Annotated in this window: 45 protein-coding genes and 1 riboswitch (1 of these 46 only partly in view); of the genes, 19 read left to right on the top strand and 26 right to left on the bottom strand. The window is 65.3% G+C overall.

Translation table 11 applies throughout. The annotated features are described in order from the left end of the window. A protein-coding gene (locus ISG32_RS13325; protein WP_194771478.1) for an alpha/beta fold hydrolase crosses the window boundary here: on the bottom strand, nt 1–354 show its 5' end (the start). It extends 429 nt beyond the left edge of the window; 354 of the gene's 783 nt are visible here — the first part of the coding sequence; the start codon lies at nt 352–354; its stop codon lies beyond the left edge, outside the window. A gap of 139 nt (nt 355–493) precedes the next feature. On the opposite strand from ISG32_RS13325, the gene ISG32_RS13320 reads away from it, so the two are divergent. Continuing rightward, a complete protein-coding gene (locus tag ISG32_RS13320; RefSeq protein ID WP_194771524.1) occupies nt 494–1,039 on the top strand; it encodes a flavin reductase family protein in 546 nt (181 codons plus the stop codon). Nucleotides 1,040–1,158: 119 nt separating this feature from the next. Here ISG32_RS13320 and minE read toward each other — a convergent pair whose 3' ends face one another. From minE to minC, 3 genes are all read right to left on the bottom strand, one after another. Further along, complete coding sequence (gene minE / locus ISG32_RS13315) at nt 1,159–1,425, bottom strand: cell division topological specificity factor MinE (RefSeq protein ID WP_194771477.1); 267 nt, start codon at nt 1,423–1,425, stop codon at nt 1,159–1,161. Between the two features lie 5 nt (nt 1,426–1,430). Continuing rightward, nucleotides 1,431–2,246 (bottom strand): septum site-determining protein MinD, encoded by an 816-nt coding sequence (gene minD / locus ISG32_RS13310; RefSeq protein WP_194771476.1) that lies wholly within the window; start codon nt 2,244–2,246, stop codon nt 1,431–1,433. 81 nt (nt 2,247–2,327) lie between these two features. Next, on the bottom strand, nt 2,328–3,089 hold the full coding sequence (minC, locus tag ISG32_RS13305; RefSeq protein ID WP_194771475.1) for a septum site-determining protein MinC: 762 nt from the start codon (nt 3,087–3,089) through the stop codon (nt 2,328–2,330). A gap of 340 nt (nt 3,090–3,429) precedes the next feature. Here minC and ISG32_RS13300 point away from each other — a divergent pair, with 340 nt between their 5' ends. Further along, the gene (locus ISG32_RS13300; RefSeq protein ID WP_194771474.1) at nt 3,430–7,374 is read left to right on the top strand and encodes a choice-of-anchor U domain-containing protein; all 3,945 of its coding nucleotides are present in this window, start codon (nt 3,430–3,432) and stop codon (nt 7,372–7,374) included. Nucleotides 7,375–7,441: 67 nt separating this feature from the next. Here ISG32_RS13300 and pssA read toward each other — a convergent pair whose 3' ends face one another. From pssA to ISG32_RS13270, 6 genes are all read right to left on the bottom strand, one after another. Then, nucleotides 7,442–8,062, bottom strand: a complete 621-nt coding sequence (pssA, locus tag ISG32_RS13295; protein WP_228529783.1) for a CDP-diacylglycerol--serine O-phosphatidyltransferase — start codon at nt 8,060–8,062, stop codon at nt 7,442–7,444. 96 nt (nt 8,063–8,158) lie between these two features. After that, complete coding sequence (locus ISG32_RS13290) at nt 8,159–8,947, bottom strand: crotonase/enoyl-CoA hydratase family protein (protein ID WP_194771473.1); 789 nt, start codon at nt 8,945–8,947, stop codon at nt 8,159–8,161. 276 nt (nt 8,948–9,223) lie between these two features. After that, nucleotides 9,224–10,252 carry an acyl-CoA dehydrogenase family protein gene (locus ISG32_RS13285; protein WP_194771472.1) on the bottom strand — a complete coding sequence of 343 codons (1,029 nt, stop codon included), beginning with the start codon at nt 10,250–10,252 and terminating at the stop codon, nt 9,224–9,226. A 23-nt stretch (nt 10,253–10,275) separates the two neighbouring features. After that, entirely contained in the window at nt 10,276–11,448 is a 1,173-nt protein-coding gene (locus ISG32_RS13280) for an acyl-CoA dehydrogenase family protein (RefSeq protein ID WP_194771471.1), read from the bottom strand. Next, nucleotides 11,445–12,680, bottom strand: coding sequence for a CaiB/BaiF CoA transferase family protein (locus tag ISG32_RS13275; RefSeq protein ID WP_194771470.1), 1,236 nt, complete (start codon nt 12,678–12,680; stop codon nt 11,445–11,447). Before ISG32_RS13275 ends, ISG32_RS13280 begins: the two co-directional genes overlap by 4 nt. Beyond that, a complete protein-coding gene (locus tag ISG32_RS13270; RefSeq protein ID WP_194771469.1) occupies nt 12,677–13,675 on the bottom strand; it encodes a Bug family tripartite tricarboxylate transporter substrate binding protein in 999 nt (332 codons plus the stop codon). The genes ISG32_RS13275 and ISG32_RS13270 overlap by 4 nt, the downstream gene beginning before the upstream one ends. A gap of 138 nt (nt 13,676–13,813) precedes the next feature. On the opposite strand from ISG32_RS13270, the gene ISG32_RS13265 reads away from it, so the two are divergent. Next, nucleotides 13,814–14,743, top strand: a complete 930-nt coding sequence (locus tag ISG32_RS13265) for a LysR family transcriptional regulator (RefSeq protein WP_194771468.1) — start codon at nt 13,814–13,816, stop codon at nt 14,741–14,743. Nucleotides 14,744–14,771: 28 nt separating this feature from the next. Here ISG32_RS13265 and ISG32_RS13260 read toward each other — a convergent pair whose 3' ends face one another. After that, complete coding sequence (locus ISG32_RS13260) at nt 14,772–15,011, bottom strand: DUF6139 family protein (protein WP_194771467.1); 240 nt, start codon at nt 15,009–15,011, stop codon at nt 14,772–14,774. Between the two features lie 182 nt (nt 15,012–15,193). Between ISG32_RS13260 and ubiM the strand changes: the two genes are divergently transcribed. The 7 genes from ubiM (at nt 15,194) to ISG32_RS13225 (ending at nt 24,912) form a co-directional block, all read left to right on the top strand. Further along, on the top strand, nt 15,194–16,537 hold the full coding sequence (gene ubiM / locus ISG32_RS13255) for a 5-demethoxyubiquinol-8 5-hydroxylase UbiM (protein WP_194771466.1): 1,344 nt from the start codon (nt 15,194–15,196) through the stop codon (nt 16,535–16,537). Between the two features lie 244 nt (nt 16,538–16,781). Further along, nucleotides 16,782–17,114: a DUF4148 domain-containing protein gene (locus ISG32_RS13250; RefSeq protein ID WP_194771465.1), complete on the top strand. Its 333-nt coding sequence runs from the start codon at nt 16,782–16,784 to the stop codon at nt 17,112–17,114. A 221-nt stretch (nt 17,115–17,335) separates the two neighbouring features. Beyond that, nucleotides 17,336–18,025 (top strand): histidine phosphatase family protein, encoded by a 690-nt coding sequence (locus ISG32_RS13245; RefSeq protein WP_194771464.1) that lies wholly within the window; start codon nt 17,336–17,338, stop codon nt 18,023–18,025. 44 nt (nt 18,026–18,069) lie between these two features. Further along, a riboswitch (cobalamin riboswitch) is annotated at nt 18,070–18,348 on the top strand. A 132-nt stretch (nt 18,349–18,480) separates the two neighbouring features. Next, complete coding sequence (locus ISG32_RS13240; RefSeq protein ID WP_194771463.1) at nt 18,481–20,076, top strand: PepSY-associated TM helix domain-containing protein; 1,596 nt, start codon at nt 18,481–18,483, stop codon at nt 20,074–20,076. Further along, nucleotides 20,073–22,175 (top strand): TonB-dependent siderophore receptor, encoded by a 2,103-nt coding sequence (locus ISG32_RS13235; RefSeq protein WP_194771462.1) that lies wholly within the window; start codon nt 20,073–20,075, stop codon nt 22,173–22,175. Before ISG32_RS13240 ends, ISG32_RS13235 begins: the two co-directional genes overlap by 4 nt. Before the next feature lie 61 nt (nt 22,176–22,236). Then, nucleotides 22,237–22,866, top strand: coding sequence for a HupE/UreJ family protein (locus ISG32_RS13230; RefSeq protein WP_194771461.1), 630 nt, complete (start codon nt 22,237–22,239; stop codon nt 22,864–22,866). Nucleotides 22,867–23,040: 174 nt separating this feature from the next. Continuing rightward, nucleotides 23,041–24,912 (top strand): B12-binding domain-containing radical SAM protein, encoded by a 1,872-nt coding sequence (locus ISG32_RS13225; RefSeq protein ID WP_407645054.1) that lies wholly within the window; start codon nt 23,041–23,043, stop codon nt 24,910–24,912. A 14-nt stretch (nt 24,913–24,926) separates the two neighbouring features. Here the strand turns inward: ISG32_RS13225 and ISG32_RS13220 are convergent, their stop codons facing one another. The 4 genes from ISG32_RS13220 to ISG32_RS13205 are packed head-to-tail and all read right to left on the bottom strand — an operon-like array spanning nt 24,927 to nt 29,212. Further along, nucleotides 24,927–25,925 (bottom strand): Bug family tripartite tricarboxylate transporter substrate binding protein, encoded by a 999-nt coding sequence (locus ISG32_RS13220; protein ID WP_194771459.1) that lies wholly within the window; start codon nt 25,923–25,925, stop codon nt 24,927–24,929. Between the two features lie 39 nt (nt 25,926–25,964). Continuing rightward, nucleotides 25,965–27,137, bottom strand: coding sequence for an acyl-CoA dehydrogenase family protein (locus tag ISG32_RS13215; protein ID WP_194771458.1), 1,173 nt, complete (start codon nt 27,135–27,137; stop codon nt 25,965–25,967). A 20-nt stretch (nt 27,138–27,157) separates the two neighbouring features. Then, nucleotides 27,158–27,943, bottom strand: a complete 786-nt coding sequence (locus tag ISG32_RS13210; RefSeq protein WP_194771457.1) for an enoyl-CoA hydratase/isomerase family protein — start codon at nt 27,941–27,943, stop codon at nt 27,158–27,160. 15 nt (nt 27,944–27,958) lie between these two features. Beyond that, entirely contained in the window at nt 27,959–29,212 is a 1,254-nt protein-coding gene (locus tag ISG32_RS13205) for a CaiB/BaiF CoA transferase family protein (protein WP_194771456.1), read from the bottom strand. Nucleotides 29,213–29,356: 144 nt separating this feature from the next. Between ISG32_RS13205 and ISG32_RS13200 the strand changes: the two genes are divergently transcribed. From ISG32_RS13200 to ISG32_RS13185, 4 genes are all read left to right on the top strand, one after another. Next, nucleotides 29,357–30,109, top strand: coding sequence for an IclR family transcriptional regulator (locus ISG32_RS13200; RefSeq protein ID WP_194771455.1), 753 nt, complete (start codon nt 29,357–29,359; stop codon nt 30,107–30,109). A 102-nt stretch (nt 30,110–30,211) separates the two neighbouring features. After that, nucleotides 30,212–31,501: a solute carrier family 23 protein gene (locus tag ISG32_RS13195; RefSeq protein WP_194771454.1), complete on the top strand. Its 1,290-nt coding sequence runs from the start codon at nt 30,212–30,214 to the stop codon at nt 31,499–31,501. Nucleotides 31,502–31,660: 159 nt separating this feature from the next. Then, nucleotides 31,661–33,178 carry an acetyl-CoA hydrolase/transferase family protein gene (locus tag ISG32_RS13190; RefSeq protein ID WP_228529782.1) on the top strand — a complete coding sequence of 506 codons (1,518 nt, stop codon included), beginning with the start codon at nt 31,661–31,663 and terminating at the stop codon, nt 33,176–33,178. Nucleotides 33,179–33,379: 201 nt separating this feature from the next. Beyond that, nucleotides 33,380–35,080, top strand: a complete 1,701-nt coding sequence (locus ISG32_RS13185; protein WP_194771452.1) for an IPTL-CTERM sorting domain-containing protein — start codon at nt 33,380–33,382, stop codon at nt 35,078–35,080. Between the two features lie 94 nt (nt 35,081–35,174). On the opposite strand, the gene ISG32_RS13180 is transcribed toward ISG32_RS13185, so the two are convergent. Then, the gene (locus ISG32_RS13180) at nt 35,175–36,332 is read right to left on the bottom strand and encodes an ABC transporter substrate-binding protein (protein ID WP_194771451.1); all 1,158 of its coding nucleotides are present in this window, start codon (nt 36,330–36,332) and stop codon (nt 35,175–35,177) included. Between the two features lie 258 nt (nt 36,333–36,590). Here ISG32_RS13180 and ISG32_RS13175 point away from each other — a divergent pair, with 258 nt between their 5' ends. The 3 genes from ISG32_RS13175 (at nt 36,591) to ISG32_RS13165 (ending at nt 40,022) form a co-directional block, all read left to right on the top strand. After that, nucleotides 36,591–37,019, top strand: coding sequence for a hotdog fold thioesterase (locus ISG32_RS13175; RefSeq protein WP_194771450.1), 429 nt, complete (start codon nt 36,591–36,593; stop codon nt 37,017–37,019). A gap of 403 nt (nt 37,020–37,422) precedes the next feature. After that, complete coding sequence (gene leuA / locus ISG32_RS13170) at nt 37,423–39,123, top strand: 2-isopropylmalate synthase (RefSeq protein WP_194771449.1); 1,701 nt, start codon at nt 37,423–37,425, stop codon at nt 39,121–39,123. Between the two features lie 407 nt (nt 39,124–39,530). After that, complete coding sequence (locus tag ISG32_RS13165; protein ID WP_194771448.1) at nt 39,531–40,022, top strand: C40 family peptidase; 492 nt, start codon at nt 39,531–39,533, stop codon at nt 40,020–40,022. Here the strand turns inward: ISG32_RS13165 and ISG32_RS13160 are convergent. Further along, nucleotides 39,978–43,877: a DUF6531 domain-containing protein gene (locus ISG32_RS13160; RefSeq protein WP_194771447.1), complete on the bottom strand. Its 3,900-nt coding sequence runs from the start codon at nt 43,875–43,877 to the stop codon at nt 39,978–39,980. The two genes, ISG32_RS13165 and ISG32_RS13160, sit on opposite strands and share 45 nt — an antisense overlap. Nucleotides 43,878–44,150: 273 nt before the next feature. Here ISG32_RS13160 and ISG32_RS13155 point away from each other — a divergent pair, with 273 nt between their 5' ends. Next, the gene (locus tag ISG32_RS13155) at nt 44,151–45,281 is read left to right on the top strand and encodes a 3-deoxy-7-phosphoheptulonate synthase (RefSeq protein WP_194771446.1); all 1,131 of its coding nucleotides are present in this window, start codon (nt 44,151–44,153) and stop codon (nt 45,279–45,281) included. A 76-nt stretch (nt 45,282–45,357) separates the two neighbouring features. On the opposite strand, the gene ISG32_RS13150 is transcribed toward ISG32_RS13155, so the two are convergent. From ISG32_RS13150 to ISG32_RS13110, 9 genes are all read right to left on the bottom strand, one after another. Continuing rightward, on the bottom strand, nt 45,358–46,413 hold the full coding sequence (locus tag ISG32_RS13150; RefSeq protein ID WP_194771445.1) for a porin: 1,056 nt from the start codon (nt 46,411–46,413) through the stop codon (nt 45,358–45,360). 120 nt (nt 46,414–46,533) lie between these two features. Next, nucleotides 46,534–47,205, bottom strand: coding sequence for an aspartate/glutamate racemase family protein (locus ISG32_RS13145; protein ID WP_194771444.1), 672 nt, complete (start codon nt 47,203–47,205; stop codon nt 46,534–46,536). 60 nt (nt 47,206–47,265) lie between these two features. Next, complete coding sequence (locus ISG32_RS13140; RefSeq protein WP_407645053.1) at nt 47,266–48,678, bottom strand: MFS transporter; 1,413 nt, start codon at nt 48,676–48,678, stop codon at nt 47,266–47,268. Between the two features lie 457 nt (nt 48,679–49,135). Beyond that, nucleotides 49,136–50,035, bottom strand: coding sequence for a MurR/RpiR family transcriptional regulator (locus tag ISG32_RS13135; protein ID WP_194771442.1), 900 nt, complete (start codon nt 50,033–50,035; stop codon nt 49,136–49,138). Between the two features lie 41 nt (nt 50,036–50,076). Further along, nucleotides 50,077–51,117 (bottom strand): acyl-CoA dehydrogenase family protein, encoded by a 1,041-nt coding sequence (locus tag ISG32_RS13130; protein WP_194771441.1) that lies wholly within the window; start codon nt 51,115–51,117, stop codon nt 50,077–50,079. 36 nt (nt 51,118–51,153) lie between these two features. After that, nucleotides 51,154–52,347 carry an acyl-CoA dehydrogenase family protein gene (locus tag ISG32_RS13125; protein ID WP_194771440.1) on the bottom strand — a complete coding sequence of 398 codons (1,194 nt, stop codon included), beginning with the start codon at nt 52,345–52,347 and terminating at the stop codon, nt 51,154–51,156. Nucleotides 52,348–52,708: 361 nt separating this feature from the next. Beyond that, nucleotides 52,709–53,683, bottom strand: a complete 975-nt coding sequence (locus tag ISG32_RS13120; protein ID WP_194771439.1) for a tripartite tricarboxylate transporter substrate binding protein — start codon at nt 53,681–53,683, stop codon at nt 52,709–52,711. A 23-nt stretch (nt 53,684–53,706) separates the two neighbouring features. Next, on the bottom strand, nt 53,707–55,833 hold the full coding sequence (locus ISG32_RS13115) for an acetate--CoA ligase family protein (protein WP_194771438.1): 2,127 nt from the start codon (nt 55,831–55,833) through the stop codon (nt 53,707–53,709). 4 nt (nt 55,834–55,837) lie between these two features. Beyond that, a complete protein-coding gene (locus ISG32_RS13110; protein WP_194771437.1) occupies nt 55,838–56,638 on the bottom strand; it encodes an enoyl-CoA hydratase in 801 nt (266 codons plus the stop codon). 87 nt (nt 56,639–56,725) lie between these two features. Between ISG32_RS13110 and ISG32_RS13105 the strand changes: the two genes are divergently transcribed. Then, nucleotides 56,726–57,538, top strand: a complete 813-nt coding sequence (locus ISG32_RS13105; RefSeq protein ID WP_194771436.1) for an IclR family transcriptional regulator — start codon at nt 56,726–56,728, stop codon at nt 57,536–57,538. Nucleotides 57,539–57,545 lie beyond the last annotated feature (7 nt).

The raw sequence follows: 57,545 nt of genomic DNA, 5'->3' as shown, positions 1-57,545 counted from the left end.
GTCGAGCGGCGGGCCGCCTGCGCAGAGCACCAGACGTTTGACCTGGCTGGGATCGCGCATTGCCGCCTCGAGCGCCACCATCGCCCCCAGTCCGTGCCCGACGAGCGTGACCTTGTTCTTCACCTGCAGTGCGTCGATCAATGCCAGACAGCTCTGCGCCAGCGACTTGATGCTGTAGGGCTCGCTCGGCGGGGTATAGCCATACCCCGGCAGGTCGACGGCGACGGCGCGGTAGCCCTGACTTGCCAGCGACTCCACCGAGGGCGAGAAGGTCAGGTGTCCGCCATCGGCGTCGTGCAGCATGATGACGGTATGGCCATGACCGAGCATCGAGAAACGGGGAAGAATTGCCATGCTGTGCTCTTTATTCGAACCCTTTCGGCAGCAGGCCGATCGGTTGCGGACAATAATAGCCCAGTCATTTCATCCAATATCCCGACCCTGTTTTGGCGCCTGTCGCCACGATTTCGTGAATCGCAACTCTTCTTCGCACATGGCTCCGGCCGAGGCTCAGGCGCCCCACTTTTCATCACGTCATTTTCGTGATGCGCTGGGCATGTTCGCCACGGGCGTGACCGTCGTCACCGCCCACACCGGCAACGGCCAGTTGATCGGGCTGACGGCCAATTCGTTCAACTCGGTGTCGCTGGAGCCCCCACTGGTGCTCTGGAGTCTGGCGCGCAAGGCCGCTTCGATGCCGATGCTGTGCGAGGCGACGCACTACGCGATCAATGTGCTCACCGCCGATCAGCAGGGCCTTGCCGAGCAGTTCGCGCGGCGCGACATCGACCGCTGGGCGGGTGTGGACTTCAGCTTCGGCAAGAGCGGCGCTCCGCTGCTCTCCAACGTGGCCGCGACGTTTGAATGCTTCAACCGCAGCCGTTACGACGAGGGCGACCACATCATCTTCGTCGGGCAGGTGGAGCACTGCAGCCATCACCCTGATTCGTCGCCCCTGCTCTATCACGGTGGCCGCTTCTTCACCGAACACCTGCTCGGCGACGCCGCGGTGGCGGACGAGAAGGAAGCCGCCCGCTGATCCACTGATCGACGGGCACATCGGACCGCACAAAGACAAGCGGGCCTTGGCATGCACAGCCAAGGCCCGCTTTTTTTCACGAACGCATCATTCAAAGAACGATGACACGCCGACGCCGCCTACTTGGCCGGCGCTTCGGGCAGTTCGATCTTCACTTCCAGGATTTCCAGATTGTCGGAACGCTCCAGGTTCACCTTGATGTCGTCCGCGTTGATCGACACGTATTTGCTGATGACGGCCACCAGCTCGCGCTGAAGCGCTGGCAGGTAGTCGGGCTGGCCGACATTGCGGCCGCTGCGTTCGTGCGCGAGGATGATTTGCAGACGCTCCTTGGCGACCGAGGCGGTTTTCTTCTTCTCCCCGAGCAGGAAGGACAAAAGCGACATCACCCTTACCTCCCGCCGAAGATGCGTTTGAAGAAACCGGGCTTTTCAGCGTCGGTGAAGCGCATGGGTTTTTCCTCGCCGAGGAAGCGGGCGACCACATCCTTGTAGGCTTCGGACACATCCGTGCCCTTGAGGTGGATCGCGGGCAGGCCCTGGTTGGAAGCCTGCAACACGTTTTCCGATTCGGGGATCACGCCGATGAGCTTGATGCGCAGGATGTCCTGGATGTCCACCAGGCTCAGCATCTGACCGTCTTCCACGCGATTCGGGTTGTAGCGCGTGATCAGCAGGTGTTCCTTGATGGGCTCGAGGCCTTCAATGGCGCGCTTGGTCTTGCTGCCGAGCATGCCGAGAATGCGGTCGGAGTCGCGCACGGACGAGACTTCGGGGTTGGTCACCAGCAGCGCCTCGTCGGCGAAATGCATGGCCATGAGCGCACCGCTTTCGATGCCGGCAGGTGAGTCGCAGACGATGTATTCGAAGTCCATGTCGGCCAGATCCTTGAGGATCTTGCCCACGCCTTCCTGGTTGAGCGCTTCCTTGTCACGCGTCTGGCTGGCGGCCAGCACGAACAGGTTGTCGCACTGCTTGTCCTTGATGAGGGCCTGATTCAGGTTGGCCTCGCCCTGGATCACGTTGATCAGGTCATAGACGACGCGGCGCTCGCAACCCATGATCAGGTCCAGATTGCGCAGACCGACGTCAAAGTCGATCACGGCGGTCTTGTGGCCGGCAAGCGCCAGGCCGGAGGCAAAGGCGGCACTGGTGGTGGTCTTGCCCACGCCACCCTTGCCGGAGGTCACGACGACGATTTTGGCCATGTTATGCACAGTCCTTGCTTCGGTTTTTCAAAATTAAAAATGGGTTCGGTCGTTGCCGGCGCATGATGATTCGGCTCCCTCTCACAGTGGCTCGATGAGCAGTTTCTCGCCTTCGAGACGGACCTGCGCGGGCTTGCCCAGAATCTCGGGCGGCAGATCGGTCTCGATGGGGCGGTACATGCCGGCGATGGAGACCAGTTGCGCCTCCATGCAGGTGCAGAAAATGCGCGCGTCGGTATTGCCGCGTGCGCCCGCGATGGCGCGGCCGCGCAGAGGCGCGTAGACGTGGATATTGCCATCGGCGATCACCTCGGCGCCAAAGCTGACCATGGCCATGACGATCAGGTCGCCACCACGCGCATAGACCTGCTGGCCCGAGCGCAGTGGCTTGTCGACCACCAGGGTGACGACTCCGTCGCCGGGCACTTCAACGGGCACCGGCACTTCGCGCACCACCTCGACCTCGCGGATCACCTCGCGCACCTCGGGGCGGACGGATTTCTCGCGCGTCGGCGCATCGGGCGCGGCGATCAGGCCGGCGTCGTGCGCGGCCTGCATCTGCTCGGCGCTGCCGCCGCGGACTGCCACGGGTTGCGTGTGATGGGAGCGCAGCTCGGAGACGACGGCGGCGAAGTCGATCGGCTCGTTCGCTTCCCGCAGCGCGGTCAGGTCGATGAGCACCGGGTCGTTGTCGAAGAATTCGGGATCGTCGGCCAGACGCGCCGCCAGATCGGCGGCAAAAGCGGAGACATCCGGGCTCTTGAGCATCACGGCCACCACCGGCAACTGAGCGCTCTTGAGGTCAAAACTTGTGCGGGACTGACCCGCAGTATCAACGGCCATGAACAGAAGTGGTGGGAATCACGATATCGGCACGCGCGCGAACAACAGGAAAGCCATAAGCGCAGCCACCGGAAGGTGAATCTGCTTGCGGACTTTGCGCGGCGAGCTGATGAGCCCAGACAGGTCGCCAGACCACGGAAAGGTCGCAAACAGGCTCATTAATGGCGAAGTGTACCGTGTGCGGCGCTCCCGGCTGCATCCGGACGTTTCCCAAGATGCATCGAATGCAGGTTTCCTGATCGATGGAATCACGCGATCACGCTGGCTGTCACGATATTGACATGGCGCGCGGGCAAATTGCATCGCTTTGCAACCGAAGGCCTCGCAGGCCGCTCCCCCCGTGAATCCACCACGCCTGTCCGCGCTCCGCGCCACTTCCGCCGCCACGTTCGTCTTGCTGGCCTCGTCCTCCATGGCTGCGGACTTTGTCAGCGGCAATTTCGTGGCCTATCGCGTGGGAGCGCAAACGGGCGCGCGCTCCATTCATCTGGACGAATACCGCGCCGACGGCAGTCTGGTACAGAGCGTGGCGCTGTCGTCTGGCACGTTGGCTTCGCTGGCTGCCAGCACCACCGGCTCGGAGGGCCTGCTCAACCGCTCGGCGGACGGCAAGTGCCTGACCGTGCCCGGCTACGCGTCACCGGCCGGAGCGACCACGCTCAAAGGCTCGGGCACTTCCGTCGCGCAGCGCGCCGTGGCGGTGGTTGGCATCAATGCAACCGCGCCCGGTGAGCTCAGCCTGATGGGCGCCACCGCCTTCAACACGGACTCGATCCGCAGCGCGATCAGCAGCGACTGCACGGCCATCTGGGCAAGCGGCAACGGAGACAAGAACGGCAAGGGCGTCTGGTTCACCACGCAGAGCAGCGGCACGCCCGGAATCCTCAACGCGACGAATGCCCAAGGACTCTCGATCCGCGATGGCCAGTTGTACGTATCGTTGGCCGGTGGCGGCACGCTCAACCGGCTGGGCGACCATCTGCCGCAGAGCGGAGCGCCCACGGCCACCCCGGTGTCCGGACTGTCCGCCAACAACTTTCGCGGCATCGCCTTCGTCCGACTGAACCCGCAATCGTCCACCGCCGACACGCTGTACGTGGCGGCCAACGACCTCAAGCCCACTCCCGCGATCCAGAAGTACACATGGGACGGCAGCACCTGGACTGCGCGCGGCAAGGCCGAGCTCAGCGGCGTGCACGGCCTCGTCGCCATGCCCACGGGCGACGGCCATGCGATGCTGCTGGCCACCGATGACAGCGGCCAGCTGTTTCGCCTGTTCGACACCTCGGGCCCTCAGGGCAGCCTGAGCGGCACGCCCGCGCTGATCGCCAAGCCCGCCAGCGGCGAGGCCTTCTACGGCCTGGCGCTCACCCCCGAAGCCGCACCCCCGGCTGCCGTGCCTGCGGCTCCCACGGCGGTCAGGCTCGCGAACCAGAACGGCAGCGGCGCCACCGTCCAGTGGACCGCTCCTGCTTCGGGTGCCGCCGTGGCCTTCTATGTGGTCGAGTCCTCGCGCGACGGCTTCGCGACCATCGACCAAAGCACGGCGTCGACGTCGACCACCGCCACCCTCGCCAATCTGGCCAGCGGTTCGCAGACGGTTCGCGTGCGCGCCGTCAACAGCCTCGGCGGCAGCGCAAGCGCCGTGTCGGGCAACGTCGTGATCGGCGAGCCGCCAGCGACCTCGCTGGTCGACAACGCCGCCTACTCCGGCGTGGTGCTCGATCCGAACGACGCGCTCGCCAACGAGGGCCTGCGCTTCACGGTGAGCGATCCGGTGGGCAGCGCGGCCGCGGTCGGCGTCACGGCCAGCTCGAGCGCGCCTGGTGTCATCTCCCAAGTCGCGGTCACCAACGACAACGGCAACGTCACGCTCAGGCTCACGCCGCAGAGCGTGGGCTATGCCGACATCACGCTGACCATCACCGGCACAAGCGGCGCGAGCATCACGCGCACGCTGCGCTATGCCGCGTCGGCGAACACGGCGGCGACCGCCGGCACACGCTGGTTCGCGGGCCGCTCGGACGCGTCTTCCGCGCTCATCACGGCCAGCGGCTCCATGCTGGTGGTCGATGACGAGGCGCCCGGCAAGGACGCATCGGGCAATGCGCTCTCGGGCGGCAACGCGATCTTCGGCTACGACCCACAGACCGGCGGCCTGCCCGCCAGCCAGCTGGTGCCCGACGCGTCGCTGGGCCTGTCGGTCTCGGCCAGTTGCAGCAACAGCGGTTTCACCGGTCTTGCCAACTGCAGCGCCGATGGCGAGGTCGATCTGGAATCGAGCTTCCAGGTGGGCGAGCGCATGTATTTCGCGGGCTCGCATTCGAACAACAAGAACGGGCGCTCGCGTCCCGACCGCTGGCGTTTCTTCGCGGTCGATGCAGGCAGCGGCGGCGTGACCGGCCATTACCAGTGGCTGCGCGAGGATCTGCGCGCGTGGGATGCCAGCAACGCGCACGGTCTGGGCGCGGACTATCTGGGTCTGGTGTCCAGCTCCGACGGAGGCGACAAGAACCCGCTCAAGGCGCCGGAGACCGACACGCTGTCGGGCTTCTCCATCGAAGGCAGCACGACCAGTCCCGACGACGGCCAGCTCTGGCTCGGCTTTCGCGCTCCGCTGGTGAGCGCACCCGGTCAACCGGCGGTCACCTCCGATGTCGCCAACAACCGCACGCACGCGCTGATCATTCCTGTGGACAACTATGCGGCCATGCCGGATTCGACGGGCGGCACCAAGGGCGCCGCCAGGATCGCCGCGCCGATTCGCCTCGATCTCGCCGGACGCGGCATCCGCGAGATCCGCAAGAATGCCAATGGCGAATACCTGATCATCGCCGGTCCGCCCAACAGCGCCAACGGCACGGCGCCGCGCGACTTCCGCCTGTACTCATGGGACGGGCGCGTGAGCAGGGACGGCCTCGCGCTCAATGTGCGCGCACTGGCCGCCGATGTGGGCGCATTCACGCCACCGAAAACCGCCTGCTCGGCAGAGGGCATCGCCACGCTGCCGGCTCAGCTTGCCGATGGCGGCACGGCCACCCTCATCAGCGACTGCGGTGACGCGGATTTCTATGCCGACGGCAGCGCCGCCAAGGACCTGCCCTACGCCGCGTGGAAGAAATTCCGCAGCGACGTCGTGAACATCGCCCCCCTGCCCACCGTCGCGTTGACCGGCACGGCGACCACCGCCTCCGGCGCGAGCCTCTCGGCGCAAAGCGCGCACAACGGCACGCTGCACCTCATCGTGCTGACCGCCGGAGCGCCCGCGCCGAGCTGGGAGCAGGTCAAGAACGGGCACGACGCGAACGGCCAGGCAGCGCTTTGGACCAGCGTCCCCACCGCGCTCGCCGCCGGGCAACCCGCCACGCTGCAAATCAGCGGACTCTCCGCCGATACGGGCTACGTCGCCTACGGCGCAATCATCGCGGCCGACGGTTCCGCCAGCCTGGTCAAGGCCGCCGAGTTCCGTACCGGATCGGTCGCCGTCGTCACGCCGACGATCACCTTCGCAGAGCTGCCCGAACGCACGCTGGGCAGCGCGCCTGTCACGCTCACCGCCACTGGCAACGCGTCCGGCGGCAACCCGGTGCAGTTCGCCAGCCACACCGAAGCCGTGTGCAGAACCAGCGGCGCACAAGGCGCCACGCTCACGCTGCTGACGACGGGCACCTGCACGGTGCGCGCCACGCAGGCGGGCGCGGCCGGTTCGCCCGATGCGACGCCGGTGGAGCGCAGCTTCCAGATCCGCGTGCCTGCCACAGTCGGCTCCACGCTGCCCGGCGGCGATGGCAGCAGCGGCACCGTGAGCGGCAACGGCTGGCAATTCGCGGACAACTCGGCGGGTTCCGCACCGACGGCCGCCCTGCCGCCTCTGCCCACCGGCTACCGCTTCGTCCTGCCCTCGGGCTTTGGCTTTGTGCTCGCGGGCGGTGCGGCGAATGGTGCCGCGCGCATCACCTGGCAGTGGCCGCTGGCAGCGCCGAACGGGGCGATGCTGTGGAAATACGGACCGACCCAGGCCAACCCCGCGCCGCACTGGCACGACGTCAACGGCCAGCTCAACGCTGCGCGCACCAGCGGCAGCTTCGCGATCACGGATGGCGGCGACGGTGACGAGGACCGGCTCGCCAATGGCGTGATCGTCGATCCGGTGTTCCTCGTCGCGCCCACTGCCACCGCGCCGACCACGACCGCGAGCGTGCCCACACTGTCGGAAGTCGGCCGTGCGCTGCTTGCACTGGCACTGGCTGCAGTCGCCGCTGTCGGACTGCGTCGCCGCATCTGACGTCTGAAAAATCAAAAGGCCCGCAGACGGAAGTCTGCGGGCCTTTTGATTCGTGCAGTGCTCTGGCTCAGAGCTTGGGGATCTTGATCCGGCTGATCATCAGCGAACCCGACAGCGCGAAGATCAGCACCAGCGGGTGCAGCGTGAAGCCGCCGATGATCACCTTGCCGAACCACAGGTGCTCGCGCACCGCGCCGGTCCACGCGGCGATCGCCAGCAGCAGCACCAGCACGAACGAGGTCGGGATCGGCGTGCCTTCAAAAAACTTGACCTTGCCCGTGCCTTCAGACATGACCTCGGCCGTCACGTTGTAGCGCGCCAGACGCGAGACGCCGCAGGCCACGAAGAAGGCCAGCAGGATGCGGTCATACAGCCCCTGCATGCCGCAGGCGTAGGCGATGATCGCGGGCGCCACGCCGAACGAGATCACGTCGGCCAGCGAATCGAGCTCGCGCCCCATGGCCGAGGACTTCTGGCGCCAGCGGGCGATGCGGCCGTCGAGCACGTCGAACACCAGAGCGGCAAACACCAGTGCAGCAGCGAAATAGATATGCCGCACATCGCCGGTTTCGAGAAAAGTCATTGCCGAAAACAGGGCTCCCACCCCACTGACGGCATTTCCCAGAGTGAACCAGTCCGCGAGATGGAACTCGCGGATCATCGAGAAACGTTTTGGACGATCGGTCATCCTCACATTATGAAGCGTTCAGGCGGCACGCCGCCAACTCGCTGATCGGGCAATCCCCGAGTGCTCGCTTTTTAAGCAATTCGGGGACATTCCGCCTTACTGGAACTTCGGTGCGCGCTTTTCGATAAAGGCCGTGACGGCTTCGCGGTGATCGGCGGTCTTGTGCGCCACCGCCTGGAATCCGGCCGACATTTCGAGCAGCGACGCAAGCGACGCGAGCTGGCCCTCGCGCAGCAGGCGCTTGGTCATGCGCATCACCGAGCCGGGATTGGCGGCGATCTTGGCGGCCAGCTTGTGGGCCTCGGCCAGCAGCTGGTCGGCCGGCACCACGCGCGAGACCAGACCGCAGGCCAACGCCTCCTGCGCGGTGATCGCCTCGCCGGTGAACGCCATCTCGGACGCCTTGGCATAGCCGACCGCGCGCGGCAGCAGCCATGCGCCGCCGTCGCCCGGCACGATGCCCACGCGCACAAAGCTCTCGGCAAACGTGGCGTTGTCGGCGGCGATGCGGATGTCGCACATGCAGGTCAGATCCAGCCCCGCGCCGATGGCCGGGCCGTTGACCGCGCAGATCACCGGCACGTCGAGCTGGTACATCGCGTTCGGAATGCGCTGGATGCCCTGGCGGTATTCCTCGCGGATCAGGTCGGGGGTGAGCGCGTCGTCGAAGAAGCGCTTCATGTCCTTGACGTTGCCGCCGGAGCTGAAGATCGGGCCCGCGCCGGTGAGGATGATGACCTTGACGCTGGTGTCCTTGCGCACGTCGTCGCAGAGGGCCACGAACTCGTCGACCGCGGTGTTGCCGGTGAGGGCGTTGCGGGTTTCGGGTTGGTTCATGGTGACGGTGAGGATGGGGCCGTCGCGTTGGATCTGGAGGAAAGTCATGGTTCGTGTCTCCTTGAGTATGGGGCTCTGATTTTCGGTGTCTCTTTTGACCGCCTGCTGTTTGGTTGAAGGCGGAGGCCGGGACTGCCCCCGGCGGGGCAATCACCTTTTTGCTTGCGCGCAAAAAGTAATCAAAAACGCGCTTTCAATACCTCCGGCGGAACTCGACTTCGCGCTGCGCGCTCCGCTCGGGCAACCGCCGGAAGTCAGTTTTGAAGAGGAGCGCTCGGCACTTCGCGTTGCTCGTGCCTTGCGCCCGACTTCGGGCGCCATTTTTCAGATTGTCTCTACGTCTGTGATTTTGCGGATCACGTCCAGTGTGAGGCCCTGAGCGTTCAGCAGCGCTTCTCCGGCCACGTTGTGCCAGAAGGATTCGCTGCCTGCGGTCTGGCGCCAGGCGTGCAGGCGGCGGGTGAAGAGTTGCAGATCGTATTCTTCGGTGAAGCCAATGGCGCCGTGGATGGCGTGTGCCGTCTCGGATACCGCGAGTGCGGCCTGGCTGCAGCGGGCCTTGCCGGTGGCCACGCGCAGGCGGTCTGGAGCAACGCTGTCGCCGCTGCAGGCGAGTTGCGCTGCCATGCGGGAGGCGAAGACATGTTCGCTCATTACGGCGAGCTGATGCTGGATGGCCTGGAACTTGCCGATGGGGCGGCCGAACTGCTGGCGCTCGTTGGCGTATTGCAGGGTGCGGTCGAACACGGATTTCAAGGCGCCGGCCATCTGCGCGGCGACGACGGCGGCCTGCGCGGTGCGCAGGTCGGTGGCCGATGGCACGACCGGTGCGGCCTGCCATTGCGCTGCCGGCCATTGCACGCCGGCATCGAGCGCCAGGGCCTGTGCGGAGAGCTGCGCGCCCTGGAGGCTCAGCAGACGGCATTCGCCATCGACTTCCAGCAGCACGGATTGCGCGACGCGGGCGTTGCGCACCAGTGCTGCGGTCACGTCGTCACCCGCACGCGCACCGCGCGCCAGCACGATGCGGCCTTCGGGCTTGTCCAGATTCGCGGCGGCGAGCAGGGCGCGTGCCAGCATGGTGTCGGCCAAGGGCAGCGGCAGCGCGTGGGCGCCGCATTGCTCGAGCACGCCGAAGACTGCGCCGAGGCCAAGGCCCGCACCGCCCTGCTCTTCGGACAGCATCGCGTCGGCGAGGCCGGTGGCTTCGAGCTGTTCCCAGAGCGCCGCCGTTTCGGGCGCGGCGTTGCCGTGTTCTTCGATGGCTCGCACAATGTGGGGCGTGCACTGGTCGGCCAGCACCTGCCGCGCCGCGTCGGCGAACAGGTCGTTGTCGTTGTGGCTGTTGCTCATCTCTGTGGTTCCTTCCAATCGAATCAACGCAGACCCAGACCGCGCGCGATCATGCCGCGCAGGATGTCGCGCGTGCCGCCACGCAGCGAGAACGAGGGCGACGCCTCGGTCACGTATTTGAGCGTCATGAGCAGCTCCACCGGCACGTCTTCGGCATCGCGCGAGAACAGGTCTTCGGCGATGGCGGCGGGGATGAACTGTTCGAGCGTCGTGCCCAGCTCCTTGACCAGCGCGGCCTCGACGATGGGGCTCGCGCCCTGCGTGAGCTTTTCCTGGACCGACACCGACATCGCGCGCAGCGGCGCGAGCTCGGTCAGCACATGGCCCGCGAGCTGCTGCGCGGACTGCGTGCGGCCCTGGGGCGTGCGCACGTAGTCGAGCCACTGGTCAAACAGCACGATGGACGAGAACAGCCGCTCCGGCCCGCTGCGCTCGAACGCAAGCTCCGCCGTGACCTGCTCCCAGCCCTGGCCTTCCGCGCCGATCAGCGCGTCGGCGCCGAGCTGCACGTTTTCAAAGAACACTTCGCAGAAATGGCTGTCGCCCGAGAGATCCTGGATCGGCCGCACGGTCACGCCCGGCAGCGACAGATCGACGATCACCTGCGACAGGCCCTTGTGGCGATCTTCGCTCGTGCCCGAGGTGCGCACCAGCGCGATCATGTACTGGCAGTGGTGCGCGTTGGTGGTCCAGATCTTCTGGCCGTTGAGCAGAAAGCCCTTGTCGTTGGGCACGGCCTTGGTGCGCACGCTCGCGAGGTCCGAGCCCGAATTGGGCTCGCTCATGCCGATGCAGAAGAACGCCTCGCCCTTGCAGACCTTGGGGATGTAGAACTGCTTTTGCGCCTCGGTGCCGTACTTCAGAATCAGCGGTGCGCTCTGGCGGTCGGCGATCCAGTGCGAGCCGACCGGTGCGCCGAAGTTGAGGAATTCCTCGACCAGCACGTAGCGCGTGAACGCGCTGCGCCCGCCGCCGCCGTAGGCCGTGGGCAGGGTCACGCCGAGCCAGCCCTTCGCGCCGAGCTTGCGGCTGAAGTCGCTGCTGTAGCCGCCCCAGGAGCGCGCGCGGATGTGCGCGGGCATGTCCTTGGTGGCCTCGGCCAGAAACGCGCGCACCTCGGCGCGCAGGGCCTCGTCCGCTGCGGGAATGCGCGTGAGGCTCAATGAATCGAGGCTGCCGTTGCTGCTGCTGCTCATGCCAAAACTCCCTTGTCTTTCAATGCGTTGATCTGCTCCGGCGTCAGATGCAGGTGGCGTGCGAGCACGTCGTTCGTGTGCGCGCCCAGCTCGGGCGGCGCGAGGCGGTAGTCCACCGGCGTGTCCGAAAGGCGGATCGGGCTCGCCACGATGGGCACGTCGCCCGCCTGTGGGTGCTCCATCGCGAGCTGCATGCCGCGCGCACGCACCTGCGGATCATCGAACACGTCACGCACGGTGTTGATCGGGCCGCAGGGCACGGCGTGCTGCTCGAGCAGCGCAATCCAGTCCCTGGTCGATTTCGTCACCGTGAGTTCGCGGATCATCGCGATCAGCTCGACGCGGTTGGCGAGCCGCGCGGTGTTGGTCTGAAAGCGCGCGTCCTGCGCCCACCCTGCCACGCCCGCCGCGTTGCAAAAGCGCGCGAACTGGCCGTCGTTGCCGATGGCGAGAATCATGTAGCCGTCTGCCGTCTGGAAATCCTGATACGGCACGGTGTTCGGATGCGCGTTGCCCATGCGCTGGGGCACATTGCCGCTGTAGAGAAAGTTCATGCCCTGATTGGCGAGGCAGGCCACCTGCACGTCGAGCAGCGCGAGGTCGATGTGCTGACCGCGCCCGGTGTGCTCGCGCGCCTGCAGCGCCGCGAGAATCGCGGTGCTCGCGTACAGCCCCGTGAGAATGTCGGTGAGCGCCACGCCCACCTTCACCGGGCCGCCGCCGGGCTCGCCATCGGGCTTGCCGGTGATGCTCATGAGCCCGCCCATTCCTTGAATGAGAAAGTCGTAGCCCGCGCGGTGCGCGTACGGCCCGCTGTGGCCGAAGCCGGTGATCGAGCAATAGACCAGCCGCGGATTGAGCGCGGACAGCGTCTCGTAATCGAGCCCGTACTGCGCGAGCCCGCCGGTCTTGAAGTTCTCGACCAGCACGTCGCACTGCATCGCCAGATCGCGCACGATCTGCTGGCCCTCGGGCTGTGTGATGTCCACCGCCACCGACTGCTTGTTGCGGTTGGCGCACATGTAGTAGGCCGACTCGCGCGTGCGCTCGCCCTGCCTGTTTTCCACAAACGGCGGGCCCCAGGCGCGCGTGTCGTCGCCGACTTCGGGGCGCTCGATCTTGATGATTTCCGCGCCCAGATCACCGAGCGTCTGCGCGGCCCAGGGACCAGCCAGCACGCGCGAGAGATCAAGCACCTTCACGTGCTTGAGAGCACCATGGTTCGTGCTCATTGCAGCGGCACCTTGGCCTGCACGACGATGCGCTTCCACAGCGCGATCTCGTTCTTCTGGAATTCGCGCATCTGCTGCGGGCCGCCGGTCATCGGGGTCGCGCCGATGCGCTCGTAGAACGCGCGGGTCTCGTCCGTCTTCGAAATTTGTGTGAACAGGTCGGCGAGCTTCTGCGTTTCGGCGGCGGGCGTCTTGGCGCTCACCATCGCGCCCACCCAGGTGTAGGCCTCAAAGCCCGGCAGACCGGCCTCGGCGAACGTGGGCACGTCGGGCGAGGTGCCCACGCGCTTGTCCGAGGCCACGGCGAACACCTTCACGCGCCCGCCCTTGGCGAGTTCCTGCACGGCGGTGACTTCGGCGAAGGTGAAATCCACCGTGCCGCTCGCGACCGCCGTGGTGGTTTCGCCCGCGCCCTTGAACGGCACGTGCACGGTCTGCACCTTGGCCGTGTCGTTGAGCAGTTCGCCCATGAGCTGATAACCCGCCGAGCCCGCGCCGAAGTTCACCTTGCCGGGGTTGGCCTTGGCGTAGGCGAGCAGGCCCTTCAAGTCCTGATACGGCGCGCTCGGCGCGACGGCCAGCATCGCGGGCGATCGCATCATCATCGTGAGCGGCGAGAAATCCGTCACCGGGTCATACGGCAGCTGCTTGAACAGCGCGGCGTTCACCGCCAGCGTCGAATTGCTGCCGATGAACACGGTGTAGCCGTCTGCCGGAGCGGAAAGCACCTGCTTGACCGCCATGAAGCCGTTCGCGCCGGGCTTGTTCTCCACAACCACGGCCTGGCCGGTCAGGTCCTGCAGCTTCTTGGCGAAGTAGCGCGCCGAGGTGTCCGTGCCGCTGCCCGGGCCGAAGGGCACGACGAACTTGATGGTCTTGGACGGAAAGCCATCGGCGTGCGCGAACGGCGTGCCGAAGGCGGAAGCGGCCAGCAGGCTGGCGGCGGCGAGCGTGCGCAGGGCGGACCTGCGGGTCTGGAAAGTCTGGAAAGGCATGTCTTGTCTCCTTGGAAGGCTCTGGCTTCCGGCGGGGTCGTCGCCCCAAACAACTACTGGAGCCCCCACTCTAGGATTCACACATCATGCTGTCTAATATTACTTTTTTCAAAATCGATACTGAATTAGTATTGATCCATGAATCTCCGCCAGCTCCGCCAATTCATCACGCTCGCCGAGACCGGCAATTTCCACCGGGCGGCGGAGCAGCTGCACATGGCGCAGCCGCCGCTGTCCGTGTCGATCCGCAAGCTCGAGGAGGAGCTGGGCAGTCCGCTGTTCGAGCGCACCTCGTCGGGCGTGCGCCTCACCGCCGCGGGCGAGGCCATGCTGGAGGACGCGCGCGCCTCGCTGCTGCACGCCGAGCGCTGCCGCCACGCGGTGCAGGACACGCGCTCGGGCGACGGCGGGCTGGTGCGGCTCGGGATCATCGGCTCGGCCACCTATGCGCTGCTGCCCGAGCTGATTCCGTCGCTGCGCGCGCGCTATCCCAAGATCGAGCTGGAACTCAGCGAGGCCACGTCCTCGGAAATTCTGGAGGGACTCGTCACGCGCCGCTTCGACGCGGGTCTGCTGCGCTACCCGGTGCTCAACCCGAGCGGCTTCGAGATCCTGCCGCTGGACCGCGACGATTTCGTGCTGGCCGTCTCCGAGCAAAGCCCGCTCGCCGAGCGCGACGCCATCGCGCTGTCGGAAGCGGCCGGGGAGCCCTTCATCATGTATCCAGCCGACAAGGTGCCCGGCCTTTCCGCGCTCGCGATGCTGCGCTGCCAGTTCTCGGGCTTCGTGCCGCATGTGGCGCAGGAGGCCATGCAGGTGCAGACCATCATGAGTCTGGTCGCGTCGGGGCTGGGCGTGGGGCTGGTCGCGAGCGTATCGCGGCGGATGATGCCGCGCGGCATCAAATGCCTGTCGCTCACCGACAATCCGCCGGGCTTTCACGTGGGCATCGCGCTCGCGCTGCTGCCGGGCGGCGGCAACCGCACGGTGGAGAAATTCACCGAACACGCGCTGCGCTTCTCGAGCGTGTCCCGCGACGACCGGACCAATCCGGACCGGCCGGTATGAACAGTTGATGTGAACGGCAGAACTTCGCTCAGCCGCCCGTCATCTGCGCCACGCTGGTGATCGCATAGCGCTTCTTGCCGAGCTGCGCGCCGGGGTTCTCGATGCCGTATTCCGGCCAGCTCGGAAGATCCTCGTTGAGATCGACGCCGCGCGCCTCGTCGTGCCATTCCCAGTCGGTCACCTCCTGCGGGATCGGCCTGCCTTTCGGCACGACGAGATGGGAAAACTTGCCATTGGCTTCGGCGCGGCGGAATACGTCTACGAGCATGTCTGCGTCCTCTGGTTGGCTGAAAATCGGGGCAATGGGTAGATCCACTCTACTCCACGCTTTCCGTCCGTTCTGTCAGAAAACATCGGCAAGCCGCCGCCCCGCCTTGACTCAGGGCAATGCGATTGCTTGTCATGCATCACACAATGCCAACGCATTCCGTGTTTTCAAAAGTTGCCGTCATGAACCCGTCCGATCTGCTCCCCTCCCCCCGCACCCCAGCCGGCGCGCATGACTGCGACGTGCTCATCGTCGGCGGCGGACCGGCGGGGCTGTCGCTGTCGATCGCGCTGGCGCAGGCGGGTCTGCACAGCATCGTGCTCGAGCAGCAGAGCGAGGCCACGCTCGCCGAACCGCCCGCCGACGGGCGCGAGATCGCCCTCACCCACCCCAGCGTGGAGCTGCTCGCGGCGCTCGGCTCGTGGTCCGAGCTCGCCGAGCACGAGATCGGCCGCATCCGCGAGGCCCATGTGCACGACGGCGCGGTGCAAAGCGTTGCCGGCATGAGCCTTGACGCGCTTGGCAGCGGCGAGGAGCACCTCGGCTGGATCGTCCCCAACCACGCACTGCGCCGCAGCGCCCATGCCGTGGCGGCACGCTGCCCGCAGGTACGGATTTTCGACAACGCCAAGGTGCTCGGCGTGAGCACCACAAGCGACAGCGCCACGCTCGAATACCAGCGCAGCGGCGAACCCAAGGCCAGCCTGCGCGCGCCGCTGGTAGTGGCCGCCGACAGCCGCTTTTCCGCCACCCGCCGCCAGCTCGGCGTGGGCGCCGACATGACCGACTTCGGCCGCACCGTCATCGTCTGCCGCATGCGCCATGAACAGCCCCACCACGACGTCGCCCACGAATGCTTTGGCTACGAACGCACGTTGGCCGTGCTGCCGCTGCAGGACGATCCCGTCACCGGCGACCACCTCTGCTCCGCCGTGGTGACGGCCGACAGCGCTGAAGCCCAGGAACTGATGGCCCTGCCCGCCAAAGCCTTCACCGCCAAGGTGCAGTCGCAGTTCGACGGACGCCTCGGCGCGATGCGGCTCGTGGGCGAACGCCACGCCTATCCGCTGGTGGCCGTCTACGCGCACCGCTTCGCCGGCCACCGTTTCGCGCTGCTGGGCGACGCGGCCGTGGGCATGCACCCGGTCACCGCGCACGGCTACAACCTCGGTCTGGCCAGCGTGCGCGAACTCGCCGACGCGCTGCAGCATGCGCGCGAGCAGGGCCAGGACATCGGCAACACCGCCCATCTGCAGCGCTTCGCACGCGCCCACCACCGCCATGCCTGGCCGATCTTCCAGGGCACGAACACCGTCGTGCGCCTGTTCACCAACGCCAGGCCGCTGCCGCGTCTGCTGCGCCAGTTGGTGCTCAAAAGCGCCAACGTGCTGCCGCCGGTCAAATCCGCCATCGTGCAGCAGCTCACCGGGCGCGGCCTGTTCGCCATCGGCGCCGCTGGAGGGGCCGGCGCCCCGCGCTCGTCTCGCACCACGCACACCGTGCGCGCCCACTTCAGCAACCGCTGACGACCCCGTTCCGCAGGCGGTGCTCCACAGGCTTCGGGGAGAAGTTCCGCCCTATTGTTTCGATTTTCGGAATTATCAGTTGCTCGACAGGTGGTTTTTCCCGGGATTGGATCGGAATACAGTTCATTCATCGATTCGACACACGCTTCGAAACCCCATCGATGGAGCCAAAAACCACGGCAGTCACCAACCTGGATTGCCACCGCTCCAGCCCAAACCCATCAGGTTGAAAGCAAGAAAAGGAATGAACATCATGAAGAACGTTATCCGCTCCGCCGCCGCAGTCGCCCTGATGAGCCTCGGCGCCCTCTCCGCTCAGGCCCAGGTGCAAAGCGCAGAAGCCGGCTTCGCTCCCGACATCGCCAACGCCCAGAGCTCGCTGTCCCGCCAGCAGGTCAATGTCGATTTCGTGAAGGCCCGCCAGGCCGGCAAGCTGCAACTGAACGGTGGCAACACCTACCAGCCAGTCAACGACATCCAGGCCCCTTCGCAAGTCAGCCGCGCCGATGTGAAAGCCGAAGCCGTTGCCGCCAACCAGCATGGCGCCCTCCTGTCGCAAGGCAACTCGGTTCAATGAACCCGCGGCATCTTCTCCGCTGATGGAGTGAATGAAACTCCCCGCCAGAGCGGGCGAGGCCTTCGGGTCTCGCCCGCTTTGTCCTTTCCAGGTGAGCGGCAAGGGGCAGAGGGGAGCGAACAAAGGGGCGTCACGATTGCGTCATGTGCACTGCCTAGCATGCGGCGCTGAACCACCGATCCAACCGCGTCCCCATCCACTCGCCCGCCACCATGAAGAAGATGCACCACCGACTCCTCGGCGCTCTCGCGCTCGCCACCGCCATCGTTCTGCCCAGCGCCCACGCGGCCGAGGACGGCGTGCTCGACATCTACCTCGTGCGCCACGGCCAGACGAACTGGAATCTCGAGAAGAAGCTCCAGGGCGCGACCGACAACGCGCTCAACGAGACCGGCACGAAACAGGCTAATGAGCTCGGCCAGAAGCTCGCGGGCGTGAAGTTCGACCACATCTACTCAAGCGGCCTGCGCCGCGCCAAGGACACCGCCGCCGCCTTCGCGGGCAGCGCCAAGGTCACGCCCCTGCCGGAACTCAACGAGCGCTCGTTCGGCAAGTTCGAAGGCATCTACGAAGACGAGCGCAGCGCCGTCGAGTTCGCCGAATTCGGCAAGCGCGTGACCGTGCTCGACGACAGCCTCGACGGCGGCGAATCCCTGCAGTCGCAGGCCAGTCGCGTGAAGACCGCCGTCAACAGCATCCGCCAGCAGCATGGCAAAGGCGGAAACGTCGCCATCGTCGCGCACGGCGGCGTAAACCCGCTGGTGCTGGCCGCGCTGCTCGACATCCCCGTCGCCGAGGCCGTCTCCCGCATCAAGCAGGGCAACGACGAGGTCTATCTGGTGCGCCTGCGCGAAGGCCAAAGCCCCAGCGTGTGGAAGCAGGTGGTGCGCGGTACGCTGGAGCAGCTTTGAATGCTGCCGCGTGTCGCGCGGCAAGACCACTTGGCTTTCTGAGTAGAATCTGCTCCGCATCAGGTGCTTCAGTGCGCAATCAGCGTATTGGAGTGAAACGGGAAACAGGTGCGTGGCGATTCGTTCGGCTGAGACCGACGCATTCCACCAATCCTGCACTGCACCCGCAACGGTAATCAGAGATGTTCAACGCAAGTCATGACCCACGGTCATGGCAGCCACTGCGCAAGCGGGAAGGCGCGTTCGAACCTCGGCTCGGTATTCATTTTTGAACCGTGCTGAACTCTGTAAGTCCGGAGACCGGCCCGATGTGAAAACCAGGCGCAGCGGGAATGTATGCAGCTTGATGGATGAGTGAGCGCGCATTTTCGCCGCCCACCTGTTCCTCCTTTTCCTTCCCCTGCACTTTTTCAATCGTCCGGCCCGGGTCGAGGCCAGACTGACTGTGGATTTGCATGGCGCGAGGCTCCCGCAATCTGTCACCCATGGCGTGGGTGTATCAAACGCATCGCTGGCTGGGCTTGCTGTCCGGCTGGTTGCTGTTCGTCATCTGCGTGACGGGCACGTTGGTCGTCTACAAGCACCCCCTCAAAGTCTGGTCCAACCCCACGCTGGTCAACGTACCCGTGCCCGATGGCGCGACCACCATGTCTCCCGATGAGGCCCTGCATCGCTTTCGCAGCGCCTATCCGCAGGTCACTCCGCGTCTGCTGGCGTTTCCGTCAGACGCCTACTCGATCCACAGTTACTCCTACGCCATTCCCGGTGGCCGTGCCTGGATCAATCCGCAAACAGGCCATCTGGTTCACGGGCTGCCATCGGACTTTGCCGATTTCGTGCAGCGCCTGCACGCGGGTCTGTGGATGGGTGGCAAAGGCCGCTGGGTCGTCGGGGCGCTCGGCATTCTCATGTTCGGCTCACTGCTCACGGGGTTGATCTTTCATTGGCGACGCCTCGGGCGAGACCTGTTTCATCTGCGTTTGCGCCGCACTGCGCCTCGCAAGGCATGGAGCGACCTGCACAAGTTCAGCGCGGTCTGGCTACTGGGTTTTCATCTGCTGATTGCGCTGACCGGCGCGTGGCTCGGCATCGAGTCGCTGGTCGGTCTTCGCAACCCGCCAGCGCCGAATCTGGTCGGCCAGGAGCGCGTGATCGATCCCATGCCGACGATCGAGCGCTTTCTCTCCAGCGCACATGCCAGCATGCCTGAGCTGACACCTACGCACATCAACTTCGCGGCCTATGGCCAGGGGCCGTCGTCCGTGCGCGTGCAGGGCGAACTGCCGGGACTGGAGTTGGTGCAACGCGGCCAGACGATGGTCGTCATGCATGCAGAAGATGCCAGCCTGCTGGGCGTGGTGGACCGGCGCGAGCAAGGCCTGCTCGCCCATGTGCTGGCCATGATGCGGCCACTGCACTACGGCTACTTCGGTGGGCCGTGGATGGAGCTGGCCTACCTCGTGATGGGTGCGGCATGCTCCATGCTGGTGTTCTCCGGTCTTGCCGTGTGGTGTTCACGCGAGGCCGACGCGATGCAGCGCCGACGCGGCAACGGTCACGCCCCGCAGGCACCGGATCTGTTCATGGCGCGCCTCAATGTGGGCGTCACGCAAGGACTGCTGCTGAGCCTGCTTCTGGCCGCCGCCGTCGCGCAACTCAACTGGACGCCATGGCCGGCGCACTTGCACAGCGTACTGGGCGAGGTGCGCTTCGCCGCGTCTCACAACCTCCTCGGCGACGCGCCTGTCGCTGTGGAGCTATGGGCCTTTCTCATCACATGGGGCGTTCTGGCTCTGGCCCTGAGCATTTCGAAAAAGACCGCTCGGGCTTGGATGCTGGGCTGGCTGTTCATCGCCTTGTTGCTCGTACTGCTGCCTTGTCTGTCCGCCATGAGCAGCGGCGGCTGGCAAGCGGACTGGCAGCGCGCACGCGCCGAACCATTCTGGATTGCCATGGCCTGCTTTGGCGCAGCAGTGCTCAGCCTTGCAGGTGCATGGCACATGCGGTCGAGACATCACATCAATTCAAACCAGGAGAGAGTCAGAAAATGAAGCGAGACCTTAGGCGAAACCCAAGTTCGTTCCCGAATCCATTGGCCGTTGTGCTGCTGAGCGCCATTGCTCCGTCGGCCTTTGCGCAGGCCGAGGCCGAGATCAAGCAACTGCCGGAAGTCACGGTGCGCCAGACCGCAGACACCATCTCGTCCAACGTCGCCACACGGCTGCCGGCCAGCGCCATGGAGACCCCGTTCACCGTGACCTCTGTGGACTCGGAGCTGATCGAGCACACCGGGGCCAGCAACCTGTCTGATGTCATGCGCTACGCCGCCATCGTGGGCGGCACCGACAACTTCGGCAACTCCGGCGAATTTTTCAGTTCGCGCGGCTTTCAGCTCTCCGCCGGCAACAACTACTTCCGCGACGGGCTGCGCTATCGCAAGTACGGTCAGGTGCCGCTGTATGACATCGAGCGGGTCGAGTTTCTTCGCGGCCCGGCATCGGTGCTGTATGGCGCTCTGGAGCCTGGTGGCGTGGTCAACATCGTCAGCCGCCAGCCTCAAAAAACATTTGGCGCATCGGTAGGAATCAAACTCGGTCAGGACGACTACCGCCGCGCCACCGTGGACATCACCGGCCCGATGAACGATCAGGTGCGTTATCGATTGCAGGCGCTCGATCAGGATTCCGACAGCTTCCGCGACGTAGTCACCCAGCGCGCCAAGGGCGTGAGCGGACAGGTGGATGTGGACCTCACCTCCGACACTTTGCTGACCCTGCGCGCAAGCCACTACACCGACCGCCGCACCGGCGATCGCGGCACCGTGCTGGCAACGCGGGCAGATGGCAGCATCGGCTTTGCGGAGGTGCCGCGCTCGCGCTTTCTGGGTGAACCCTACGCGCAATTCCAGTTCCGCGACACCAATCTTTCTGCCGGACTACGCCATCGCTTCAACGACCAGTGGCAATTGCGCGCCGACATCGTTCATTCGCGGCAGGACGAAGATCGCACCTACATGTGGTTCCTCTCCGACAACTCGCCTGTCGGCACCAACGGCCAACTTCGCCGCCAGGTCGGCGATTGGGACGCCACACTGCGCGGCAGTCTGGGTCGTCTGGAAACCTTGGGTTCCTTCGCGACGGGAGATCTGACACACCGCCTGCTCGTCGGTGCCGAGTTCGAGCGTTTCACCAACCGCCGCACCAACAATCGCTACGAGACAAATTCCATCAATATCTACCACCCGGTCTACTCGCACACTCGTCCCGCCAACGGAAAGCAGACGCTGGCCTCAACCTACGCAGAGCGTTTCGACAGCAATGGCCTGTATATCCAGAACATGATGAACTGGCGCGACGCAGTCACCGTACTGGTCGGCGCGCGCTATGACGCTGTGGACTCCAAAGACCCGGATTCCCGAAGCGATCGCGATCACTCCAAAGGCGTGACACCGCAGTTGGGCATCGTGTTTCATCCAGCGCCCTGGCTGTCACCCTACCTCAGCTATACGCGTTCGTTCATGCCGCAAGACGGAGTCGACCGCAACGGCAATCGATTCGATCCGCAGAAATCAAGGCAATGGGAGGCTGGCGTCAAACTGGACCTGCAGGATCAGAAAACCTTCATCACGCTGGCGGCCTATCAGCTGGAAAAGCGCAACCTCAAGATGACGGACCCGGACGATCCGAGCTTCTCCCGTCTGTCGGGCCTGCGCCGCAGCAAGGGACTGGAAGCCGCGGTGCACGCCAAACCGGCGTCCGGGCTGAATCTGACGGCGAACTGGGCCTACGCAGCAGAAGCCAAATTCATTGAGGACAACAAGTACGCAGGCAACACCACGCCCAACGTTCCGCGCCACGCGCTGGGCCTGTTTGCGGACTACCAGTTTCAAGGTGAGTGGAATCAATGGGGCGCCAATGCCGGCCTGACCTATGTCGGCATGCGCCAGGGCACGGACAACAACAGTTTCCAGTTGCCCGCCTACACCCTGATCGACCTGGGCGTCCGGTACCGCGCCACACGCAACGTGATCGTCACGGCGAGTGTGAAGAACCTCACGGATCGCACGTACTACACCGGCTCCATCAATGCCACAACCATCGGCGTGGGCACGCCGCGCCGTGCGTATGTGGGTCTCGAATGGCGCATGTAAGCGCCTTGCCTGACATGCCCATCACGCCACCTCATCATCAACCAAAGGAGTCCTCATCATCATGAAATCCATGTTCAAAATCCTGTCCGGCACCACCTTGGCATGCGCCAGCGTGGCGGCATCCGCTCACCACGCCATGGACGGAGCCATGCCCGACACGTTCGCGCAAGGCCTGATCTCGGGCCTTGCGCACCCCATCATCGGCCTGGACCATTTGGCCTTCATCGTGGCCGCAGCCTGGTTGATCGCCAAACTGCCTGCCGCCACGCGTTCGGCACTGGCCGCCGTGTTCGTCGCAGGCTCGATTCTGGGCACGGTGCTGCATGTGAATCTGCTTGATCTTCCGGGCTCGGAATTGCTGGTGGCGCTGTCTGTACTCGTCGCCGGGGTACTCGTGTGGACGGGCAAGCTCCAGTCTGCCAGCGCGCTGTGGATGATTCTGCCCATCGCCGGCGTGTTCCACGGATACGCCTACGGCGAATCCATCGTCGGTGCGGAAAACACCGCACTCTATGCCTATCTGCTGGGATTCGCGCTCATTCAATGGCTGGTCATGACCGGCATTTCGGCAGCCCTCAACAAATTGCGGACCACGCAGTTTTCACGTTCTGCCATTGCCGCAGGAGTGGCGGTGACGGCGGTGGGTCTGTGGTTCAGCATCAGCCAGACCGCTGGAATGCTGGCTGCCTGACAGGCAGCTTGTCTCGGGAATCGGGATGCTCAGGCCGTCCCAATTCCTCAGCAGTGCATTGCGTATCCCGCTACGCGATAATTGCAAGGCTCCAGCCCATGCGCTGCAGAGCCTTGCAACACCCACTACGCCATGCACCATGCCTCTCAGCGTGTGCTGTCCATCATCCCGCCGATGACGCAGCTGAACACGCCCTATCCGTCCACCGCCTACCTCACGGGATTCCTGCGCTCGCGCGGCATCGATGCCGTTCAGGAAGATCTGGCGCTGGCGCTGGTGCTGCGGCTGCTCTCCAAACAAGGCCTGCAGCAGGTGGCCGAGCAGGTCGCGAAGATTCCGCCGAAGCTGCAGAGCCCCGCCGTGCAGTTCTTCACCGAACACCAGGACCGCTACCTCGCCACCATCACGCCCGTGATCGCCTTTCTGCAGGGGCGCGACACCACGCTTGCGCACCGCGTCGTGAGCCGCACCTATCTGCCCGAGGGCCCGCGCTTTGCGTCGCTTGACGTGTATGTGGACGACGAGGGCGGCGATCCGCTGGGCTGGGCCTTTGGTGCGCTCGGGCTCACGGACCGCGCCAAGCATCTCGCGACGCTGTATCTCAACGATCTGGCCGACGTGCTGCGCGATGCGGTGGATGAACGCTTCGAGTTCGTGCGCTACGCCGAATCGCTGGCCGCGAGCCAGCCGAGCTTTGATCCGCTGGCCGACGCGCTCGCGGCCGAGCCCACGCTGGTCGATGATCTGCTCGCACAGCTCACGCTCGCCGCCGTTGAGCGGCATCGGCCCGATGTGGTGCTGCTGTCCGTGCCCTTCCCCGGCTCGGTCTACGCGGCCTTCCGTATCGCGCAGACCATCAAGGCCCGCCATCCGCAGATCAGGACCGTGCTCGGCGGCGGCTTTGTGAACACCGAGCTGCGCGAACTCGCCGAGCCGCGCGTTTTCGACCATGTGGATTTCGTCACGCTCGACGCGGGCGAGCGCCCGCTGCTCGCGCTGCTCGAGCACCTGCGCGGCGAACGCGGCGCCTCGCGTCTCGTGCGCACCTTCGCGCGCGATGAGGCCACCGGAGAAGTGCGCTACCTCAACATGATGGAGGCCGACATCGCGTTCGCAGAGGTTGGCACTCCTACCTGGGACGGCCTGCCGCTGGAGCGTTATCTGTCGCTGCTCGACATGCTCAACCCCATGCACCGCCTCTGGAGCGACGGCCGCTGGAACAAGCTCACCGTCGCGCATGGCTGCTACTGGAAGAAGTGCAGCTTCTGTGATGTCAACCTCGACTACATCGGCCGCTACGAGGGCGCGAGCGCCAGCGTGCTCGCCGACCGCATCGACGCCATCGTCGCCGAAACCGGCCAGACCGGCTTTCACTTCGTCGACGAAGCCGCACCGCCCAAGGCCCTCAAGGCACTCGCGCACGAGCTCATAGCCCGCAACACCGACATCTCGTGGTGGGGCAATGTGCGCTTCGAAAAAACCTTCACGCCCGACCTCGCGAGCCTCATGGCCGACAGCGGCTGCATCGCGATCTCGGGCGGCCTCGAAGTCGCCTCCGACCGCCTGCTCGAACTCATGAAAAAGGGCGTGAGCGTCGAACAGGTCGCGCGCGTCACCAAGGCCTTCAGCGACGCGGGCATCCTCGTGCACGCCTACCTGATGTACGGCTTTCCCACGCAGACCGTGCAGGACACCGTCGACGCGCTCGAATACGTGCGCCAGCTGTTCGAGAACGGCTGCATCCAGAGCGGCTTTTTCCACCGCTTTGTCTGCACCGTGCACTCACCCGTCGGCAAGAACCCAGAGGAATACGGCGTCACCCTCCTGCCCCTGCCCGAGAGCGACTTCGCGCGCAACGACGTGGGCTTCGTCGACCCCACCGGCGTCGATCACGACGCCCTCGGCGACTGCCTGAAGAAGGCCATCTACAACTACATGCACGGCATCGGCCTCGAAGACGACGTGCGCATGTGGTTCCCGTTCAAGGTGCCCAAGACCACGGTCAAGCGCGACAAGATCGCGCGGGCGTTGCATCAGCGGCATTGAACGGGCCAGCGCGATCAATCCACCTTCGCGCCGGAAAACTTCACCACCTCGCCCCATTTCTGGATGTCGCCCGCAAGCTGCTTTTCGAATTGCTCGGCAGTGCCGCCCAAGGGGGCATAGCCGAGGCTCACGAGCCGGTCACGGAATGCGGGCGTCTTGAGCGCGGCGTTGATGGCCGCGTTGATTTTCTGGCGCACGTCGGCGGGCGTGTTCTTGGGCGCAAGCAGGCCGAACCAGGTTTCCGACACGAGCGCGGGCATGCCCAGTTCCACCGTGGTCGGCACGTCGGGCAGAATGTCCGCGCGCTTGTCGGACATGACGGCGATGGCGCGCACACGACCATCCTTTGCAAACGGCGCGGCCGCCGTCACGCCGGGAAACGCCAATTGCAACCGACCACCGACCAGATCCGTGAGCACCGCGCCTGGCGAGGTGTAGGGCACATGCTGCATGTTCACGTCCTGTGTTTTCTTGTACAGCTCACCGGACAGGTGATATGAGCTGCCGCTGCCCGTGGAGCCGAAGTTGAGCGCACCCGGCTGGGCCTTGGCGAACTGCGTGAGCTCGGCGGGTGTCTTCACGTTCAGCGAAGGGTGCACGATGATCACGTTGGGCACCGAACCGATGAGCACGATGGGATCGAGATCTTTCTGCGGATGGTAGGGCTTGGCGTTGTAGAGCGTGATCGCGGGCACGAGCGTTCCGGTCCAGCTGAACAGCAGGGCGTAGCCATCGGCGGGTGATTTGACCACCGACGCTGAACCCACGTTGCCGTTGGCGCCGGGGCGGTTTTCCACCACAAAGGATTGCCCCAGCACCCGCGCCAGTTCCTCTGAGACCAGACGCGCCAACGGATCAGCGCTTCCACCCGGCGCCGCAGGCACGATCACGCGCACCGGTTTGCTCGGCCAGGTGTCCGCCTGCGCGAGCGGCATCCAGCCCGCTGAAGCCGCCAGCATGACAGCGGCTGCACACAGAGTGCGTCGGGTGGTTGGGGATGGTTGAATCTTCATGGTTTGTCTCCTGCCTTTTTTGCTGCTTTGTTTGCATCGTCAATACGATTTCGGCATGCCCAGCACGCGCTCGGCGATGTGGCTCAGAATGAGTTCGCGACTCACGGGGGCGATGCGAGGGATCATGATTTCGCGCAGGTAGCGCTCAACGTGAAATTCTTTGGAATAGCCCATGCCACCATGCGTGAGGATGGCTTGCTCGCAGGCCTTGAAGCCTGCCTCCGCCGCGAAGTATTTGGCGGCATTGGCCTCGGCGCCGCATTCGCGGCGGTTGTCGTAGAGCCATCCGGCTTTCATCATCAGAAGCTGCGCCGCTTCGAGCTCGATCCAGTTCTTCGCAAGTGGATGCTGGATGGACTGGTTCTTGCCAATCGGCCGATCGAACACCACGCGCTCGCGCGCATAGCTCGACGCCTTGGCGAGCGCCGCGCGGCCCACGCCGATGGCCTCGGCGGCCAGCAGGATCCGCTCGGGGTTCATGCCGTGCAGGATGTACTTGAAGCCCTTGCCCTCCTCGCCGATGCGGTCCTCCACGGGGATCTCGAGACCGTCGATGAACAGTTCATTGGAGTCCACGCATTTGCGTCCCATCTTCTCGATCAGGCGCACGTCGATCTTCGAGCGATCGAGGTCGGTGTAGAACAGCGTGAGCCCGTGCGATTGCTGGCCCGGCGCCAGGTCCTCGAGCGCCGTGGTGCGTGCCAGCAGCAGAATCTTGTCTGCGACCTGCGCAGTGGAGATCCATACCTTCTGGCCATGCACCACATACTTGTCGCCCTCTCGCACCGCACGTGTTTTCAGCTTGGTGGTGTTCAGACCCGCATTCGGCTCGGTCACGCCAAAGCAGGCCTTGACCTCGCCACGCGCGATCGGCGGCAGCATGCGGCGTTTCTGCTCGTCGGTGCCGTAGACCACCACCGGCATCAGGCCGAAGATGTTGATGTGAATGGACGAGGCACCGCTCATGCAGGCCCCCGATTCGGCAATGGTCTGCATGAGCACGCAGGCCTCCTGCACGCCAAGGCCTGCGCCGCCGTATTCCTCGGGCAGCGCGGTGCCAAGCCAGCCCGCATCGCCCATCGCGCGGTAGAAGTCGTGCGGGAATACACCGTCGGCGTCGCGCTCCAGCCAATAGCTTTCGGGAAAACGCGTGCACAGATCCTGCACGGCTTCGCGAATGGCCTGCTGTTCGGTGGTCAGTTCAAAACTCATCTGGATTCATCCCCAAAGATTCAACGGCCCTGCCAGCGCGGTGCGCGCTTTTCGGCAAACGAGCGCGGCCCCTCCTGCGCGTCTTCGCTGAGATACACCGACTCGAACAGATGCTGCGCCGATCGCAGCGCGGCGGAGCGGCCCATTTCGGTCGAGAGGTACACAAGTTCTCGCGCCGCCTTGACGGTGAGCGGCGCGTTGGCGGCAATGCTTGAGGCAAGCTCCAGGGCGCAGTTGCGCAGATCGGAAAGCGGCACCACCCGGTTCACGTAGCCCAGCGCCATGGCACGTTCTGCGGAAAGAGGTTTGCCGGTGAGCAGCACCTCCATCACGATGCGCTGCGGCAGCATGTGGATGAGCGGCGCGGCCCAGGGCATGCCGCGCCCGACCTTGGCTTCGGTGATGCCGAAGGTGGCGTGATCGGCGGCCACGCACAGATCGCACATCTGCGCGAACAGCCAGCCGCCCGCGAGCGCCACACCGTTGACGGCGGCGATCGTCGGTTTGCTCATCGGCACGCCGTCTCCGAGCACCGGGATCAGATCGCGGGGCGGAACCTTGAGGCCCATGGCTGCGGCTTCCTTCAGGTCCATGCCGGCGCAGAAGGCCTTGTCGCCCGCGCCGGTGAGAATGCCCACCCGCAGCGCACTGTCTTCGTCCAGTTTTTTCCAAGCGGCGCGAAGACCCTGAGCGAGGCCACCGCTGATGGCATTGCGCTGCGCGGGGCGGTTCATGGTGATGACGGCGATGCCGCCGTCCACCACTTCAAAGGTCACTTCGTCTCCGAGATGTTCGATGGACTGCATGGGGCGTGCTCCAGTTCAGGCAGTGGAAGTTGTGGCGTTGGCCGCGGCGTTCACCATGGCCTGCACCTGACTCTCGCTGTAGCCCAGTTCGCGCAGCACTTCGGCCGTATGCTGGCCGAGCGTGGGCACAGGGCGCGGCGGAGCGGGCTTGCGGTTCGTCCACGTGACTGGATTGCGCGGGGACTTGATCGCGCCCTCGGTAGGGTGCATCACATCGGTGAAGAAATCGGTGGCCACGAGGTGCGGGTCCTGCATCAGGCTTTGCAGACTGTGCATGGGCATGAAGGGCACATCGGCGCGCTCGAGAATCGCGATCCACTCATCGGTGGTGCGTTCTTCGAAGATGCCTGCCAGTACGTCATAGACATGATCGATGTGCTGCGTGCGCTGCGCGTAGCTGGCGAATCGCTCGTCGTCGCGCATCAGCGCCTCGCGCCCGATCTCGCGCAGAAAGCCCTGCCACTGCTTGTCGTTGTAGACCAGTGCGCAGATGTAGCCGTCCTGCGTGCGATAGGGGCGGCGCTGCGGCGAAAGCTGGCGCGCGTAGCCACCACCATCCAGCGGTGGATCGAAGGTCAGGCCGCCCATGTGATCGCCCATGATGAAGGCCACCATGGTCTCGAACATGGGGATGTCGATGCGGTCGCCCTGCCCCGTGCGCTCGCGCGCCAGCAGGCTTGCCAGAATCGCGCCCACCCCGGTGAGCCCGACAATGCGGTCGCACAGCGCGTTGGGCACATAACGCGGAATGCCGCCCGACGCCTTCGCGATGAGATGCGGCAGTGCGCAGGCGCCCTGAATGAGGTCGTCATACGCCGGGCGCGCGGCGTAGGGGCCGTCCTGCCCGTAGCCGAACAGCCCCGCGTAGATGATGCGTGGATTGAGCGCCTTGACTGCTTCGTAGCCGAGCCCCAGCCGCGCCATGGCCTGTGGGCGCACGTTGTACACGAGCACGTCGGCATCAGCGATGAGCTTGTGCAACGCGGCCATGCCATCGTGCGACTTCAGGTCGAGCACGACGCTGCGCTTGTTGCGGTTGGCGTTGAGAAATACAGGCCCCATACCGTCGTGCCGGGCCGGGCCGATCTGGCGCACCAGATCGCCTTGCGGCGCTTCGATCTTGATCACGTCCGCACCCATGTCGCCGAGGTTCTGCGATGCGAACGGCCCCATGAGCACCGAGGTCAGATCCAGCACGCGCACGCCTGCGAGCGGCCCCCCGAAAGCAGGGTCTTGCTCAGTGGCAGAAGCATCATCATTCTTGTGCATGAACAAATCATACACATACAAGAACAAATAGGCAGTATCCTTGCCTCCATGTTTTCCCTGAGTCGGATCCACTCCCGCTTCGGCGGTTAAATTCCATGCGTCGCCGCGCTCCGCGGCCCGCCACAGATCACTGTCAGCATCACCGTGAACGTCAAACAAGCCGCCAACGTCCTCGAACTGCTCGAATTCTTCGCCGCCCATCAGCGGCCCGCGAGCCTTGCCGAAATTGCCAAGCATTTCGACTGGCCGCGCTCGAGCACCTTCAACCTGCTGGGTACTCTGGCGCAGCGCGGCTATCTATATGAGCCGCGCCCCAAGGCTGGCTACTACCCCACGCCCGCCTGGGCCACCCTCATAGGCAAGATCGAGCAATCCCAGCCGATGCCCAAGGACATGCGCGCATTGCTCGAGCAGCTGGTGGCCGACACGGGCGAAACCGCCGTGCTGGCCGCAGTGAGCGGATCCGATGCGCTGTTCGTGGAAACCGTCGAATCGCCCCATTCCGTGCGCTACGCCGCCCCCGTGGGCAAGCGCGTACCACTGCACACCACCGCCACGGGACGTACGCTTCTGTCACAGATGCGCGCGGATGAGCGGGCGGGAGTGCTGCGCAAGGTCGCCTTCGAGCAGTACACGCCCACCACGCTGATGTCCGCCGAAGAGGTGGAAGCGGAGATCGCCCTGTCGGTGCGACGCGGCTGGTTTCAGGGCAACGCGGAATTCACGCCCGAACTGGGGGGCGTCTGCATGGCGCTGGCCCTTGGCGAGCGGCGCTTTGCCTTGCTGGTGGCGGGACCGATGTACCGCGTGTCGCATCGTCTGCCGGAACTTGCGGGGCACATCCGCCAGCGCATCGATGCCTATCTGGCCGCGCACGTCCACGAGTCCGGAAGCTGAAGGCCGCCGCACTGACCATCCGTATCGCCCCGCTGCACGCAAGCGCGCGCAATGCCCTACCATCGCCCCACTTTGTCAAAAACTGTAGCGGGAGCGTGAAAAATGGGAATGTTCAGTTGGACCGAAAGGTCTCCACAGGTGCTGCAATCGGGCGGTGTGATCGGGCCGGATGAGCGGCTGCCCTGGGGGCAGACGGGCTTGATGGGGGTGCAGCACGTGATCGCCATGTTCGGCTCCACGGTGCTCGCGCCCATCCTCATGGGCTTCGATCCGAACATGGCGGTGTTCATGAGCGGCATCGGCACGCTGATCTTCTTCCTGATCACCGGCGGCAAAGTGCCGAGCTATCTGGGCTCGAGCTTCGCCTTCATCGGCGTGGTGATCGCCGCGACCGCCTATGCGGGCAAGGGGGCGAACGCCAACATTGGCGTGGCGCTGGGCGGCATCATCGCCTGCGGGGCGGTCTACACGCTGGTCGGGGTGATCGTGCAGCTGGTGGGCACGGGCTGGATCGAGCGCTTCATGCCGCCCGTGGTGACGGGGGCCATCGTCGCGGTGATCGGCCTGAATCTGGCCGGCATCCCGGTGAAGAACATGGCGTCGAACAACTTCGAGAGCTGGATGCAGGCGCTCACCTTCGTCTGCGTCGGTCTGGTGGCGGTGCTCACGCGCGGCATGGTGCAGCGGCTGCTGATCCTCGTGGGTCTGCTGGTGGCCTCGGTGCTGTATGCGGTGCTGACCAATGGCATGGGGCTGGGCAAGCCGCTGGATCTGTCGGGCGTGATCAACGCGCCGTGGTTCGGCCTGCCCTCCTTCCACGCGCCGGTTTTCAGCGCCAACGCCATGCTGCTGATCGTGCCGGTGGTGATCATTCTGGTGGCCGAAAACCTGGGCCACATCAAGGCCGTGACGGCCATGACCGGCAAGAACCTCGACCAGTACATGGGCCGCGCGTTCATCGGCGACGGCGTGGCGACGATGGTCAGCGGCGGACTGGGCGGCACCGGAGTGACCACTTACGCGGAGAACATCGGCGTGATGGCGGCCACCAAGATCTACTCGACCGCCGTGTTCCTCGTGGCCGCGCTGATCGCCGTGCTGCTGGGCTTCAGCCCCAAGTTCGGCGCGCTGATCCAGGCCATTCCCCTGCCGGTAATGGGGGGAGTCTCGATTGTGGTCTTTGGCCTGATCGCGATTGCCGGCGCCAAGATCTGGGTGGAAAACAAGGTGGACTTTTCGCAGAACAAGAACCTGATCGTGGCGGCCATCACGCTGATCCTCGGCACCGGCGATTTCACTCTGAAATTCGGTGATTTCGCGCTCGGCGGCATCGGTACCGCGACCTTCGGCGCGATCATTCTCTACGCGCTGCTCAACCGCGGCCGCGACTGAGCCCGCCATGACCTGACCCGGGATGACCATCCTGTCAGCGAGCCGTAAGACCGGGGTTTCTACCTAACGTGAACGGAATACCTGATAGGATTTACATCTGATAACCGACCGAAGGGGCGTGCACAACGCCCCTTCGGTCATTTTCGGAGTCAAGTTTCCATGTTGTGTTCCACGTCCCGCATCCAGCATCCCGGCCTTCGTGAAAAGGTCATGACCGCAGAACAGGCCGCAGCGCTGATCGAGCCGGGATCGATTGTGGGAATGAGCGGGTTCACGGGCGCGGGCTATCCCAAGTCCATTCCGCAGGCGCTGGCCAAGCGCATCGAGGCCGAGCACGCCGCCGGTCACCCGTTCCGCGTGAGCATCTGGACCGGCGCATCGACCGCCGCCGAACTTGACGGAGCGCTCGCCAAGGTGGATGGCATGGAGATGCGCCTGCCCTTCCAGTCCGATCCGATCTGCCGCGAGAAGATCAACACCGGCAAGATGCATTTCGTGGACATGCACCTCTCGCATGTCGCCCAGCACGCATGGTTCGGCTTTCTGGGCCACCTGAACGTGGCGGTGATCGAGGTGACCGCAATCAACTCGGACGGCAGCTTCGTGCCCACCATGGCGGTCGGCAACAACAAGACCTGGCTGGATCTGGCCGACAAGGTGATCCTGGAAGTCAACCACCGCCTGCCGCTCGAACTCGACGGCATGCACGACATCTACTACGGCACCGCCATTCCGCCGCAGCGCAAGCCGATCGCGCTCTACGGGCCGAATGACCGCATCGGCGTGCCGCACCTGAGCTGCGATCCTTCGAAGATCATCGCCATCGTCGAGACCGACAGCCCGGACCGCAACTCCGCCTTCGCCGCTCCCGACGCGAATTCCGAGCGCATCGCCGCGCACGTCATCGACTTCCTCGCGCACGAAGTGAAGGTGGGCCGCCTGCCCAAGGAACTGCTGCCGCTGCAGTCGGGCGTGGGCAACGTGGCCAACGCCGTGCTGGCCGGGCTGCTCAAGAGCCCGTTCGAGAATCTCACCGGCTACACCGAGGTGCTGCAGGACGGCATGCTCGAGCTGGTGCGCGAGGGCAAGATGAAGTCGGCCTCGGCCAGCGCCATCTCGCTGAGCCACGAGGCGCTCGAGGAGTTCGTGCAGAACATCGACTTCTATCGCGAACGCATCCTGCTGCGCCCGCAGGAAATCAGCAACCACCCCGAGGTCGTGCGCCGCCTCGGCGTGATCGGCATGAACTCGATGATCGAGGCCGACATCTACGGCAACATCAACTCCACCCACGTGATGGGCACGAGCATGATGAACGGCATCGGCGGCTCGGGCGACTTCGCGCGCAACAGCTATCTCAACTTCTTCGTGACCCCGTCCGTCGCCAAGGGCGGCAACGTGAGCTGCATCGTGCCGATGTGCGCCCACGTGGACCACACCGAGCACGACACCCAGGTCGTCGTCACCGAGCAGGGGCTCGCCGACCTGCGCGGCCTCTCGCCGCGCCAGCGCGCACAGGTCATCATCGACAACTGCGCTCATCCCGACTACCGCCCGATGCTGCAGGACTACTTCGACCGCGCACAAAAGAGCGGCGGCCAGCAGACCCCGCACATCCTGAGCGAAGCCCTGTCGTGGCACGACCGCTGCCAGAAGACGGGCAGCATGCACGCCTGACGCGCACGCCGTCACCCGTCCGTCACCCTCCAAAGCCGACGCCGCCCACACGGGCCGCGTCGGCTTTTTCATTGGCGACAGGCCCGCGCGAAGCTGGCCCTGAATCCGTACAAAACCCCCGGTTAAAAATACAAAAAGCCTATTGATTTACTTTTTCAATCTAATATCACCTATCTCTTAACAAAGACATCGCAATAGATTATGGCTAACACACCATTTCAACTCGATGCACGCGTCCCGCTGCCGCAGCGTTGCGCATGGGCCGCCACCCTGCTCTGCCTTGGCCTCGGCCTGTCGCACAGCGCCGTGGGCATGGGCAACAACGACTACACCAGCCACATCGCGGTCACCAACGTCGGCTCGTGGATCAACAGCCTGAACGTGGATCCGTCCTCGGGCAAGGTGTTCGTGTCCTTCAACCACAGCGTGCGCGTGTACCCCTCAGGCGCGGGCGGGCAGCCCCACGAGCTGGAGTTTGCGGTGGACCCCGCCGGCAGCGGCGGCTCGTCACCCGCAGGCACCGTGCTGCTGGGCGGCCAATACTATGTGGCCCCGTTCTGGCGCGAAGGCTCGGTCTTCCGCTACGACAGTCAGGGCAAGAACCAGCAACGGGTGTTCGTGGTCAACGACCAGGTGCCCTACAACGACAAGGACAACGGCTCCATCGCCATGGCCGCCAACTCCGCCGGGGACCTGCTGATCTCCACCAAGAACCTGCCCGGCCCCACCACCAATGCGCCCGGCCTGATCGTCAAGGGCACGGATGGCACGACGCGCTGGTTCAAGACACCGCCCACGGATCCTCAGGGGGACGTTCTGCAAATGGCCGTGGATTCACAGGACAACGTCTACGCCGCCGGTGACGGCTTCGGACGCCATGTGCAGGTCTACGACTCTCAGGGCACGCCACTGAGAACCATTGGCCCCGTGCAGGGAAGCTACTCCGCTGGCGTCGCCGTGGACCGCTGTGGCTACGTCTACGTCACCAGCGGCGGCATCGGCAACATCGTCGAGAAATTCGATCCGGCCGGCAACAAGGTCGCCACCCTGCAGGACAGCAGCCGCAGCTATGGCAGCAATCGCGGGTCCCGCCATGTCTCCGTCGATCCGAGCGGAAAGACCCTGTATCTCTTCAGCGGCATCGGCGCCTTCTTCACCGCCTGGACGCAGACCACCTCACCTCCCCCAGCCCCCACCGTGCTGGCCTCGGCACCGACGGCCAAGGAAATCCAGACCAGCTGGAATCAGCCCGCAGAATGCATCAGCGCCTATGCGATGGACATCAGCGCGGATGGCGGGCAGAGCTGGTCCGCCGTGGCTCTTTCGGGCACCGCCAAAAACCGCACGATCACATCGGCCGACACCCCGCTCACAGGCGGTCAGACGTATCTTCTGCGCATGACGGCGACGGACGCCGACGGCACCAGCAGCCCGGGCCAACCCGTGAGCGTCACGCTGCCGGCGGCCCCCGTGCTGCCCCCGCCCGTGATCACCGCCACGGCCAGCACCAAGCCGCCCACGCTGCGCGCCAACTGGACGGCGCCGGCCGCGGACGTGTCAAGCTACCTTCTGCAGGTCAGCAGCAGCTCCTTCGCCAAGGCGGCCCCGGTGCAGTTCACCCTGCCGGGCAACCAGACATCGCGCGATCTCACTGCCGCCGACATCCCCGGCCTCGCCGAAGGCCAGACCTACTACCTGCAGGTGAGCGCGACCAACCCGGACGCCACCAGCGCCTTCAGCGCCGAGGCCAAAGCCACCATCCCCACCACGCCGGTGGTGGTGAATCCGCCCACCGGAGCAGGCACGGCCACGCCCGTGCCCACGCTCGGTGAATGGAGCGTGATGCTGCTGGCATCACTGATGGCGCTCGTGGGCATGCGACGCGTTGTGCGCAGGGACTGATGCGAACCGCCTCTGCGCGTGTTGACGATCTCAGCGCGAGCACCAGTGACAAGGGCACCCGAGGGTGCCCTTTTTCATGCCCGCAGCAGGCGGATCAACCGATGAAGCGGCCCGTGTTGCCCATCACGCCCAGATCGATGAAGCGCGATCCCACATACGGCGACTGGCCGCTGTAGTCGACCACGAAACCGCCGAGATCCAGATTCTTGATGCCAGCCAACGCAGAGCGCAGCTTGGCCGGTGTCGGCTCCTTGCCGGCACGCTCGAGGCCTTCGGCCAGCACGCGGGCGTTGACGTAGGCTTCGAGACTGCCCTGCGAGAACTCGTTGTGGCCCTTGGCGCGCATGGCGGCCTGGTAGTCGCGCACGAGCTGGATGCGGGGGCGGTTCGGGTCGGGCACGATCATGGTCAGCGCGAGGCCGCTGCCGTCCTCGCCCAGCTTGGCGAGCGCGTCGCCGGGCATGGTCACCGACAGGCCAGCGAGCAGCACGCCGGGCACGTGCTTCTTCATGCCGCGCACGAGATCCACCGACACCGCACCGGCCGTCGCCAGCAGCACGGCCGAGGGACGGCCTGCGGACACCTTGGTGAACACGTCCTTCAGATTCGAGCCATCGGTGGCCACCGCGGCCTCGACGGCGGTCTTCGTGCCGAGGCTCTCGAGCGTGCGCTGCGCGTCGGCCAGCGCTTCCTTGCCGTAGCCGTTGTCCTGGTAGATCACCCCGATGCCCTTGAGACCCATGCCCGCAAGGCGCTTGATCAGACGCTGCACCTCATCGGTGTAGCTGGCGCGCACGTGGAACACATTGCGCGCGCCCTTGCGCAGCGACGAGGCGCCCGTGACCGGCGCGACGTACGGAATGCCGGCCTCTTCGATCAGCGGAAGAATCGCGGTGTTGTTGGGCGTGCCCACGCAGGACAGCAACGCGAGCGCCGAGCCGCCGCTGAGCATCTGCTTGACGTTGCCGAGCGTGCGATCGGGCACATAGGCGTCATCCATCATCTGCAGCTGGATGCCGCGGCCATGCACGCCGCCCTGCGCGTTGATCTGCGCGAACGCCGCGCCCGCACCCTGCGAGATGTCGTTGCCGAAGCTGACCAGCGGTCCGCTCAGCGCGGCGGAGCAGCCGATCATCACCGACTTGGCATTGAGACCGGGCACGTCCTGAGCGGCGGCGCTGCGGATGAAAGCGGGCGCGGCCGACATGGCGGCGATGCCGGATGCGAGCGAGACGAATTGGCGACGTTGCATGAACCTGAACTCCTGAAGCCATTCACCCTCGTCGCTGGACCGGCGTCACGCCTCGCATGCTGCCGACAGCACTGTCTGCACCACCCAAACGTGACACGCATCAACAAAGGTGAAAATTTGTTAATTTCTGATGGAGCCGCGATTCTGGGATGCAATTGGTTGCCAGATACGCCAAAAGATTCACGTTTTGAGCCAAACCCGCACGTTCGTTCGGCAATTGGCAACCGAACGACTTTCCGCAGCCCTCCAATTGTCGCCATGGCAAAAATTTGGAAAAAACCCCTCACCCTCGAGATCGCCAACCGCACCGGCGAAGGCACGGCAACGAGCCACCTTGGCATCGAAATCGTGGAAGTGGGCGATGACTACATTCGTGGGCGAGTGCCAGTCGATGAGCGCACCAAGCAGCCGTTCGGCCTGCTGCACGGCGGCGTCAGCGTGGTGCTCGCCGAGTCGCTGGGCTCGCTCGGCGCCTTCTACGCCGCCCCCGAAGGCTGGGGTGCGGTGGGCCTCGACATCAACGCCAACCACCTCAAGTCCGCCCGCAGCGGCTGGGTGACCGGCACGGCAAGGCCGGTGCACATCGGCAAAAGCACCCAGGTCTGGGCGATCGAGATGGTGAACGAGGACGGCGAGCTGACCTGCGTCTCCCGCCTCACGATGGCGATGCTCGCGCCGCGCGGCTGAAAACCCGGCACGTGACGCAGGTCATTTGATTTGCGTGATTGGAAAAATCCGTGCTACTATTTTCCGCATATGCAACGCAACCAGCAGCTACTAAACACTCTGAGTCTAAGCCTAGTGCTTGGCCGGGGTCTGCTTGCGTGCATGCGCTCCGTTGCCTGAAGACCGAAGAACAGATAGCACCTTCGGTTCCTCCCAGCGCAACACCGACTTCCCCCTGACCCCGGCCCACACACCCGCCTGCAGCTTCGTTTGATCGAGCGTTGCAGGGCGGCAGGGGACGTCATTCGATTTCCGTGTCTTTGTTTCGTTGATGCAAAGAACTTTCGATTGACCCGTTGTGCATTTCGCGCCTTCTCACAAGGAACATGAGGCGCGGCACACACCACCCAATGTGGAGCCGAACATGATTTCCAACCCTTCCAGCAAGTACCAGCCGTTTGCCCCCATCGCCTTGGCCGACCGCACCTGGCCCGGCAAGACCATCACGCAGGCGCCGATCTGGCTTTCCACCGACTTGCGCGACGGCAACCAGGCACTCTTCGAGCCGATGAACGGCGAGCGCAAGATGGCGCTCTACAAGGAGCTCGTGCGCATCGGCTTCAAGCAGATCGAGGTGGGCTTTCCCGCCGCGTCGCAGACCGATTTCGACTTCGTGCGCCGCCTCATCGACGAAAACCTCATCCCCGACGACGTGACCATCATGGTGATGACGCAGTCGCGCGAGGACCTCATCGACCGCACGGTGGAAGCCGTGCAGGGCGCCAAGCGCGCCATCGTGCACATCTACAACGCGGTCGCGCCCGCATGGCGCAAGATCGTCTTCAACATGGAAGTGCCGCAGGTGATGGAGCTCGTGAAGCACCACGTCTCGCATTTCAAGAAGCAGTCCGACAAGCATCCGGAGACCGAGTGGATTCTTCAGTATTCGCCCGAAACCTTCAGCAGCGCCGAGCTCGAGGTGTCCTTGCAGGCCTGCCAGACGGCCATCGAAGCCTGGGGCGTGAGCGCCCAGCGCAAGATCATCATCAACCTGCCCACGACGGTGGAGAACGCCACCGCCAACGTGTTCGCCGACCAGATCGAATGGATGCACCGCCACCTCGTTCCTCGTGAACACGTCGTGCTCTCCGTGCATCCGCACAACGACCGCGGCACCGGCGTGGCCGCCGCTGAATTCGCGATGATGGCCGGTGCCGACCGCGTGGAAGGCTGCCTCTTCGGCAACGGCGAGCGCTGCGGCAACGTGGACATCGTCACGCTCGCGCTCAACATGTACACGCAGGGCGTGCACCCGCAGCTCGACTTCTCCGACATCACCGGCGTCGCGCGCATCGCCGAGGAGTGCACCTCGCTGCCCGTGCATCCGCGCCACCCCTATGCGGGCGACCTCGTTTTCACCGCGTTCTCGGGCTCGCATCAGGACGCGATCAAGAAAGGCTTCGCCGCGCAGGATCCAAACGGCATCTGGGAAGTGCCCTACCTCCCCATCGACCCCGCCGACCTCGGCCGCACCTACGACAGCGTGATCCGCGTGAACAGCCAATCGGGCAAGGGCGGCATCTCCTTCCTCATGGAACGCGAACATGGCGTGGTCATGCCGCGCCGCATGCAGGTCGAATTCAGCGCCGTGGTCCAGCGCCAGACCGACAGCAATGAAACCGAGATGACCGGCGGAGCGCTCTGGACCCTGTTCGACGCCACCTACCTCGCCACGCCCGCCAGCCCCATGGCCATCACGTGCCACGCCCACCGCGTGACCAACGACGGCCACAGCATCGAACTCGACGTGACGATCAACGGCGTGCGTCAGACCCTGCAAGGTGAAGGCAACGGCCCCATCGCCGCCACGGTGGACGCCCTCGGCCTGCCGCTTCGCGTGGACCACTACGAAGAGCGCGCCACCGGCAGCGGCGCCAACGCCAAGGCCCTCGCGATCATCGAAGCGGCAATGGAAGGCGTCCCCGGCTCCACCTTCGGCGCAGGCATCAGCCACAACATCATGACCGCCTCCGTGCAGGCCGTCGTCAGCGTAGCCAACCGCTTGAACGCGCGCGGCAGCGCGGAGCATGCACGCCAGACGGAAGCCGAATCGGAATCGGCCTGATCAACCCAACGTGAAAAAGATGCGCGATCAGCAACACCCCGCTGACCAGCGCATCACCCACTCTGTGCCCGGCGCCGTCCACAAGACCAACCCAAAGGAACGCCACAAGCATTCCGCAGAGAGCGGCGCCCACAAAGCACCGCACGAGCGAAGCGAAGTGCCGAGCACGCCTCTTCAAATCTAGCTCGCGGCGGTTGTCCGAACGGAGCGACGCAGGAGCGAAGTGAGTTCTGCCGCGGGTATTCAAAGCGCGTTTTGGGTTACTTTTTGCGCGCAAGCAAAAAGTGACTCCGCCGCCGGGCGGAACTCCCTGCCCCGGAAAACAAACACCCCACACCCGCTCGCCAAAGCACCATAAGAAGAAAGCCACTTGGGAATTTCCCCCACAACTGCTACCCTAAGCCCCCATGCGAGCCCTCCACAGCCTCAGCCTAGCCGTAGCAACAGCCCTCCTGCTGGCCGCATGCGGCTCCACCCCCAGCACCAAACACACCACCCGCACCCCGGGCCAGGGCATCCCCCGCCTCTCCAACGAGCAGGCCGACGACATCGCCATCCACGCCATGGGTCTGGTCGGAACCCCCTACCGCTACGGCGGCAACACCCCCGACAGCGGCTTTGACTGCAGCGGCCTCATCGGCTATGTCTACCGCAGCCGCGCAGGCGTCTCCCCGCCGCGCACCGTGGCACAGCTCGACGGGTTCGGCAAGGCGATCTCAAAAAGCGATCTGCGCGTCGGCGACCTCGTGGTGTTCGGACGCGGCACGCCCACGCACGCAGGCATCTACGTGGGAGAAGGGCGCTTCGTGCATGCACCGTCCACAGGCGGAACGGTGCGGCTGGATTCGCTGGGCTCAACCTACTGGTCCAAGCAACCCACGGCCTATCGGCGGTTCTAGAGCCGCGAGCCAGTCCGCGCTCCTGCAGCGCGTTGCGCGCGCAGCCGATGGAACGAAACGCCATGGGTCACTGGCCTGGCCATCCAACGCGTTGCTGGCTTGAAAGTACGCATCCACCACTCGGGCTGTCCCACGGTGCGGCCCCGTGTTGATCAGCGCGCCCAAGCGGGCATCGTAGGCACGCCCAGCGCCATCGATCTGCAGTCCCGTGGCCTCATCCCGATAGCGCCCCATCGCACGCAAGGGCTGCCACAGCTGCAGCGGATTGTGCTGCGCGCAATCATTGCCCCACAGGTCCTGCTGCAGCGCCCAGAGAACGACACCATTGGCATCGACCAGCGCCACGGGACTTGCGGCGTGGTCGTTCAGCACGTGCCTGATCTGCACGTCGGCCGAATCGCCCGCCACCCGCGCCGGTTGCACCAGCGGCGCGAACGTGCCGGGCGCATAAACGGTGTGCACGGCGTCCAGCGTGGCACTCTTCTCGCCCCCGCGCTCCGCATGGCGCTCGAAGCGCACCAGACGCGTCTCGTCCCAGCCAAGGTATTCAGCCCCGATGACCTTGCCATCAACGTCGCGCCGCAGAATCGCCACGCATCGGCCCAGCGCATCGTGGCGGTACTGCTGATCGAACGGCCGGCCCTGCGCGTCCACGCCCTTTGCCGCAACCAGACGGTTGGCCGCGTCATAGTGCAGACGCACCGCATGTCCGTTGTGCAGATCGAGCACGTGGGTGCGGTTGCCGCGGCTGTCGTAGCAAAAGCACAGTCGCGCTTCATCGCTGCACCGGTCGTGGGCGTTGGTGTAGTAGTCGACGCGGCCACCGGCCCAACGCGTGGTGTGCGCGAGCTCGGATTCCGGACGGCGCACCACGTCCCGCATGGCGACGCCAACATCCGCGCAGGCGGATTCGGCCTCCCGATCATCCGCGTGCGTCGCGGTCATCGCATCCGAGGGCTGCGGCAGGCGATGTCCGGCGGGGTCGAACGACCAGCGCTGCGCGCCCGCCTGCGGCGTATGCGACGCGATGAAGCGGCCATGCGCGTCGTAGGCGAAGCGGCTCGTGCCCGCATCACCGTGGATGGCGAGCACGCGGCCGGCGTGGTCATAGAGATACTGTCGCGCACGCGTTGCGGAGGCCGTGACGTCGGCGGTGAAGAGCGAGAGCGCCTCCCCCGTCCATTCCATGTGCTGCCACAAGCCCGCAGCGTTCCAGTCGATGCGTCCATGGATGCCTGCCGTCGCCAGATGCCGCGCTGTCTCGCGCTGCAGCCGATCACGCTCAAATTCAACCTGCGGTTTGCCGTTCCACGCAAGGCTCTGCAGCGCACCCGCCGCATTCCATCCGTAGCCCACAACGCCGAGTTCGCCCAAATCACTGGTGATGCGCCGCCCCTCGCCATCCAGCACGTGCGACACGCGGTGTTCGAATTCCGGCTTGCCGGTGTCCACGTCGAAGAGCCGCTGCGTTTCTTCCAGCACTCGCCCCATCGGGTCGCGACGCCATTCGATGCGGTGAGCGAGCGTTTCTGCGCTCTTTCCGCCTGAATTGGCCGTGCTTGCGAGCCAGCTGCTGGCCGCGAGCATCTCGCCCGCGCGGTTCCATTCAAACCGCGTGGTGAACGCCGCGCCCTCGGCATTCGCGCGATGGTGGATGGCGAGCACACGGCCCGCCGCATTCCATTCATGGCGAACGGCGTGCGCCTCACGGTCTTGGTCCTGATCCTTCACGCTGCCGTCGATGCATTCAAGCAAGCGCCCGACGGCGTCGTAGCGGTACTCCATCGTGCGCCGGTCAAATCCGATCTCGCGCACCAGTCGATCCATCGCATCCCACTGCAAACGCAGCGTGTCGCCGTTTTCATTGGTGCATGTGGTCAGTCGCCCCGCCTCGTCGTAGCTCCATTGCATGGAGGTACCCGCGTGTTCGCGCCTCATGACGCGGCCCCACAGGTCGTACGCGATCTGCACGCTGCCGGCGCTGCGCAGGGCCGCTTCCGACGTGGCGTTGCCCGACACGCTTTCTCCCACCACCCGCCCGCAGACATCGCGCGTGCCATGGTGGCTCACGCCGCTGGCCAGATGCACCGCAACCAGCAGACCTCGTGGGTCGTATTCATAACGCTCGGCTTCACCAAGCGGGTTGATCTTCGCGGTCAACCACCCCTTGGCGTCACGCTCGAATCGCGTGGTGGCTCCCATGGGGTCGCAGTGCTCCATCAGCAGTCCTTCGCGCGAATGCACGAAGCGCGTCGTGCCACACGCGCCATCGGTGATCTGCGATGGCAGGTGCGCGATCATTCTGTCGGCGGGCCGTTCGGGATAGCAGCGCCGCTCCACGCTGCCATCCGCGCGCGCGGTGCGCTCCAGCCGATGCCATGCGTCGTAGTGGTATCGGGTGCAGCGGCCTTCCGCATCGGCGGCGCTTTGCAGCAGTCCCGTCGCTGCATCCCATTCGTTGCGGGTTTCGCGGCCGTCGGGGTGCTGCACGCAGGTGATGAGCCCCGTCGCGTTCGGCCACAGATGCGTGGTGCGGCCCTGCGCATCGGTGGAGGAGATCAGCCGGCCATGCGCGTCATGCGCCCACCGCAGCGTGCTGCCATCCGCGCGCTTGAGTTCCGCAAGCCGCCTCAATCCTCCCGTGCCCTTGAAGAGATGGATGCTGGTGCGCTGCAGGCTGTCGGTCACCTGCGTCTTGGCGCGTGGTTGCCAGTCCTCGTGCGCGGCCAGTGTCTGGTAGCTGAAGTGGCGGATGAGCCCCTGCTGGCTGTGCTGCTCGATGACGCGCGCGCCCGGCTCGTTGCGCTCGTAGCGGTAACGGTGCTCGGGGCCGCCACGCTCCTGGTGCAGGGTGAGCAGATGGTTGCGCCAGGCATAGCGATGCACGCTTTCCTCATGCGCATTGCGCACTTCGACGAGGTCTCCTTCCGCATCGTAGACATAGCGCACCAGCGGTTCCGGCTCAGGCTCAATACGTGACTCGGGCACTGCCAGCAACTCCACCCTGATGAGCCGCACGCCGCTGTCCGCCTGCCAGAAGTGGCCGGTGGGACAGCGTTGCTCGGAGCGCGGCGCGCGCACCCGCCCATAGTGCAGGCGATAGCAGCGCCCCACCCCATCCTGCACGGCCACGAGGCGCATGCCACCGGCCACCCAGCCGTAGCGATAGCGCTGCACGCGGCCAAGTCTGTCGAGGCACCCGAGCAGTTGCCATTCATCCACAGGCACCGCATCGTCACCGCTCTCCAGCGCCTTGCGGTTGACGGGCGCGAAGGCCCAGACCACGTCGCCCTTGCCGCGCCCCGCAAAGACCACATGCGGCCTGCACACCATCTCTCTGGGCAGATGGGCGAAGCGGCGCTGCTCGCTCGACGTGTACCACGCGGGAGGCCGCGCCGCGTTGCCGCTCGAGCGCAGCAGCCACAGGTCTTCGCTGGCGCCGTAGTGGCACGCGCCTGCCGCGAGCGCATCGAAATGAAGGCGTCGGCCATCGACGTCGTGCAGCACGCAGGCCTGCGCCTTCACTTCAAGGCGCAGCTCCAGCGGCGTGCGCCAGCCGTGGCCCAGCACGCCGCAGACGCCGCCTTGGGCCGCATCGGCATGACTGCTGTAACGCCGCTCCCAGATCAGGGGCAGGGCGCCCGGCAGCGAAAAATCCGTCTGCGTGGCGCCGCCGAGCACCAGTGCGCCGGTCGCCTCGAACACGCCGAAGCCGCTCTCTGGCACGACGGCGCGCGGCGAGCAGGCCTGAAAGGGCGAATGTCGATCAGCGGCTGTGGCGCCTGCCCTGGTCTCTTTTGTGTTGCCGCCTTTCGCGATGGCGGCATCGATGTGCGCTTGCGGATTTCTGGTCATGTGCGATTCCCTCCCTTCACAGGCATGTGACGTGCATGGCTGTTCTTGCGTGGTGGAGCCCGAGCGCGCGGATGAGAAAGGCGGACAGCGCCTTCGCGCGGGCGGGCCGTGAGAAGTTCATGCTTTCACCGCCCATGCGCGTGGCATCTGGAATGGCTCAACCGGTCCGGGAAACAAGCGGAGTCGTTTGGTATCCGTTCTGGTGTTTTGGAAACCAGCGCGTAAATCCCTGAAACGGAGTGAATGCGGCGCATGCGGGACAATGGAGCCACCATGACTCAGACAACTCCCCCCACGTCGGCCCCGGCTTCGCACAAGCCCAAGATTTCCACGCTGGACACCACGCGCATCGACGACGTGCGCATCAAGGAAGTCCGCCCTCTGGTCACCCCCGCGCTGCTGCAGGAATGGCTGCCCACGCCGCCCGCCGCGCTCGAGGTGGTCGAAGGCAGCCGCGCCGCCATCTCGCGCGTGCTCCATGGTCAGGACGACCGGCTGGTGGTGGTGGTCGGCCCGTGCTCGATCCACGATCACGACCAGGCCATCGAGTACGCCTGCAAGCTCAAGAAGCAGGCCGAGGCGCTTTCCGCCGACCTGCTGGTGGTGATGCGCGTGTACTTCGAGAAGCCGCGCACCACGGTGGGCTGGAAGGGCTACATCAACGATCCGCGCATGGACGGCAGTTTCGCCATCAACGACGGCGTGCAGATGGCGCGCGCGCTGCTGCTCGACATCCTCGAGCTCGGCCTGCCCGTGGCGACCGAATTCCTCGACCTGCTCTCGCCGCAGTTCATCAGCGATCTGGTCAGCTGGGGTGCCATCGGCGCACGCACGACCGAGAGCCAAAGCCATCGACAGCTCGCAAGCGGACTCTCCTGCCCGGTCGGCTTCAAGAACGGCACCGACGGCGGCGTGAAAGTGGCCACCGACGCCATCCAGGCGGCCGAGTCGGCGCACGCCTTCATGGGCATGACCAAGATGGGCCAGAGCGCCATCTTCGAGACGCGCGGCAACAAGGACTGCCACGTCATCCTGCGCGGCGGCAAGCAGCCCAACTACAGCGCGGACGACGTGAACGCGGCCTGCGCGCTGCTGCAGAAATCGGGCCTGCGCGAACAGGTGATGATCGACCTCTCGCACGCCAACAGCAGCAAGCAGCACGCCCGCCAGATCACCGTGGCCGAGGACGTCGCAACGCAGGTGTCAGCGGGCGACGCGCGCATCATGGGCGTGATGATCGAGAGCCACCTCGAAGAAGGCCGTCAGGACATCGTCGAAGGCCAGGAGCTGAAGCACGGCGTGTCGGTCACCGACGCCTGCATCAGCTTCGAGCAGACCGTGCCGGTGCTCGAGCAGCTCGCCGCAGCCGTGCGCGCGCGCCGCGCCAAGCACGCCGCGGGCTGATCAGCACGTCGATCCGCTGCCGTTGTCCCTTGCGCGGAGCGCCTCGAGGGGGCGTTCCGAGATCGTCAACACGCACTCAGAACGCGTGCCTCAGCCCCACGCTGAGCACGCGCTGGTCCTTGCCTTGGGCTCCCTGTCCGAAGAACTTCTGGCTGGCGTTGCCCTTGTTGGTGAGCGACACGACGTTGGCGATGAACGAGGTGCGCTTGGACAGGAAATATTCCCCGCCAAGCCGCACGAAGCGGCTGTCGTCACCGGTGCCGCGCTGATCGCGGGCGACGTAGTCGAGCGTGATGTTGGCGTTGGCGGACGGCAGCCCCCAGACCACGCCGACGTCATAGGCCGATGTCCTGCGCGCCGCCGGGTCCTCGGGCTTGCTGTAGGCGTAGCCGCCGTGCAGACGGAACTTGCCTGCCGACGTGGCGGGCAGCATGTAGCTTGCGCCCAGCGTGGCGAGCTGGGTGCTGTAGCCCGTCGCGGCCTTCTGGGTGCGCCAGGTCGCGCCGGCTTCGAAGGGCCCTCCGGCCGCGTAGTTGAGCGCGAATTCGGTGGTGTGGCCGTTGGCCGATCCTTCTCCGAAACCATAGAGCGCGCGCGCCGTCACGCCGGCCATGGAGGGCGCGATGTACTTCACGGAATTCGCCACCGTATCGCTGATCGCTGCGAACTCGCTGAACTGGAAGACGCCGTAACCGCCGAAGATGAAATAGCGGCTCATCACGTCGTCCTCCACATCCCACTGGCGGCCCACCGTCAGCGTGCCGAAACCGCCGCGCAGGCCCACGAAGCTGCCGCGATTGAAGAAGTAGCTGGCATTGGATTGCGTGCCGGTATCGAGCGCATAGCCCATCTCCAGATTGAACACGCTGGAGAGCCCGCCGCCCAGATCTTCCGAGCCGATGAAGCCCAGGCGTGACGCGGTGACCTTGCTGTTCTCGATCCGTGTCGAGCGGCCGATGCGGCTGCCGTCATTGAAATTGGAAACGTTCACCAGCTCCGTGGCGGCGATGCCGTAGATGCTGAGCGACGATCCCGAGCCCGCAGGCAGGCCGCGCGACGATTGTGCGGATGCGCTGGCGCCAATGCAAAGCAGGGTCAACGCGACGGCGGATTGAATCGATGTGGTCTTCATGATGATGAATCCGAAAAAGGAAGTGAATCGTGTGAACGCTTTGGGCACGGCTGCGCCCCGCGCACCTGCAAAGCGGCACGACGACAGCGTTCGAGCTGGTGGTTGTTGTGGGTGCGTGCGCTAGTGGCGCTGTCGCTCGAACCTCAGAAGTGAAGCGATGTCGCGCATGGCGGCCGCGACCGGGGAGATGACCGGCACCTGAAAGCGCGGAGCGATGCGCTCGGCGCTCTCCGACAATGGGCCGCCGCCAACGATCACAGCCTGCGCGCCATCCAGCGCGATGCAGTCCGCAATGGCCTGCGCAAGCGCCTCATCCTGCAGTTGCGGATCGCGCGCAAGCGCCAGTGGATCGGACGCCGGGATGCGGCTGCCGCAAAACAGTGCGCTCAATCCCAATGTCTGTGCAGAAGCGGCGATCGATGCCTCGAGCCCCGGCGTGGTGGTCGCGACGCCGAAGCGCCTGCCGCCCAATGCCGCCTCGCGCATCGACGCTTCCCCGATGCCGATGACCGGGATCGACAGCGCGTCGCGCAGTGCCGCCAGTCCCGGATTGCCGAACGCTCCGATGACGACGGCATCGACCTCGCCCGCGAGTCGCCGGCCGAGTTCGAGCACCTGCTCCACCGATGTGGCCAGTTCGGCATCGTTGGTGATCATGCTCGCGCCGCGCTCGGCGGTCGTGCTCCTGAGCGCCAGCCCTTGCGACAGCGACGCGCGAGCGAGACGGTGCATCGCCGCAGTCGTCGCCTGCGAGGTGTTGGGGTTGATCAGGAGCACGGTCCGCTGTGTCATGTCGGGAAATCGCTGTTCGTTCAAAAGGGTGTCGTCAATGCGGTGAAGGGACGTCCCCGCTCAATGCGCGGAAGCCGCCGTGCGCGTGGCCTGGAATCGGGAGTCCGGCGCGTCGCCATCCTGCTCGATGGACTTGCCGAAGGTCTCCGGCGCGAACTGCACGGCCACCGCAAAGATCGCGTACATCACGGCGATCATCGTGAACATGCCGGCCACGCCATGCAGGTCGAAGATCTTGCCCGCGAGCATTTGCGACAGCGCACCGCCCACCGTTCCCAGCGCGAGCAGGAACGAGGTGCCCAGACCGCGCATGCGCGTGGGATACAGCTCGGGCGCAAAGATCCAGATCGACGTGTTGAGCGTGAGCACGCAGAACTGGAAGAGCGCGCCAAAGACCAGCACCATGGCGACGCTGCTCGTGAAGTTGCCGAACGCCAGCCCCGCAAGACAGGCCGCGATGGCGCCGATGGTGAGCACGCGTTTGCGCGGGAACTTGTAGCCGAGCAGCGATGCGGTGATCGCACCCAGCAGGCTGCCGCTCTGCATCACGATGGTGAATGCGAAGCTCCTGGTGATGGAGTAGCCCTGAGAAACCAGAATCGTCGGCATCAGCGTGAGTACCGAGAGCTGCGCGCCGAAGGTCATCCACGACGCGGTGCCCACCGCCACCGTGCGGCGCAGATAGCCGTTGCTGAAGATGTCGGCCAGGCGCACGCGCTGCTCGTTCGGAGCGTTCTGCGCGTCGGCATGCGATGCTTCCGTGATGAATTCGCGATACTCATATTGACCATTGGCGAGCTTGCCTGCGGCCAGCATCGACAGCACCTGGTTGGCCTCCTTCACCCGGCCCTGCGAAAGCAGAAAGCGCGGCGTCTCGGGCACGAAGCGGCGATAGAAAACGATGAACACCGCTGGCAGCACCAGACAGCCAAACAGCCAGCGCCACGCGTTCTCGCCCGGGAAGATCGCAAACACGCCGAGCGCGAATGCGGGCGCGAGCATGTTGCCCAGACCGCCGCCGCCCACATTGATCAGCCCCACCGCCGTGCCGCGAAAGCGTGCCGAGCAGAACTCGGCCAGCATGGTCACCGCCGTAGTGATCTCACCGCCGAGCCCCAGCCCCACGACGAAGCGCGCCACCGCCAGAAACGCGTAGTTCGGCGCCAGCGCACATGCAATCGCACCGAGAGTGAACAGGCCCAGATTCACGTTGAGCATGAAGCGCCGGCCAAACCGGTCCGCGCAATACCCCGACCCCAGCCGCCCGATGGCCGCCGCGATGAACGTGATGGTGTTGAGAAATCCGATGTCCGCCCCGCTCAGGCCCCACTGCTCGCGCAGCAGCGGCCCGACGAGGCCGACGGCGTTCTGCTCGAATACATCGAACAGAACGCCGCACACCACCAGAAAGATGATGGTCTTGTGCGAACGCGTCGCACCAATTCCATCCAGCGCCGCCTCCAATTGGCGCATCTGCGCGTTTCTTGGTGCGGATGACGAAACCGTGGGTCCTTCAGCCATGCTCTTGCTCCCTGCAAATGGATTGTGGAAGTTGTGAAAGAGGGCGAACGCTCTGACGATGATCTGCCCTGACTTGGGGCGTGGAATACGCCCCAGTTCAGGAAAAGCAGTTTTCATGCCATTCGATATCTGAAAATCAATTTTCCTTCACCCGCGAACAACCGTCGACAGGGATTTCCCCAGATACCGTTTCCAAACTTCAAACAGCGAACCCGCGAAGCAAAGCGGGCGCCCGAATCCACCACTCCAACGGCAAGGCAGCCGCTCGGGCAACGCGTGAGGCCGGAGATATCACTTCGGTATGGCAAGGCTTGGACAACGCAGCATGAGGGGCTGTATAGCCGTCCCAGAACGACCCACGATTCAAGCCCCAAAAGAGCCAAGACCGTGTGGAGATCGTCAATACGCTCTAACGCTTCAGTTCGGAAAGAACGTCGTGTTCGGCTTCGACGGTGGTGAGTCTGCGTCGCCCGGCTGCGCCTGCGCGCCGCATGACCCGCGTGGCGATCAGATCGCAGAGCATGATCACCGCCACGTGGTTGTCCAGCGGCCCCGGCGCCGCGCTGTGACAGCGCAGCACCCAGCGCGCGGGCACATTGGCCGTGCCGGAGAGCTGGTCGGTCACATAGACCACCTGAGCACCCGCCCGCGCGGCGCTGGCGGCGAACCGTGCGGTGATCGGCAGGCTGCGGCGCAGTGCGAACACGACCAGCACGGTCTTCTCGCCCATGTCCACCGCGTACTCCGCCAGTGTTTCGCCCGCGCCCGGTATCACCTGCGTTCCCGGCAGCAACTGCGCCAGCTGCCAGCGCAGATACGCCGCGAAGTTCCGGTTGTTGCGGTAGCCAAGAAACATCACGCTGCGCGCGCCGCAGATGGCACTCGCGATATCGTCGATCATGGCTTCGTCGATCTGCGCGAACGTGGCGGCCATGTTCTCGCAGGCCTGCTGGATGTGCTCGGCGACGAAACCTCCGGCACCGGCGTCACCGCCCGCTTCCGGCCGCGCCACGAACAGCGGCGATCCGCGCGAGCGCTCCTCGCGCGCATGGCGGCGCGCCTCCTCGTAACTTGCATAACCGAGCCGCCGCGTGAAGCGCGTGACCGTGGCGTTGGACACGCCGACCAGCTCCGCCAGTTCCGAGGCGTTGTAGCTCGCCATGTCGCCCGGAAAATCCAGAATGAACTCGCCCAGACGCCGCTCGGACGGAGGCAAGGTTTCCATCAACTGCCGGATCTGCCCGAGGAAGGACAGCGAGGACGGAGACGTAGACGGCGACGAGGAGGGGGGTACGACAGCGGAGCTCATTGAAGCGGCAGTGTACGACGCGCCCGTGCCCCTCCCCGACATCACGCGAGCGCCAGCTCCTCCACGGCCGTCAGCGCCTTGGACGCCCCGCCGAGCCGCGCCGCCAGTCGCTGCGCGCGCTTGAGGTACAGATGCGCGTCGTGCTCCCACGTGAAGCCCATTCCGCCGTGGACCTGAATCACCGTGCGCGTGGTGTTCAGCGCGCCGTCGATGGCCGTCCATTCGGCGGCTGCGCAGGCGAAAGGCGCGTCGGGCAACTGACCGTCGAGCGCGGCGCTGGCGTAGAGCGCCGCGAGGCGCGCGTTGTCCACCGCCATCCATGCGTTGGCGAGCTGGTGTTTGATGGCCTGGTAGCTGCCGATGGGTTTGCCGAACTGCACGCGCTCGGCCGCGTAGGCGGCACCGAGCTTCAATGCGGCCTGCGCGACGCCGATGAGCTCGGCGCACTGCATGAGCCGCCATGCGCTGCGGGCGTGGGCGCGCTGGTCGACCCCGATGTGGTCCATGTTCAGCCAGTCCAACGAGGCACCCTGCGCAAGGCCTGGGCATTGGCGCACGGTGGGGTCCAGTCCGGTCGCGGATTGCGCATCGGCCACGGCGGGGCGGATGGCGATGCGCAGCGGCTGCGACGGGAAATTCAATCCGTCGATCACCACGACGTCGGTGCATTGCGATGAGAAATCCCAGATCCGGTCGGCCGCGTCCACACAGTGTGCCGCTCGCTCACCGGCAAGAATGCCGCTCAGAAGCGATTTGAGGACCTCTGGCGCGTTTTTTTCGTCGGCCTTGAGCAGGAGGGGCAGCAGCACCGCGCTGCTCGCCCAGGGCGCATTCAGCAACTGGCCGCCTGCGGACTCCGCCACGAGGTAGGCGTCGGTGAGGCCCAGCCCCAGTCCGTCCATCGCTTCGGGCGCGAGCAGGGACATCCAGCCCATGTCCGCCATGTCGGCCCAGAGCTTCTGCTGCGCGGCGTCCGAAAACGGCAGCGCCTTGCGCGCACGCGCCAGCGGGTGGTTGTCGGCGAAGAAGCGCTGCGCCGATTCCAGCAGCATCTGCTGCTCGTCATTGAGTGCGAAATCCATGGTGTTTCGGTTTCCGTTTTCTTTTCCGTTGCTCGCTCAGCCCTTGGGCAGCTGGAGCATCTGCTCGGCGAGGATGTTGCGTTGCACCTCGGAAGTGCCCGCCAGGATCGTCTCGGCGCGCGTCCACAGGTAGTCGCGCGTCCACAGCGAGGCCTCCCGGTCGCGCTCGAGGGCCTCGGCGCCGACGAGCGCACGCTCGCCCAGCACCTCGTTGGCCAGCACCATGAGCTTCTGGTGCGATTCGCTCCAGTGCAGCTTGGTGGCCGAGCCCTCCGGCCCCGGCGGGCCGCCGCGCAGCGCGTTGGTGAGCGCGCGAAAGGTCTTGAGCTTGAGCACATGGCTGTCCACCGCGAGGCGCGCGATCTCGCGGCGCAGATGCGGGTCGCTCAGTTTCGACTCGCCCGTGTCTTCATCGACGACGGAAGCGGCAAGCTGCTTGAGCGCCGTGACCTCCTGCGCGAAACGCACCTGGCGCGGAATGAAATACGTGCCGCGCTCGAAGCTCGCGGCGGCCATGGCGAGGCGCCAGCCGCCGTTTTCTTCGCCGACGAGGGCATCGAGCGGCACCTTCACGTCTTCAAAGAAGACCTCGTTGAAATCCGACTCGCCGGTGATCTGGCGGATGGGCTCGACGCGCACGCCCGGCATTTTCATGTCGACGAGCAGAAAGCTGATGCCCTTGTGGCGCTGCGCTGCGGCGTCGGTGCGCGCGAGCACGAAGCAATAGTCCGCGATGTGCGCGAACGAGGTCCATACCTTGTGGCCGTTCAGCAGGTAGTGGTCATCCTTGCGCTCGGCGCGCGTGGAAAGCGATGCGAGATCGGAGCCAGCGCCGGGCTCGGAATAACCCTGGCACCAGATGTCCTGGTTCGAGAGGATGCCCGGCAGAAAGCGCGCCTTCTGCGCGTCGTTCGCGAAGTGGATCAGCGTGGGCGCAAGAATGCCGTGGCCGATGATGTTCACGCCCAACGGTGCGCCGATGCGCGCCTGCTCCTCATGGAAGATCGCCTGGCGCGTGAGCGGCCAGTTCTTGCCGCCGAGCGCCTCGGGCCAGCCGAGGCCGGACCAGCCTGCGCGGCAGACATGGTCTTCCCATGCGCGGCGCCATTGAAAATCGTTGGGGTCGGGGTCGGTGGGCCAGGCGGCCTTGAAGCGGGGGAATTCGGTTTCGAACCAGGTGCGCACCGTGATGCGGAATGCTTCGTCTTCTGGGGAGTAGCCCACTTGCATGGTGCTGTTCTTTCTCTGTCTCTGGGATCACTTCCTCGCCGTTTGCGGGAGAGGGTGGGTGAGGGGCTTCGCTCTTGGGTCTACTTGCTACAGCTGCGCGTTTGATTGCGGAGGCCGGGACTGCCCCCGGCGGGGCAATCACTTTTTGGTCTTGCCCAAAAAGTAATCAAAAATGCGCTTGGCGCTTGGAAGACCCACCGCAGAACTCACTTTGCGATCTTCGATCGCGCCGTTCGGACAACCGCGGTGAGTCAGTTTTGAAGAGGGCTGTTGCGCCTTCTGGCGCAACAGGGGTGGGGCGTTGATGCTCCGAGCAGGTTGCTTTTCTTGCCTGCTTGACGACATCTCCCGCTGGCGCAGATCAGTCCGCCTTTGCGCCGGAATCCTTCACCACCTTGGCCCATTTCACGATGTCCTTCTTGATGAAGTCGGAAAACTCGGCGGGGGTGTTGCCGATGATTTCGAGGCCGAGGGACTGGAATTTCTCCTGCACTGCGGGCTCCTTGAGGACTTCCATGAGTTCGGTGTGGAACTTGTTCACGACCGGCGCGGGCGTGCCTGCGGGGGCGACGAAGCCGAGCCAGGGCATGGCTTCATAGCCGGGCAGGCCGGATTCGGCGACGGTCGGCACGTTGGGCAGCAGCTTGGAGCGCTTGGCCGTCGTCACTGCGAGCAGGCGGATCTTGTTGTCGTTGATGAAGGGCTTGGACGATGCGTACGCGTCGAACATCACGTTGATGTTGCCGCTCACCAGATCGAGCAGGGCGGGGGCGCTGCCCTTGTAGGGCACGTGCTCCATCTTCACGCCGGCCATGGTGTTGAAGAGTTCGGACTCAAGGTGCGTCGAGGTACCCGCGCCGACCGAGCCGTAGTTGGCCTTGGTCGGGTTGGCCTTCACCCAGCTCACCATCTCGGCGACGTTCTTGGCTGGCACGCTGGGGTGCACGCTCAGCACGTGCACGACGGATGCCACGAGCGAGATCGGTGCGAAGTCCTTCACCGGGTCGTAGTTCACCTTGCTGTAGAGCGCGGGGGCAATGCCGAGCGAGGACGCGGCGAGCAGCACGGTGTGGCCATCGGGCGCGGACTTGGCCACGTGCTCCGACGCGATCATGGTGCCCGCGCCGGGCTTGTTCTCGACGATCACGGGCTGTCCAAGCCGGTTCTTCAAACGCTCGGCGAGCGTGCGCGACATGATGTCGGTCGCGCCGCCCGGCGAGAAGGGCACGACGATGGTGATCGGCTTGCTCGGGTAGCCGCCTTGGGCGAAGGACGCACCGCCCAGTGCTGCGGCGGCGACAGCGATCGTGGTGACGGCGATTTTCTTGATGAACATGGTGAGTTGTCTCCTCTTGGTTTTCAGTGGTTGGAAATGGTTTGCGCAGCGGGCAGCACCAGCGCGTCGAGCATGCACACGCCCTGACCCTGCTCCTTGACGAGCAGCGGGTTGACCTCGACCTCGTCGGCCTGCTCCTGCAGCGCCAGCACGGCGCGCGAGAAAGCGGCGATGGCGGCGCAGGTGGCGTCCACATCGCCGAGCGCGCGGCCTCGGTAGCCGGTGAGCAGCGGATAGGCCTTGAGCTCGCCGAGCATCTCGCGCGCCATGGCCTCGTCGACCGGCAGCACGCGGTGGCTCACGTCCTTGTAGAGTTCGGTGAGCACGCCGCCGAGGCCGACGGTGAGCGTCATGCCGAACACGGGGTCGCGCGTCGCACCGACGATGAGCTCGGCCACGCCCGATTCCATCCTGCAGATCAGCGCGCCATCGATGCGGGCCTTGGGGTCATATCGCGCTGCGCTGGCCAGCACTTCGTTGAACGCCTTGCGCACGTCATCGGCGCTTTGCAGACGCAGGCGCACGCCACCGGCCTCGGTCTTGTGCGCGATGTCGGCCGACAGCACCTTGAGCACCACCGGATAGCCGATGGCGTCCGCCGCCTGCGCGGCCTCGTCGGCCGTCGTCGCGACGCGCTCGGCGCCTGCGGGCATGCCGTGCTGCACCAGCAGCTGCTTGGTGCTGTATTCGTCAAGGCGCGCGGGCAGAGCGGTGCGCGCGGGCGCGGGCTGCTGGCGCACGTCGAGCCAGCGGTTGTGCTTGCGCCGCTCCTGCCACAGCAGGAAGGGCGAGAGCGCGGAGATCGCCACGCCAATGTCCTCGAACACCGGCACGCCGCCATTGCGCATCTGCTCGCGCTTTTGCGCCGCACCGGTGTCGATGGCGACGAAGAGGCGCGGGAACTTTTCGGCCACGGCGCACAGGTCGTCAGCCATGCGGTCGAGCATGTAGCCCGGCGCGTAGACCACCACCGCGTCGATGGCGTCGCTCTGCGCGAGCGCTTCCATCGCGGTGCGCACAAAGCCGGGATCGTTGACCACGTTGCCGGTCACGTCGACCGGATTGCTGACCATGCCGTAGTCGGGAATGCCCGCGCGCAGCATGTCCTGCAGCGCCTGGGGCAGCGTCGGCACTTCGAGCCCCTGCAGGATGAACTTGTCGGCCAGAATCGCGCCGAGCGCACCCGAGATGGTGATGATCGCCACGCGCTTGCCGGCGCTGCGTTGGCGGTACTGCGCGAGGTTGGCGAGCTGCGCCATCTGCACGAAGTCGTTGCTCTGGATGATGTTGAGCTGCTTGAACGCGGCGCTGTAGATCTGCTGGTCGCCCGCGAGCGCGGAGGTGTGCGAGCGCACGGCCTCGGAGCCCTTCTCGGTCTCGCCGGCCTTGTAGAGAATCAGCAGCTTGTCGCGCCGCGCGAATTCCTCGGCCGCCGCGATGAAGCGCTTGCCGTCGCGCAGCTCCTCGATGTAGCCCATGCAGACTTCGGTGCCGTCGTCCTGCGCGAGATATTCAAGATACTGCGCGAGATCCACGCAGGCTTCGTTGCCGGTGTTGATGAAGTGGCTGAACTCCACGCCCAGCCGACGCGCAATCGCGTAGACCGCCGCGCACACGTTGCCGCTTTGCGTGAGCAGGCTGACCGTGCCGCTGCCCGGCTGCATGGGCGAGGTGTTGAACACCGACGCGAAATTGGTGTGCACCTGGCCGTTCAAGTTGGCAAAGCCCATGAGATTGGGGCCCGCGACGACCATGTCGGTGGTCGCGACGAACGCTTCCATATCGTCCTGCAGCAGCTTGCCCTTGGCGCCTTCTTCGGCGAAGCCCGCCGCATAGACCAGCACGGCGCGCGCGCCCTTGGCGTGGCAGCGCCTGAGCATCGCGGTCACGTCGGCGGCGGCAATCGCGAGCACCACGAGATCGGGCGCTTCGGGCAGCGATTCGATGTCGGCGTAGCAACGCTGGCCGAACACTTCGTCGTACTTGGGGTTGATCGGATAGATCACGCCCTGGTAGCCGAACTTGGTCAGATGCGCGATGGGCATGCCGCCGATGCGCGCGGCATTGTTGCTCGCGCCGACGATGGCGATCGATGCGGGGTTGAGCAGCGGCTCGAGGCGGTGGGTGGCTTTTTTCACGGGGGAAAGCATGTCTTCAGGCCGTCTTCTCTGGGTTCTTCTGGATGGCGTTGGCGAGACCGCGATCGCGCGCGGTCAGAAAGCCTTCGCTCAGATGCGAGAGCTGGTGCGTGTCGAAATGCGCCTCGAGCGCGGTGCGCAGGCCCTGCGCGTCGAGCGAACGGTTGATCGAGCGCTTGATGAGCCTGAGCCCGAACGGCGGCGCCTTGGCGATCTGCTGCGCCATCGCGAGCGCGGCGTCGCCGAGTTCGGCATCCGCCACCACGCGGTTGACCATGCCGATCTCCTTGGCCTCCTGCGCGGTGATCTTGCTGCCGGTGAACAGCATCTCCTTGGCCTTGCGCGCGCCCATCACCCAGGGGTGGATCAGCACCTCGGTCGCGGCGGCGCCCAGCGTGTGGCCGACCGGGTCGGAGAAATACGCGGAGTCGCTCGCGATCACCAGATCGCACATGTTGGCGATCATGAAGCCGCCGGCCACGCACGCGCCCTGCACCTGCGCGATGGTGGGCTTGGGGAAGTCCCATATCTTGAGCGAGTAGTCGAAGTAGCGCAGCTCCTCGTAGGCCCAGCGTTCCTCCACGGTGAAATTCGCGCGCTCGGCCTGCGCCTGCTTCAGGTCGTGGCCCGCCGAGAAATGCGCGCCCTTGCCGCCGACGATCACCACATTCACCGAGTTGTCCACACGCGCCTCGTCGAACGCGGCCATCAGCTCGTCGAGCATCTGCTGACTCTGCGCGTTGCGCTGCGCTTCGCGCGCCAGCAGGATGCGGCGCACCGCGCCGTGGTTCTCGACTTCGATCGTCTCGTAGGTCATGGGTCGTCTCCTTGTCTTTGCGATGGCATTCAGTCTAGACTCGCAAATTCCTGCATTACAAACACAATCGAGACTTTTTCCCACAATATGGACACCCCCGTTTCCACGTCTCCCGCCAGCGTCACCGGCTCCGCCACGGCAGGCGCGCAAAGCCTGCGCCGCGCCCTGAACCTGCTGCGCCTGCTGGCCGAGCACCAGGAGGACGGCATCACGCTGACCGAGGTGATGGCCGCCTCGGGCCTTGAACGCTCGACCGCGCACCGTCTGCTCTCGTGCCTGGCCGAGGAGCAGTTCGCCGAGCGCGACGCCACCTCCAAGGTCTACCGCCTCGGCATCGACGCCATGCAGCTCGGCTTCGCCTCCATGCGCCGCGTGCCGCTTGTGGACAACTGCAAGCCCCTGCTGCAGAAGCTCGCGCGCATGTCGGGCGACACGGTGTTTCTGGTGATCCGCCAGGGCGACTACTGCCTGTGCCTCGATCGCGAGGAGGGCCACTTCCCGGTGAAGGTGTTCACCACCGACATCGGCGGGCGGCGCCTGCTTGGCCTCGGCGCCGGTGGCCTCGCGCTGATGTCGCGCCTGTCCGACGCCGAGATCGAACGCATCTACGACCGCCACGCCGAGGAATACCTGCACGCCCACTTCACCCGCGAATGCCTGCTGCAGGCCGTGCGCCGCACCCGCGCGCTCGGTTACGCCGACATCACCGACACCCTCACCGTCGGCGTCTCGGGCGTGGGCTGCACCTTCACCGCATCGGCCAGCACCCAGGCGGCGATCAGCTTCGGCGCCATCTCGCCGCGCCTGCCGCCCGAGCGCAAGAAGGAAATGGCGAAGCTGCTCATTGAGCAGTTGATGCAACAAGGGTCCGCTATCGAGAATAGAGGACAACCTGCTTGACACATTC

This window comes from Diaphorobacter caeni, from assembly GCF_015354245.1.
Taxonomy (GTDB): Bacteria; Pseudomonadota; Gammaproteobacteria; order Burkholderiales; family Burkholderiaceae_C; genus Diaphorobacter_A; species Diaphorobacter_A caeni.
The sequence above is the reverse complement of the archived record's forward strand: the minus strand, read 5'-3'. Positions and strand labels throughout refer to the sequence as shown.

Excerpts from the sequence above, each read along its gene's own strand:
- ISG32_RS13320 (WP_194771524.1), top strand. The coding sequence starts at position 494 with ATGGCTCCGGCCGAGGCTCAGGCGCCCCACTTTTCATCACGTCATTTT.
- minE (WP_194771477.1), bottom strand. The coding sequence starts at position 1,425 with ATGTCGCTTTTGTCCTTCCTGCTCGGGGAGAAGAAGAAAACCGCCTCG.
- minD (WP_194771476.1), bottom strand. The coding sequence starts at position 2,246 with ATGGCCAAAATCGTCGTCGTGACCTCCGGCAAGGGTGGCGTGGGCAAG.
- minC (WP_194771475.1), bottom strand. The coding sequence starts at position 3,089 with ATGGCCGTTGATACTGCGGGTCAGTCCCGCACAAGTTTTGACCTCAAG.
- pssA (WP_228529783.1), bottom strand. The coding sequence starts at position 8,062 with ATGACCGATCGTCCAAAACGTTTCTCGATGATCCGCGAGTTCCATCTC.
- ISG32_RS13290 (WP_194771473.1), bottom strand. The coding sequence starts at position 8,947 with ATGACTTTCCTCCAGATCCAACGCGACGGCCCCATCCTCACCGTCACC.
- ISG32_RS13285 (WP_194771472.1), bottom strand. The coding sequence starts at position 10,252 with ATGAGCAACAGCCACAACGACAACGACCTGTTCGCCGACGCGGCGCGG.
- ISG32_RS13280 (WP_194771471.1), bottom strand. The coding sequence starts at position 11,448 with ATGAGCAGCAGCAGCAACGGCAGCCTCGATTCATTGAGCCTCACGCGC.
- ISG32_RS13275 (WP_194771470.1), bottom strand. The coding sequence starts at position 12,680 with ATGAGCACGAACCATGGTGCTCTCAAGCACGTGAAGGTGCTTGATCTC.
- ISG32_RS13270 (WP_194771469.1), bottom strand. The coding sequence starts at position 13,675 with ATGCCTTTCCAGACTTTCCAGACCCGCAGGTCCGCCCTGCGCACGCTC.
- ISG32_RS13265 (WP_194771468.1), top strand. The coding sequence starts at position 13,814 with ATGAATCTCCGCCAGCTCCGCCAATTCATCACGCTCGCCGAGACCGGC.
- ISG32_RS13260 (WP_194771467.1), bottom strand. The coding sequence starts at position 15,011 with ATGCTCGTAGACGTATTCCGCCGCGCCGAAGCCAATGGCAAGTTTTCC.
- ubiM (WP_194771466.1), top strand. The coding sequence starts at position 15,194 with ATGAACCCGTCCGATCTGCTCCCCTCCCCCCGCACCCCAGCCGGCGCG.
- ISG32_RS13250 (WP_194771465.1), top strand. The coding sequence starts at position 16,782 with ATGAACATCATGAAGAACGTTATCCGCTCCGCCGCCGCAGTCGCCCTG.
- ISG32_RS13245 (WP_194771464.1), top strand. The coding sequence starts at position 17,336 with ATGCACCACCGACTCCTCGGCGCTCTCGCGCTCGCCACCGCCATCGTT.
- ISG32_RS13240 (WP_194771463.1), top strand. The coding sequence starts at position 18,481 with ATGGCGCGAGGCTCCCGCAATCTGTCACCCATGGCGTGGGTGTATCAA.
- ISG32_RS13235 (WP_194771462.1), top strand. The coding sequence starts at position 20,073 with ATGAAGCGAGACCTTAGGCGAAACCCAAGTTCGTTCCCGAATCCATTG.
- ISG32_RS13230 (WP_194771461.1), top strand. The coding sequence starts at position 22,237 with ATGAAATCCATGTTCAAAATCCTGTCCGGCACCACCTTGGCATGCGCC.
- ISG32_RS13225 (WP_407645054.1), top strand. The coding sequence starts at position 23,041 with ATGACGCAGCTGAACACGCCCTATCCGTCCACCGCCTACCTCACGGGA.
- ISG32_RS13220 (WP_194771459.1), bottom strand. The coding sequence starts at position 25,925 with ATGAAGATTCAACCATCCCCAACCACCCGACGCACTCTGTGTGCAGCC.
- ISG32_RS13215 (WP_194771458.1), bottom strand. The coding sequence starts at position 27,137 with ATGAGTTTTGAACTGACCACCGAACAGCAGGCCATTCGCGAAGCCGTG.
- ISG32_RS13210 (WP_194771457.1), bottom strand. The coding sequence starts at position 27,943 with ATGCAGTCCATCGAACATCTCGGAGACGAAGTGACCTTTGAAGTGGTG.
- ISG32_RS13205 (WP_194771456.1), bottom strand. The coding sequence starts at position 29,212 with ATGCACAAGAATGATGATGCTTCTGCCACTGAGCAAGACCCTGCTTTC.
- ISG32_RS13195 (WP_194771454.1), top strand. The coding sequence starts at position 30,212 with ATGGGAATGTTCAGTTGGACCGAAAGGTCTCCACAGGTGCTGCAATCG.
- ISG32_RS13190 (WP_228529782.1), top strand. The coding sequence starts at position 31,661 with ATGTTGTGTTCCACGTCCCGCATCCAGCATCCCGGCCTTCGTGAAAAG.
- ISG32_RS13185 (WP_194771452.1), top strand. The coding sequence starts at position 33,380 with ATGGCTAACACACCATTTCAACTCGATGCACGCGTCCCGCTGCCGCAG.
- ISG32_RS13180 (WP_194771451.1), bottom strand. The coding sequence starts at position 36,332 with ATGCAACGTCGCCAATTCGTCTCGCTCGCATCCGGCATCGCCGCCATG.
- ISG32_RS13175 (WP_194771450.1), top strand. The coding sequence starts at position 36,591 with ATGGCAAAAATTTGGAAAAAACCCCTCACCCTCGAGATCGCCAACCGC.
- leuA (WP_194771449.1), top strand. The coding sequence starts at position 37,423 with ATGATTTCCAACCCTTCCAGCAAGTACCAGCCGTTTGCCCCCATCGCC.
- ISG32_RS13165 (WP_194771448.1), top strand. The coding sequence starts at position 39,531 with ATGCGAGCCCTCCACAGCCTCAGCCTAGCCGTAGCAACAGCCCTCCTG.
- ISG32_RS13160 (WP_194771447.1), bottom strand. The coding sequence starts at position 43,877 with ATGACCAGAAATCCGCAAGCGCACATCGATGCCGCCATCGCGAAAGGC.
- ISG32_RS13155 (WP_194771446.1), top strand. The coding sequence starts at position 44,151 with ATGACTCAGACAACTCCCCCCACGTCGGCCCCGGCTTCGCACAAGCCC.
- ISG32_RS13150 (WP_194771445.1), bottom strand. The coding sequence starts at position 46,413 with ATGAAGACCACATCGATTCAATCCGCCGTCGCGTTGACCCTGCTTTGC.
- ISG32_RS13145 (WP_194771444.1), bottom strand. The coding sequence starts at position 47,205 with ATGACACAGCGGACCGTGCTCCTGATCAACCCCAACACCTCGCAGGCG.
- ISG32_RS13140 (WP_407645053.1), bottom strand. The coding sequence starts at position 48,678 with ATGCGCCAATTGGAGGCGGCGCTGGATGGAATTGGTGCGACGCGTTCG.
- ISG32_RS13135 (WP_194771442.1), bottom strand. The coding sequence starts at position 50,035 with ATGAGCTCCGCTGTCGTACCCCCCTCCTCGTCGCCGTCTACGTCTCCG.
- ISG32_RS13130 (WP_194771441.1), bottom strand. The coding sequence starts at position 51,117 with ATGGATTTCGCACTCAATGACGAGCAGCAGATGCTGCTGGAATCGGCG.
- ISG32_RS13125 (WP_194771440.1), bottom strand. The coding sequence starts at position 52,347 with ATGCAAGTGGGCTACTCCCCAGAAGACGAAGCATTCCGCATCACGGTG.
- ISG32_RS13120 (WP_194771439.1), bottom strand. The coding sequence starts at position 53,683 with ATGTTCATCAAGAAAATCGCCGTCACCACGATCGCTGTCGCCGCCGCA.
- ISG32_RS13115 (WP_194771438.1), bottom strand. The coding sequence starts at position 55,833 with ATGCTTTCCCCCGTGAAAAAAGCCACCCACCGCCTCGAGCCGCTGCTC.
- ISG32_RS13110 (WP_194771437.1), bottom strand. The coding sequence starts at position 56,638 with ATGACCTACGAGACGATCGAAGTCGAGAACCACGGCGCGGTGCGCCGC.
- ISG32_RS13105 (WP_194771436.1), top strand. The coding sequence starts at position 56,726 with ATGGACACCCCCGTTTCCACGTCTCCCGCCAGCGTCACCGGCTCCGCC.